The following is a 57,671-nucleotide window of genomic DNA, read 5'->3' on the forward strand; positions in this document are numbered from 1 at the left end:
ACGTGATTCTGTGTTATTATTTGGGTAGTCCATAGTGATTATCCTCCGTGTTGGTTTTGTTTGGCAATTAAATCATAACACAGATAATCCACTATGGATTTTTTTATTAGTTCAATTTCATTTTACAACAAGTCTATTTTTTATTATCTAAAAAACTAAATATATTCTCCTCAAAAATTACCATAATTAAGTTTAATACAAAAGCTATTGCAATTCCTATAATAAATGGTGAAATTATTCCAATTATATTTGTGGCACCAGAAATAAGATTTTTAAAATTAAAAATTGTATAAGCTAAAATTATTACATATGTAACTATTCCCCAATATTCCTTAAACTTATCTCCTAAAAAGTTTTTCAAATTTTAATTCCCCTCTCTTACTATAATATCTTTTCATAATTTTAATTAATGGATATTATACACTATTTCTTATGTTAATTAAACAACTTATTTCATTATTATATATAAAGAAAAAGAAATCTTAGTTTAAAAAATAAACAACTAAGATTTCTTCTATAAATATGTTAAATGTAATTTTACTTTAGATACTTAATTATATTTCTATACATTTTTATTTTGCTCACTACTTCTTGTAAAAATTAATGCTATTACAATTGCGAATAATCCAGCAAATAACTTACTTAATATAACTGGAATTATCATTTTTGTTTCAACACCAGCTGTAAATCCCAAATGAGCTCCTAAAGTTGATGTGGCTGAAACTAGCCATGCTACATTTATTATCTTTCCTTTATTATTCATATCTTTTAACATTTTAAAAACAGGGATACTATTGGCTAATGAAAAAATTATACCTGCAACGCTTGTAGAATCTAATCCTATATATTTCCCTAATTTTCTAAGTGGCTTGTCTAATATATTGATTATTAGTGTTAACATAGGAAATGTTCCTAATAAAACTATTCCAATATTTATTACTACATTCATTCCTTCATTAATAGGTGCCATTCCTTTTATTAATGCTACTCCAGTTAAGCTCTCAAAAGCAGAAGCCGCTAAACCTATTGTGCTAATCCACATAATAAATTTTCCAAAATATAATACACCCTTTATCATTGCATATTGGAAAAATTTCAATCCTAAAATTAGTATTAAGGAAATTAAAATAATAGGGATAATATTTATTAAAAGTACCTTTATATTTATTTTCATTATTAATCCACCAATAATTGAACCTAAAGGTATAGTTGATAATCCTATTAATAATCCCTTTGCAAAAAACTCTTTATCTTTTTCTTCTATTAATCCCAATGCAACAGGAATTGAAAATACTATAGTACATCCCAACATAGATGCAACTATTAACCCAGAAAATAAAGCAATTTCTTTATTTTCACCTAATGATAAAGCTAGCTGATACCCCCCCATATCATTGGCCAAAATTGAAGCAAACATTGCTGGATCTGCCCCTAAAAATTTATAAAAAGGTATTATTATTGGACCTAAAAAATTAGATATTACTGGTGATAAACTAACTATACCAACCATACTAAGAGCTAAAGGTCCCATTGAGTTGAGCCCCTCCTCAAATTTTTCTCCTAATCCAAATTTATTTTTAAGTAATCTGTCAATAGCTCCAATAAGTATTCCTATTGCCATTAACCATATTATAATTTTGTCAAATGTCATATCTTAACTCGTCTCCCACTACCTATTTTATATTCCTTAAAATTATACCATGTAATTTATGTTTTTTGTTCTATAATAATTAATTTCTATGTATATAATATAATTTAAAAAAGAAAAACTTAGAAAATACTATAAAAATATTTCCTAAGTCTTTCTTTTTTAAATATTATTTTTTCTTCTTTTTAAAAGCAAATGCTCCACCAACTAAAGATGTAACACCTAAAAGTAAAGCTGCTACTCCAGCTACATTTCCTGTTTGAGGAAGTTTGCCTGGTTTATTTTCTGGTTTATTTTCTGGTTTTTGCTCAGGTTTAACTTCAGGTTTTTCTCCTGGAGTAACCCCTGGATTTTCTTCTGGTTTAGTTTCTTCACTATACTCTACATATGACTTGATAGCATTTTCTAATTGCCTATTTAATTTAAATAAATCTTCTCTATTTGCACCATCTATTAATGCATTTTCAACTTCAGAAGTAGCTGTTTTTAATGCATTTATAACTTCTTCTGATTTACCATCAGTTTTTGTTAATAATTCTTTTGCTTGCGCTAAATTAGATTTTGCAAATTCCTTAATAGCTTCTAATGTAAAGTTTTCTGTTACTATTTCATATATTTCTGGTGTTCCTGAACCATCTTGGAATTCTAATGTTATAGAAACAATCTCTTCAGGCTTTTCCATAGCAAATACATTGTAACCTTTATCTAATGTACCAACTTCTAGTCTTCTGTCATCAGAAGTTCTTGCAATAACTTTTGCATTAGAAATTGTACTTTCATTTTGGAATATTTCAATGTTATTTATTAATGCACCATCAAATATATTATAAACTACTCTATCTCCACTCTTAACTTCAGCTCTTGGGATATAAGAAGTTTGAATATTTTCATCCATTAAATTATCTAATCTATGACTGTCACTTACTGGTTTAACAGTTGATTCAAAAATAACCTCTGCCTCTGGAGAATTCACTGAGAAATCAGACATTCTAACCCATGAATCTGTTCCAGCAGTTGCAGTAACTCTTACATATTGTGCATTAAAATCTAAATCAAACATTCTAAATTGTTCTGATATATTTCCATTGTAAATTTCAGTCCAAGTTTCTCCATCTAAAGAATATTCAACTTTACCTTCTCTTATTCTATCCCCACCAAATTTTTTATCTCCAATGAATTGAATATTTCTTACATTAGTAACTTTTCCAAGATTTAAAGTGAAATAATCTCCTGTCTTTAAAGCACCTGATGAAATAAAGCTTGAGTCTACATCTCCATCAACAATTGCATTTAAATCTTTGTAGTTTCCACTACCATTTCTATTTGTTGTAACTGATTCTTCACCTTTTCCTTCAATTACTAAATCCATTGTAAAGTTCTTAGTAGACTTTTCTTCAGTAGCAACAAATCTAACTTGTTTAACAACTTGTGGTTTTTCTAGAGATAAAGTAGTTTCTCCATTTACTTCACCTAATACAAACCAATCCATTCCATTAATTGTATATTCAACATTTCCTTTAACATTGCTATTAACATTTATTGATGTTATATATTTATATTCTGGAAGTTCTAGACCTATATTGTCTCCTGATTTTAAAGTAACTTTTTCTTTAGCAACTACTGAATTAACTTCATTTCTTCCAACAACACTCTTATTATATTCAAAGCTACCTTCTACATTAGTTCTAATTCCACTTACAGTATTTTTATTCACCATAAATTCTCTAACGTATACTTGGTTTTCTTGATCTTCTGTTGCTACATATTTAATATATCTAGCACTTTCATTTAAATCTCCAACAAATAATTCTCTAAATGAATTATTTTCTAATACAGTCTTCCATTCCACTCCATCTACTGAAATTTGAACATTACCTTTCATAACTGCATTATCATGAGAAGTTCTTCCCATTAACATATAAATATTATTTAATTTTTCAACTCTTCCTAAATCTACAACTATTTCATCTCCAGCTTTAACATTATTAGCTGATCTATATGCTGTATCTAGCTTACCATCAAACATATTTGAAACTTCATATGGAGATTTTCCATTGTACCATTCTTCAAACTTTAATGATGAAAGATTTTCAGATACACTTCCTAAATAGTTATAAGTTTTAATTTGATCTTTTAATACACCTTCAAAATACATAGCGTCAGTCTTTGCATTTGCTTGTTTAACAAAATCATCTAAAACCTTATCTGATATAATTGCCTTTGATTCATTTAAAATATCTATTTGCCCTGACAGTTGAGTTTTTAAATCCCACCATAATTTATTATCACCATTTAACATTGCTATAACCATGTCAGCTGCAGTAGTTGCTGCATCTGCATAATTAGTAAGCTTTTGTAATTGTGGTGCAACTTCATCTAACATAGCTTTATGCAATTTTGCTTGAGTATCTGCTACTGCTGATTTTATTACCCCAAAATTTTCTTTTAAATTTTCTAATTCTGCTGCTGGAATTTGTCTATTATCAACCCTCTTCCAGAATTCATCCATTACAGCTCTCATTTCTGGTGCATCATCTCTACCAGTATCAAGTTTTGTACTATGATCTGCAAACACCTTAAAGCTTTCTTTTAATTCTTCTCCAACTACATCTGCAATTGCATTATCCCATGCCTTATCATAATTATAAGCTTCTGTATTCCATGCATAATCAGCTCCTGTATGAATACTTATTTTTGATGCTTCAGCAAATTCCATTGGATTTATTATAAATCCACCAATTTTAGTAGCTAAATCATTACCAAGATTATATATTGGTCCTAAAGCTAATTTATCAACTTTATAATCAGTAACAGGGTAGTTCCACCATAAAAGCATCTTTCTTCCATAAAGGCTATTTACTTTTTCCGCATCTTCTAAAGTTACACTCTCAGGAATAACATGTTCCCCTGTCCACATAACTTCAATATCTTTATCTAAGTTTTTAGAAAACCCTTCTGTATATGGCTTTACTTCTGAACCATTAAACATTGATGTTCCCCAGTATTGTGTTGGAACTGTTATTAAAGGTTTAACTCCTTCTTTTGTTTTAACAAATTCTGCATTAAATCTATTCATTATTGCAGCTTGTCCAGCCCCATCATCTGTAAATATATCATCCCAAAGAATAGCAAAGCTTCTAACACCCATATCATATAATGATTCACACTTATCAACAAGTGCTTTATAATCAGCTTCTGAATTTATATCTATATCTTTACCTGGAGAAATTGCAAATACAAAATCAACTTTATTTTCATTTGCTGTATTTATAAGTTCTTGCATTCTTGCCATTTCTTCTTGTGGATATGGATCTCTCCATTGATCTCTATGATATGGATCATCCTTTGGAGCATATATATACATATTTAATTTATTTTCACCATAAAATTTAAATTGATCTAATCTATCTTGATGTGTCCATGGTGTTCCATAAAATCCTTCAACGACTGCTCTAACATGTTGTGTTGGGTAATCATTTACATAAACTTCTGGAACAACATTTCTATCACTTTCTTCTATTAATAATTGTTTTAAAGTTTTTACTCCATAATAAGTACCAACTTCATCTGTTCCTTCAATGGCAATTGTCATTTTTCCATCTTCATTTTGATTAGATGCAAGTACATATCCTTCTTTAACTTCTATTTCTTCTGCACCTGATTTACCAATGCTCTTAAAAAAGTCATTCATCTCTTGAATATTATCATCATCTTCCCCAATTATTATTGTAGTTGCATTTTCATCAAAATCATTATTAACTTCTATACCTAATTCTTTTAATGCTTGTACTAATTCTCTTATAGCATCTTTATCAGCTTGATTTTGTCCAACTATATTTACTTTTTCAGTAAGAATAAATCCTTCCCCTGATCCTTCAATATTATGTGGTGTAGGACTTACAGTAGGAATATTAACTTGTAATTTTACTAATTCTTTATTATCATTAACAACCTCTGCAAAAGTAGCGGTTGGTAAAGTAGTAAATATAAATGATGTTGTAACTACTTTAGCTAAAATTGAATTTAATTTTGTTCTTTTCATTATTTATCCCTCTTTCTTAATAATTAAATTGTTATTTTTTGGAATTTAAGATGCAAAAAAGCCATAACAAAAACTATGCAAAATAGCATATTTTTGTTATGGCTAATGCCCAAAATTTCATTTGGTTACATGCCCTTTTTTATAGTACAATTAAATTATATCATGTAAACGTTTCTTTGTAAATACATTTTTCTTCTTTTTTCTACATAACTACTAAATAAACTTGTAACCCATTATTTCCCTTAGGACCATTATATCCGATATCACTATTTTTCTCTATATTGAGACGGTGTACAGCCATATATATTACGAAATGTTTTTGCAAAATAACTCATATCTTGAAAACCACAAATTATACCAACATCTACTATTTTCATATCTGTATTTGTTAATAATTCAGCAGCTTTTTTAATACGAAAAGATTTCAAGTATTGTATAGGTGTGGTTCCAATATTTCTATGAAAACAACGAAGGCATTCACTTACACTTAAAGATGCACTTTCCGCAACTTCATTAATAGTAATATTATCTGAATAGTGTTCATCAATATATTGAAGCATATTTTTCATGCGATGACTGTCTCTTAACTTCTTTGTTGAGGTATTTGATTCTATACACTCTAAATTTTTAGACATAAGATAAATTATTTTTGATAAAACATTACGAACTTCAAATTCATACCCTTCTTCTTCATTCATACAAAGAAACCATGCTTCATCTATACTGCACAATAAATCTTTTTGCCATTGTATTGAATTATTTAAAAACAAACCTTTAAAAGAAATATTCTTTAAAATTGGATTTAAGTATTTCCTCCAAAATATGCTATCAGTATTACCTCCAACTAAACGAGGATGAAATACAATAGAATGAAATATACAAGTAGTACTTTCATAAATACAGCCACCATGAAGAACTCCTGTGTTAATAAAAAATCCATCACCTTTATTTACAATATATTTTTCACCAGCTACAGTAATAATGGCACTACCTTCTGAAACAACAATCAACTCTAACTCTTCATGCCAATGCCAATCAACAGATTCTCTTCGTAAATCATCATGGTAACATGCTATAGGAAAGCTAGTAACTCCATGTTCAATTAATTCAAGACCTGTTTTATCTATTTTTGATATACATTTTGATAACGCCATAACTACTCCTTTTTGAAGATATTATCATATAAATATGATTATTTTGTTTTAACATTTTTATTTTTTTGATGATATAATCTTATCAGCATATAAAGGGGGAAAGCAATATGTTTAATTTATTATTAGCAGTTATATATTTATCTTTTATTAGTTTAGGACTGCCAGATTCATTATTAGGTTCTGTTTGGCCTACAATCTATCAAGAATTTAATGTACCTGTATCTTATGCAGGTGCAATTTTTATGATTATTTCTGCTGGTACAATTTTTTCCAGTTTACAAAGTGATCGTCTTACAAAATTATTAGGGACAGGTAAAGTTACAGCTTTTAGTGTTCTGATGACAGCTGTAGCTTTGTTTGGCTTTTCTATAAGTCATTCTTATTGGATGTTAGTATTGTGGGCAATCCCTTATGGTCTTGGTGCAGGTAGTGTTGATGCTTCCTTAAATAATTATGTAGCACTACATTATAAGAGTCATCATATGAGTTGGCTTCATTGTATGTGGGGTGTTGGTGCCAGTTTAGGTCCATATATTATGAGTTTTGCATTAGTTAATGGACAAACTTGGAATATGGGATATCGTTATATATCTCTAATTCAAGTTGCTCTAACCATCATAATTATGTTAAGTTTACCTCTTTGGAAAAAAAGTCCTATTATGAGAGATATGCAAGAAGCTGAAAATGAAAAAAATAAAGCACTTACTTTAAAAGAAATATTTAATATTCCTGGAGCTAAACAAGTAATGCTTATGTTTTTCTGTTATTGTGCATTAGAACAAACAACAGGCTTATGGGCTAGTAGCTACTTAGTATTACAACACGGATTTGATTTAGACATAGCAGCAAGTTATGGAAGTCTATTTTTTATAGGAATTACAGTAGGACGAGCTATTAGTGGATTTATTACAATGAAGCTAAGTGATAAACAAATGATTTATTTAGGTCAAGGTATAATTTTAATTGGTATTATACTTATGTGTTTACCTCTTGGTCATCAAGTTGCTTTAATAGGCTTAATTACTATTGGTCTTGGTTGTGCTCCAATATACCCATGCATTATTCATTCTACACCAAGCAACTTTGGAGCAGATAAATCACAAGCAGTTATAGGGGTACAAATGGCAAGTGCATATGTTGGAAATTTATTAATGCCACCACTATTTGGTATTATTGCAAATCATATAAGTGTAAGAGTCTTTCCAATATATTTACTATTAATTTTAATAGTTATGGTGATAATGCATATTAAATTAAATGCAAGTATATCAAAAAACACCTTAATAAATTAAAAATTGTAATTGAAGGAAAGCAAATTAAAATAACAATATAATTTAATAAAAAAATATCTTAATTAAAAAGTGCTAGATATATTAAAATATAAATATCTAGCACCTTTTATCTAATTATTATCTTATCGCATTTAATATAATACAAGAACTATACAGTTTGTGACGATACATATTGTCTTTTTTGCAGTTCATCATCAAGTAAATACACTGCTGCCTGATTATCTCCAACTCTTCTTACTTTTTTAAGTAAAGCATTAAAATTATTTTCTTCTTCTACTTGCTCATCAATAAACCATTTAAGTAAACTAATTGTAGAATGTTCTCTTTCTTCATAAGCTATATCTGTTAATAAATATATTTTCTTTGTAACTAATTGCTCATGCTCATATCCTTTTTGGAATACATCAATAATTCCATCATATTCTATTTGTGGCTTATTTACTTGTTCTAATTCAATTGATCCATTTTTTTGATATACATAATCATATAATTTCATAGCATGATCTAATTCTTCTTTAGCTTGAACTCTAAAGAAATTAGAAAATCCACTTAAATCAATAGATTCACAATATCCAGCCATTGCAAGATATGTATAAGAAGAATAAAATTCAAAGTTAACTTGTTCATTAAGGGCTTTTAATAATTTTTCACTAAGCATTTCCTTAACTCCTCTCTATTAATATATAACTATATAATATATTAAATATTATGTTAATAGCAATAACTTGTTATAAAATTCAACAAAAAATCCCACTAATTAATATTTCTACTTATTTAAAATAATTTTACAAGTAAATTAAGTTTATTTTGCTAAATTAATTTATTAAACAATATGATTTTTATACTAATAATGGTAAAATATAAATAAATAGTAATTTGTTGAGGTGAGTTGTGTTGAATGAAAATTATATCTTAGAAATGATAAATTTAAAGAAAAATTATGGTAATAAAGAAGTTCTTAAAGGTATAAACATTAAGGTAAAAAAAGGCGAAGTTATTGGATACATAGGCGCAAACGGTGCTGGTAAAAGTACTACAGTAAAAATTATATTAGGTCTAATTGAAGATTATGAAGGTGATATAATATTATTTGGTGAAAATATAAAAAATGGAGATGGAGAGTATAAAAAAAGAATAGGATATGTACCTGAAATTGCAGATCTTTATGAAAGCTTAACAGCTATGGAATATTTAAGTTTTATTGGTAAATTATATGGATTAGAGGTAAATATTCTTGAAAAAAGAGCAAAATCACTTATGGATTTATTGGGAATATCACAATGTATTAATACAAGAATATCAGCCTGCTCCAAAGGTATGAAACAAAAAATACTACTTATATCTAGCTTAATTCATAATCCAGATATTCTATTTTTGGATGAGCCCTTAAGTGGATTAGATGCAAATACAGTTATGATAGTTAAAGAGCTTATGTCATCTCTTGCAGCACAAGGGAAAACTATCTTTTACTCATCTCATATCATGGATGTCGTTGAAAAATTAAGTAATAGAATTGTACTTCTTAATAATGGAAATATAGTTGCAGATGGTACTTTTGAAGAGCTACAAAAAAGTAGCACTGAGGGAACTTTAGAGGAAATATTTAATCAATTAACAGGATTTAATAACCATAAAGAAATTGCTAATGAAATTACATCCTTAATTAGTGAGGTATAGTTTTATGAAAGAAAATATATTTTTAAAAATATTAGATAAAATAAAATCATTATATATATCTATGGGTGTAGATTATGAAAAAATGAGGTTAATTTTAAAATATAAATTAACTATGGATAGTAGAAGAACTTCAACTTTAACAACTGGAAATATTAATGAGGAAAAAGAAAAAAACTACTTTATTATCTCTTTGATTATATATGCTTTCATGGGATTATTTATTGGAATAATAACTTTTATACCAATAAATAAAATGTATATATATACAATGATTTTTGCTTTGTTTATGTTTTTAGTATTAACTGTCTTTATTGCAGACTTTTCTACTGTATTACTTGATGTAAGAGATAGCAATTTAATTAAAATTACTGGAGTTAATAATAAAACATTAAATGCCGCAAAAATAACACATATTGTATATTATGTATTTTTGATTTCAATGGCTTTAGGATGGCTTGCTATAATAGGTGCTTTCCTTAATGGAATAGCCATAGGAATATTAGTCTTATTAGATATTATAATAATTGATATATTTATGATAGTTATTACAGCCTTAGTATATTATTTTATACTTAAATATTTTAATGGAGAAAAGGTAAAAGACATTATAAATTTTGTACAAATAATATTAACATCAACTATGGTTATAGGATATCAAATTATTCCACGAATATTTGAATTTACTGATTTAAATATTTCATACAAAGAAAAACTTTGGAACTTATTAGTTCCTCCAATGTGGTTTGCAGCACCAATATATGCTTTAGATCAAGGTCAGTTAACAACTATATCATTATTATTAGTAGTTTTTTCAATAGTTATACCATTAATTGCAATAATAACTTATATAAAGAAGAGTAAGCAATTTGAAAATTATTTATCAAAGCTAAATGCTAATGATGGAAAAGAAAATAAAAAGAAAAAAGGATTACTATATAAACTAGGATATGTGTTTTGTAAAAGTAATGAAGAAAAAGCCATTTATAGTTTTGGTAGATCACTTATAAAAAATGAAAGAGATTTTAAATTAAAATTATATCCAAATTTAGGATTTTCGCTTATTTTGCCTTTCTTATTTATGTTCATATTTAATAATAATCATAATATAGGAAGTTTCTCAGAGTGGAAAAATAATATGGCAAATTCAAATTCTTATTTATATATTTACTTTTTTATTTTAATGTTTGGTAATACACTATCTGTTCTTCAATTTTCCAGTAATTATAAAGCTGCATGGTTATATATAATTACACCTATTAAAAATAAATCCATAATATATAAAGGATGTTATAAGGCTGTTTTTATAAATTTATTATTACCAATATTTATAATTCAATCAATAGCTTTTATATTGTTATTTGGTTTAAAAGTAATACCACATTTAATAGTTATACTTGCTTTTGCAACCTTAGTTATTCCAATACAACACTTTATTAGTAATTTTAAATTACCATTTAGTGTGAAAGCAAATGTAGTAGATTCATCACAAAATCTCATTGTTTTATTTATATCATTTTGTATAGTTGGTCTGGGTGCATTAGTACATTTTTTATTAAGTAAAAATATCTTTGCAATATTAATATATATCTTAATTTTAATTATATTGAATTTAGTTATTTGGAATAAGGCTATAGTAGTTAAAAATAAAATGTAATTTAACTATATGAAAATATAGGTGAAGTTTCTTTCTTAGTGAAGCTTCGCTTTTTATATTTAATCTAATGTAATTATTTGTTTAGTATTAATTTTATTTTTATATTAATATTCATTTACGAGTATATTATTTAAAAGTGCTATTTTTATATTCAACTAACTCCCTTAAGTTTACCACTTTGAAAAAAACTCATATTATAAATGATATGCATAACTAGCCCTGAAAAAGATAAAGCAATTACATCATATGATTTTTTCTTTTCTTCTAAAGCACTTTTTATTTTTTCTTTAATAATCTCACTAAATGAATTTTTACTAGGGTTACATTCAATTATTATAGCCTTCATAATTTTCATCCTTTCGTATAATTTTTTATTTCTTATCTATTTATTCTTAGCTATTATACTCAGAATTATTACTATCCTCTTTGTTAATTTAAATAAAAGATAAATTTTCTTGCTTAAAATCAAAAAATAAAAAAGAGATAAAATTTAACATTATCATACCTATTAAAATTAGGTATACATAATTTTAGTTAAATTCTATCTCTTAATTTTATATTTCCTAAATATAACTATTTAAGCTTCTTCATTCATAATTCCAAGTTTATCAAATATTATAAATGCTAAATTTATAATAATTCCAACTACAGTTGCTAATCCCATTCCCTTTAACTCTACAACACCTATACTTAATTTTATACCACTTAATCCTACCATAAATATAACTGATGTAAGTATTAAATTTCTTGATTTTGAAAAGTCTACTTTTGATTCTATAAAAGTTCTAAGCCCTGATGTTGCAATAGTTCCAAATAATAATAAGCTAACACCACCTATTACAGGAGTTGGTATTGTATTTATTATAGCTGAAAGCTTACCTGAAAACCCTAATATTATTGAAATTATTCCTGCACCACATATTACATATACGCTATATACTTTTGTTAGTGCCATAACTCCTATATTTTCTCCATAAGTAGTTGTTGGTACTGAACCAAACATACCAGAAATCATCGTTGATAATCCATCTCCTAAAAGAGATCTATGAAGTCCTGGATTTTTTGATAAATCTCTACCTACTATACTACTAGTAACCTTTAAATGTCCTATATGTTCTGCTATTACTACAAATGTTGCTGGAAGTATAGTTAATATAGCTGTAATATCAAACTTAGCTATTTTTATTTGTGGCACTGTAAAAAATGATGCATTTCCTATAGCTCCAAAATCAACAAGTCCCATAAAGCAACCTGTTATATATCCAACAACAACTCCTATTAAAATAGGTATTACTTTTAAAAATCCTCTTAATAATACACTGCTTAATATAACTGATATAAGAGTAACCATTGATACTATAACCCAAGTTTTATTAAGCTCTGGTGAATTTGACCCTCCAACAGGGAAACCTGCCATATCAGCTGCTGTAGTTGCAAGCTCTAAACCTATAATAGTAACTATTGCACCCATTGCTGCTGGTGGAAATAACTTATTAATCCAGTCTGTTCCTGTATAACCTACAATAACTGCTACTATTGAAAAAACAAGTCCTGAAGCTACAAATCCTCCCTGTACAGTTTGAAAACTATGCCCTTCACTAAATAATAAAAATGTTGGAGTTAGAAAAGCAAAACTTGATCCCAAATATGCTGGTATACTTTTCTTTGTAATAAATGCGTAAAGCAAAGTACCTATTCCGTTAAAAAATAATACTGTTGTTGGATCAATGTTAAATAAAATTGGAACCAAAACAGATGAGCCAAACATTGCAAATAAATGTTGTATACTTAATGGAATTGCTTTCTTTATTGGCACCTTCTCATTAACATCTACCATTAATACTTGATTTTCTGATATTTTTTTCATATTGTCATTCTCCTTCTTAGTTTCTCTGAACTAAATTTAAAGTATTTTTATACAATATATCATCTTTTATACCAAAATACAACATTTTTTCTCTTATTTTATAATAAATAAGTTAATTATATTCTCATTGCAATATTAGCTATTCCTAATATCCCAGCATTATTACCTATTCTTGCCCCTTCAAATTTAACATTTCTATAATTAGGCATTATAAACTTATCAATATTTCCTTTAATATATTCTATTATATATTCTTGTTCCATAATTCCTCCACCTAATACCATAAGTGATGGATTAAATATATGAATTAAATTTGCTAAACCAACTATTATTTCAAATATCCATTGATTAACTATATTTTTAACTTTTTCATTATCATTAATAAGGCTAAAAATTAATCTACCGTCTACTTCTGTTAACCCTAATTCTTTTTTTACTTTTTCAACTAGTGCTGTCGTAGATGCATAAGCTTCATAACATCCATTTTACATTTTTAAAATTTCATACTAAACACAAAAATAGAAACAAGCTCCTAATTTTATATAAGCTTGTCTTCACATTCTAATTTTTTATTAAATATTAATTTATCTGCAAAAAGAGCTAATATAATTCCTATACCTATATAACCTACTCTTTCTACAGCCGTTGTGATAGTTCCATTAGTTAATGAAACAGAAGCAACTACCGACATAGTTACACATATAATTTTATCTCTATAGTTAGTTGTATACGTGTCTAAATAACCACCTAACAATACTATGAGTCCTCTTATAGCATTATCTTTAATAACTACAAATAATAACATTATTATAATTATACCTATAACAGTACCTTGTAAACGTTGTTTTGATCTTACTCTACAATGTTCTGAATATAATTCTGTTAATGAAAATATCGTATATACTATCCAACGTCCTTGAGCTAAATTAAAGAAATCTACTAGGAACACTGCTATAGTAGTAAGTAAAGCTATTCTAATTGCATAAGCTCCTCTTACATGATGAATATTAAATTTATTAAATATTATTATATATTCATTTTCTTCTTTATTTTCATTATTTATAGTATTTTCAACCTCACTATCTTCAACCTTCTTATTATTTTTACTACCTCTATAAATTACAAGTTGAACTAGCATTATTAAAATAGCACCAGTTGCTAGTCCTACTAATCTTTTTGTAAAATCACTACCTGCTACAGGAGTATATAACATAAATAAATATTGCAAACCAAAAGGCACAACCATTACTTTATTTAGTTTAGGTGTCAAATAATATCCAATTAATAATAGAATACTAAAATTTAGTACTAAACCTAAATACATATTATTAGTTGCTATATTAGAAAAAACTCCAGAAATTAAATTCATAAAAAGTAACTTCATTAAATTACTAGATAAGTTTTTAGTTAAATCCTCTTGCATTAATACTAATATAGATATTATTATAGTAACCCCAACTAGGCTATTATTTGATCCAAATATAACTTCAAACCCCTTAACAAACAATAAAATCACTAAAAATATTATAGTGTTAGATATAACCTTCTTTTTCATAAAACCCCTCTTTCTTTTATTTTTCTAAATATTTAACTGTAAACAACGAACAATATTATCATAAAAAATTAATAAAAACAACTATTAAATTATTGTTAACAATATTAAAAGACTATCGCCTTTTTGGTGTTTTTTTACATTCAAGCTAATATTATCAGAATTTCTTCCTACAATATATAAAAACCTCAAGGTTTCTATAAAAGCTCCTTGAGGTTTTATTTAATCTATTCTAAACAAATTTTCATTCTTTTAATCTAAGTTCATTTTTAAATTTTTCTATTTCTATTCTTCTTTTCTCTACTCTAGATTTTTCACATGCATAAGACATAATATGAGATTGTATTGACTGTTCAACACAAGTTCTTACTTCCTTTGTAGTACCACTAACTAACCTAACAAAATCATCCATAAGTCCAATATCTCCTCCATTATGTCCTCCAATAATTCTCTCTGGTTTAATTACATAGGTGCATGTTTCTGCATTTTCATCAATCATATGCTTTCTAATAATTATTTCATTTGTTAATCCACTTGCATAAATTGAACCCTTCGTTCCAAAAAGGCTTATTTCTCTAAATTGATTATTAGTAAATGCTGTTACTGTAAAAGTTCCCCTAACGCCATTTTTAAACTCTAATACCGAAACTTGATTGTCACAAACATCATTGTCATCTACTTTCCATACACATGTTCCATAACTTGTTGTATCTAAAATCGCCTTTACATTATCATAAGTAGGATTTGCACATAACGTATTGATTGGCCATACATCATTACATCTATCTAAGTATATCTTCTTTGCTGAAAATATACACTCCTCTTTAAACTTACAATCTAAACATTTCTTTGAGCTTCCTTCTGGGGCATTATTCTTATTAAAATAACTTAAATCACCACTTGAATAAACTGCTGTACATTCATCATCTACAAGCCAAGTAATAATATCCATATCATGACAGGTTTTTGCTAATATAAGTGGTGATGTTTCACTAGCATTTCTCCAATTACCTCTTACAAAGCTATGAGCCATATGATAATGTCCAATATTCTCTCTATGATCAAAGCCTACCAAATCACCAATAACCTTTTCTTCTACTAACTGCTTAATCTTTTCAAAAAATTTTGTATATCTTAAAACATGACAAACCATTAAATTAACTCCATTTTCCTTAGCACAGACTTCTAAATCCATGCATTCTTTTGCATCTGGTGTCATAGGCTTTTCAAGCAATACATCATACCCTAAATTAAGTGCTTTAATTGTAGTATTATAATGTTGTTTATCTTGATGTGAAACTATAACAGCATCACACACTTTTCCTAATTCATAAAATCCATCTTCATTTTCAAAACACATTTCTTTTGGAATATTATGCTCCTTTGCTAATGCGATTCTTTTATCATAATCCGGTTCTACAACTGCAACATATCTTATTTTATCTTGATTATCTAATATATACTTTCCATAAGCATGTCTTCCTCTAGACCCTGCTCCAATCACTGCTACCTTAATATAACTCATAATAACACTCCCTTATTTTTCATATTAATAATTTTACTTTTTAATTACTTATTATATTTTCTTATAATTTTCTTTAATCTAAAACTTAATTTATAATTTAAACAAATATTTTATTATCTATTTAATTGCAACTCCTATACCTGTATTTTGGAATTTTTTCTGCACTAAAATATATACTATAATCATTGGTAGTACAACCATAGTTGCTGCAGCCATCATAGTAGGTATATCTGAACTATGTTGACCTTCCATAAATGCCATTGAAACCGGAAGTGTTAATTTTTTAATATCTGAATTAACAATTAATGGCCAAATTAAATCATTCCATGCTGAAATAGCTGTTTGAACTCCAAGAACCATAATTCCTGGTGATACCATTGGAGACGCAATCTTATAAAAAATTCTAATTGGACTAGCTCCATCAACCCTTGCTGATTCTAATAATTCATTAGGAACAGCTGAATAAAACTGCTTCATCATAAATATTCCATATGCAGTAAATAAATTTGGAATAATTATTGCTTTAAGAGAGTTTAACCACCCAAATGCATTCATAGTTAAGTATTGTGGAAGTGAAAACATTTGTCCTGGAACCATCATAATTGCCATAATACCTGCAAAAATTACCTTTTTACCTGGAAAGTGCAATTTAGCGAAAGCATATCCTGCAGTTGTACAAGTTATTAAAGTTCCTACTACACGACAACTTGCTGTAATAATACTATTTAAATATAACTTTAAAAATGGTAAAGTATTAAATACACTTTTATACCCATCTAATCCAGGTGATTTAGCTATAAGTGTTAGAGGAGATGATATAGCTTCTTCATAAGTCATAAAAGAAGTACTTACCATTTGAAAAAATGGCCAAAGTATTATAATTGATAAAATAATTAAAAAAATATAAACATATATGTTTTTTTTAACTTTATTTTTTATTTTCATATCATATCCACCCTTTCTAATAGTGTACGTATTTCTTTTCAAATATTTTTTGTACTAAAGTTACAAGCATAATAATAAAGAATATTACAACTGCTATGGCTGCTCCCATTCCCTTATTTGTTTGTACAAAAGCTACTTCAAAAAATTCTACTACAATAGTTCTAGTAGAATCCAATCCTGCATTTTTACCTATCATAATATATATTAAATCAAATAACTGGAACATACTAATAAAACCTGTTACACTTAAGAAAAATATTGTTGGTGAAATACTTGGTATTGTTATTTTGCAAAACTTCTTAAAACTTCCTGCCCCATCTATATCTGCTGCTTCATAAATTGAATAATCTATATTTTGAAGAGCTGCTAATAAAATAATAATTTGAGTGCCAATAACTGACCAAATTAAAATACATACTATAACTATCCAAGAATATTTTGCATTGCTTAACCATTCTACTGCTTCTAAATTAAAAAATTTGAGTATTTCATTAATTATTCCATAGTTATAATTAAATATGTATTTAAATACTACTGCTATAGCTGCTGGCATTGTAACTATTGGTAAATAAAATATTACTCTAAAAATTCCCTTTCCCCTAACAGTTGGTGAGTTTAACATATTTGCAATAATCAAAGAAATCATAATTGATATAGGTAATGCAAATATAGTTATTCTAAATGTATTAATTATAGAATCATATATCTCTTTGTTTTGTAATATAATCTTAAAATTATCCAATCCTATAAAAGTCTTTTCACCAAATCCAATCCACTCATGTAAACTCAAGAAAAAACTTTGTAATATTGGCCAAACTGCAAATATTAATAACCCTATAACTGCTGGTGCTATAAAAATATATCCCCACATAGCTTCTTGTTTTTTCACCTATTTCACTCCATTTCTAAACTTAATCATAAATACTAATGTTTTAAATAAAGGCTAGTCCAACTTAAATTAAATAAACAATATTATTTATTGTATGAACCGCCTTCATTTAGCTTCTATTTTAATATTTTATTAGCTTCATCGGCTAACATTTTAACTGTTTCTTCTGGCGTAAGATCTCCATTTAGCATTTTTGTAATTATTTCAACTTCTTTACTATCCCATCCTGTTTTTCCTGATTTAAAATAACCAACACCCCTACTAGCACTTTCTACTGTATCTTTAAGACCAGTAAGATTACTATTAGCCTTATATAGTGTATCTGCAAAGCCATTCTTAGCAGGCATAACACATGATTTTTCTGCTAAAATTTTATTAGCCTCATCACTTGCCATAAATTCAATAAATTTCTTAGCTTCTTCAGGATATTTAGTGTTTTCAGCTACTGCTGTTCCAACGCCATGAATTACAGAGCTAATATCATTTTTCCCACTAGTTGGAAGTGGAGCAACATCTATATCCTCTTTATTAGATAATTGTGATACCTCTGCTGTAGTCCATACACCTGAGTAAAACATACCTATTTTTTTATTTGCTACTGAAGTTATATTATCAATTCCCTCTAATTTAGTTGGTTTTATACTTAATCCATCTTGAACTAAATTATTATAAAAACTCATAGCTTCTAACGCTTCTGAAGAATCCCATCCACTTGTGCCATCCTCATTTACAATTTCTCCACCTGCTTGAATAACTAAATTCCAATAACCTGCTTGATTATCTGTATGAGGAATTAAAATAGGGATTATATTTGGATCATTTTCTTTTAATTTTTTAGCTACTTCTATCATTTCATCATATGTTTTAGGTGCTTCTAACCCTAACTCATTAAATAATTTCTTATTATAAAACATTCCAATGGCATCAAAATCCCTAGGTAATGCATATATTTTATTATCAACTGTATAAATTTCTGTAACTGCCTGATTAAATTCATTTAAATCAATATTACACTCTGATAAATCCATTAATTTTCCACCTTCTTGATATTTCAAAAAATTTGGAGCATTAATTGTGAAAATATCTGGTAAATTATTTGCTTGAGCAGCAGTATCTAAAGTTGTAAAATAATTTTTATAAGGTGTAACTTCTATAACAACGTTAATATCAGGATTCTCTTCATTAAATTTAGTTACAATTTCTTCAAATCCTGGTTTTTGCTCTAAGTCCCATATAGCAAAACGAAGTTGTTTTTTACCACTTTCTCCTTGTGAATTGTTTTTAGAATCAGTATTTGTTGAGCATGATACTATGCTTAAACTTAAACATAGTATAGAAGCTAAAGTAAGTATTTTTTTAAGTTTCATATTAAGTATTCCCCCCTAAAACATATAATTTATACAAAAGCTTTTTGTAATCGTTTAAAATTTATATTCTTATTTTCTACTACACACTTTTGAATATTTTGCTAATTAGAATATATTTAAGTTTATTTTTGTTTTTGCTATATACTGGAATTATATTCTTTTTCTTTTTATTATATTCTCTTTACTTTAAATATTTTGTAAAATTTCACAAAAAGGTGCTATATCAATTGTATGTTTCTTTCTGCTTAATAAGCATAAAATAAAAAGAAATCCCAATTGATTATTTTCAACTAAGATTTCTTAAATAAAAAAACATTTAAATTAGTTAACTTATATTTAAATAAGTTCTTTTCTCATACCATATACTTTTATAATTTTCTCTTATTAAATTCATCATACAACTTAGAGTTTACTCTAAGTCAATACTAAAATCTTTTATGTAGCTATTTAATTCACTCATATGAATCATCCCTTTAATATATTTATCTAAATGCCCCTAATACATTATATATATTTAATAATACAAGAGATAAAATTACCATAATTAACAGCTGCTTCCTTAGCATTCATAGAGAAAAATAAAGTTAATACACAAACATTAACAGTCCCACCCCCAATACTTAAAAATGAAGATATTGTTCCTAATCCCATACCTATAATAATACATAATAAGCTATTTTCTATTTTAAACTGCTTCATATTATTTTTATTATTCATATATATAAACACAGCTATAAGCAGTATTGCTAAAATTATATTTTGATATATAATTACTTTTGCATCATTTAAATATAGATTGCTTCTATCCCCTTTTAATAAGAGAAAAAGAAGGGCTATCCCTTCCTTTTCCTCTTATATTACTCTATTTAAATTTTCTATTAATAAATTTATCTCATAAATAAAAACTTTTAGTCTAAAAGTTCTTTGGAAATCATACGATTTTTGAAGTAATATTTTTTATCATGTTCATTAACTTCACGAAGCACTTTACACGGATTTCCTACAGCAACTACATTAGAAGGAATATCCTTTGTTACAATACTTCCTGCTCCAATTACAACATTATCTCCTATTGTAATCCCTGGCAAAATAATTGCACCAGCTCCAATCCAACAATTCTTCCCTATAGTAATAGGCGCATTATATTGATAAGCCTCTTTTCTAAGCTCTGGCAATATTGGATGTCCTGCTGTAGCTACAGTTACATTTGGGCCAAACATAGTATAATCTCCTACATAAATATGTGTATCATCTACTAATGTGAGATTAAAATTTGCATAAATATTCTTTCCAAAGTGAACATGCTTACCACCAAAATTTGCATGAAATGGAGGTTCAATATAACATCCTTCACCAATTTCAGCAAACATTTCTTTTAACATAGCTTCTCGCTTTTCTAGTTCTGTAGGGCGTGTCATATTAAAATCATATAGTCGATTTAAATATCCCAATTGCTCTTTCATTAATTCTTCATTTCCTGGCAAATATAATTCTGTATTATGCATTTTTTCTTTTATACCCATTTTCTCTCTCCCTAATATGTTTTAAAAAAATTTTTTTATACTATTAATTTAACATTATTTTTTATGTAAATCTATAACATAATAATATTATTTTTCATAATTTTATAATAATAGTATATAGGTTTAATCATTTATTTCTCTTCATTAAAAAGAGACTTAGAATTACTACTAAGCCCCTATTATCTTTATACTTTATACTAATTTTTGCTCAAATATATTATCTAAATTAACCTTTTTAATTCTATCATTAATTTCCTCTTTATCAGTAGTATAAAGACCTAACTCTTGCATTCTCTTAAAATAGCTAGCACCAGCAAAAGTATATCTATCCTTTCTACCTTCCCTAGTTTCAACTTTTTCATTAGCAAAAGAAATTAAATCGCCTATTGCTATAGAAGAAGGTAAAATTAATAGTGGCATTCCCAGCATTAACCTTACAGCATTATGACCGGCTAAGCTACCTGTACATATAGCTTCAGTATGATGACTAAACTGCGAAATTTTTAGTCCACTCTGCACATTTTATGACATCTCTAACATTTTTATATTTTATTAGAGTATGTAATACTTATTGTATTACATTCACTACCCCAAATAATTTCTTGAAAAATATTCCTTAAAACTTTCTTTTTATCTTCATGATTCAAAAGATCGAATGTGCTTTGAAAATTATTTATTTTATTTCTTATACTTTCAATATCTATTTCTTCATTTATGATAGTAGCATTTTTTTGTATTACACTATTTAATGATTCTTCTAATTCTTTAATTTGAAAATTAATATCCCTAATTATTTGCTGATATTCTAAAATTATTTCTTTATCTAGATTAGAATCTAAAGTTTGTAATTGTAAAAACATATTTCCCTTTTTATTCTTTAGTTGTTGAATAGTATTGTTTATTTCATCTACTTCAGTATTATTATTTATTAAGCTATCATTTTTCAATATCTTATCCAACTCTTCTATTACTTTAGAAGAATCATATCCAACTACCTCTTCAACAATCCTTTTATCTACAATTGCTCCATTTAGATTTTTCATATTACAAATTGTATTACTGCTATCTATTTTCATACTGCAAGCGTAATAATAAGGCCTTGTCCCATCTTTTAATTGACGAGCCTTAACTACATTCATTACAGATCCACACTTACAACGTAATATACCACTTAAAAGTGCAACATTAGAATTACCTCTATTAGGTTTGTTATGTCTATTCTTAGATATTAACTCTTGTACCTTTATCCAATTTTCAGCTGGTATTACACCATCATGCTTTGATGTTGCAGCAAGCTTTGGGTTATTTCTTGTTTTATCATTAGTCCTTTTGCAATAAGTTAAAATACCTTTTCCCTCTTCTTGTTTAGTTACAATGTAGCCTTGTTCTTCTAAAAACTCTGCAATATCCTCATTGCACATTGCATAAGTTGGATTAACAAGAACACTCATAATTGAACTTTTATTAATATATCCACCCTTTTTGCCTCTAACCTTATTTTTAAGGAGATATTTATGAACCTTACTTACTGATTCAAATTCTAAATAAAGATTAAACATCTGTATTACTTTATCTATTTCTTCCTCATTAATAACTAATGAACTATAATACCTAGTCTTACCATGTCCATCTATAAAAGATTCTCTTACATGATTAAATCCCAAAGGAGCTTGACCTCCAAGCCACCTACCATCTCTAGCTAAAAGGTACATATTATCTGTAATACGTTGTATTAAATCATCTCTTTCAAACTGAGATATACTAGCCAAAATAGTTAAAAACATAGTTCCCATTGGACTACTAGTATCTATTTTTTCTGTAACACTGTGTAATGCACATTTATATTCTTTAAAAATATCAATTGTCTCTAAAATATCTTTAACTTTTCTTCCAAGACGATTAAGTTGATAAACTATAACTGCATCTAACTCTTTTAGCTTAATCATATGAATCATATTTTTAAATGCTGGTCTATCTGTATTTTTACCACTATAACCTTCATCTTCAAAGATTTTTATTTCTATATTTTTTTCTTCCATAAATATAAAGTTTATATAATCTTTACATCTATCGATCTGATTACCAATAGAGTCTCCCTTTCCTGTAAATTTTGACTTTCTCGAATATATAGCAATTTTCATTTTTGTATTACTCCTTCTAACTAATGTTTATATTCTTCGTCATTAAATTTTTCAATCAACAATCTACAAACTTCAACTCCATATACATTAATTAATGCTCTTGCTATTGACTTATAGGCCTCTTCCCCTATTGATTCCTTATTTTCTTTAAGTATTATAATATTGCCTTTTTTCAAAACAATTTTTACTCCACAACTAAATTATTATTATTATATTGTATTTAAATTATTATTGAAATGTTACAACTTAAATAAAAATGCAGAGTTAGATTTTTACTATCTTACTCTGCATTTTATGGTTTTATAAATATATTATAATCTATTAACTTCTCTACTTCCAAAGATTAGAATACTCATTTTTAAAATCATCTAATGATAATATATATTTTTCTAAAGGTGAAAAGTCTAAATCATTACATTCATTAAGTGATTTTCTATATAAATCTTCAGTATCCCATGATATAATTTTCACTTCTAAATTTTGTTCTAACATTTGTTTTAACATTATAAACCTTCCTATTCTTCCATTACCATCTTGGAATGGGTGAATAAGTTCAAATCTATAATGAAATTAAGCTACATCTTTTAAAGTAATTTTATTTAATGAATAATACCATTCTAAAAGTTCATCTAGTTTACTTTCAACTTCAAATGGTTGAGCTATCTTTGCATTTGTTCCTATAATCATATTGGGAATAACTTTATAAATTCCTGCATATCCTTTTGCATGCATACTAGTATTAAACATTAAACTTGCATGTATATTTTTAAGAAATTTATGATCTATCTTTTCTCCTAATGTTTCTATAATTGTATCAAAAACATAACTTGAATTAACCGTTTCTTGTACATCATCTAAAGTATGCTTACCTTCAACAACATTTTTATCTAATAATAAAGCTAATGCTTCTGTTGTAAATGTACTTCCTGCAATTTTATTTGAATTATATAAAAAGTTATGTTTTAAAACAGCATATAATGAATTTTTAAAATCCTTAGTTTCATTTAACACATCTATAAAAGTTTTTTCGTTAACCATCCTATATCTTATACCCTTAACTTTCTTCTTATCCTTTATTATAACCTAAATAAATAAACTATTAAACATTGAAACTAATTCATGTACTACATTTCTTGTATTATACAATCATGCTCTTTAGTTTTTGTGTTATAACAAATAGCAACTGCTAATATTTTTTTATCTGAATATTCCTTTTTAAACTTAGAAACATATTCTTTCTCTAAAATTTGATTTATCGCAACTTCAGGTAATGTATCTTTTTTAAGTTCAACTATAAAAGGTATATCATTCTTTCTTCTTGGATGAAATGTAAAATCTGCATAGCCCTTACCTGTTTTCTCTTCTCTTTCAACTCTATAGGTGTCTCTAGCGGAAAGGTATGCTAAAGTAAGAACACATGACAAACTATTTTCATCATTATATTGAAGTATCGGTATTTCAGAGTTATGAATATCATGCAGTATATTTTCAACAGTTTTTGTATCACCCTTAACTGTTGCTTTAAGCATTTTTTTAGAGTTTTCAACTATTTCTGAAACATATCCAAATGATTCATCTTTTAAGGCCTTTTGGAACTCTTTCATTAATTCTTTGTTAGGAATTTTTAAATATCCATTGTTATAAGATAAAAATCCTAGAATTATCATTGCTGAATATATTTCTTCCTTTGTTTTAGGTTCATCTTGACCTGCTCTAAACTCTTCATCTATATAGATATCAATTTCTTCTCTAGAAACCATTTCTATAACATCATCACGAATTTCTAAGGTATTGTACTTTAAATATTGTGTTACTTCATCCATTGCACCAGTATTTGTCCAATAACTTTCACAATTATTATTCATAAGTGCTTTAACAACAGACCTTGGATTATACACTTTAATTCCACTTGCTGTTGTATAGCCATTATACCAACTTTCGAGTTCTCCAAAATCCATTTTTTTATTTTTTAAACACAGCTCTTTAACTTCTTCTTCTGTAAAACCAAAGAACTCACCAAAGCTTCTATCTCTTAAAAATGTATATTCATCAAACATATTCAGTGCACTACCACTTGAATATTTCTTTATTGGAAGTACCCCTGTCATATAGCAAAGAGCTACATAATTTTGATCTTTTAAAAGGTTTCTTAAAAACTCTAAAAAGTCATTTTGATGCTCAGCAAATAAATTATTACAAAAAATATAATCCCATTCATCAAAGATAAATATAAATTTCTTTTCTGATTTTTGTAAAATTCTTTTTAAGCTATCAGTTTCATTTAAATTATCATTATTAACTAATTCTATTATTTCTCGCTTTAATTCTATAATTATGTTATTTATATAATCTTGATATGTTTGCATATTATCACATATCTCATTAAAAGAAATAGCTATTACATTGTATTTATTTAAATTTTCTTCGTAACTATCTGATTTACTAACTTTAAGGTTATCGAAGATTTCTTTGGCATCTACAGCATTTCCATAATAAGCTCCTAGCATATCTGCAACAGATGACTTTCCAAACCTTCTTGGTCTAGTAATACAAAGGTATTTGCTTTTTGTAGAAATCCTTTTATTAACCATGTCTATTATTTCTGATTTATCAACAAAATACTCTTCTAAAAATAATTCTTTAAAATTTTCAAAGGGTCTAATGCTATTTAAATATATTGCCACGACTTCACCACCTTATACATAGATTATTAACGTAACTATTAATTAATTATAACATCTATTTTGATAACGAGGAATAGTTAGTAGTAGCTGTTTCTTGTGGTTGTTTAACCTAAGACACTTTAATCATACAATCTTTTTTATAAAAAGTAATTCCATACTTAACTATATTAGTATATCCTTCTTCTAATAATTCTGCATCATACTGTTTTTCTTCTATTTGATTTAAAGCCTCATCACATTTATCTGACATTTCTTTAAAGTTTTTTGCCACTTTAAGCTCTAAAATAACAGCTTCTCCTCGTCTGTTAGGATATTTAATAATAATATCACTTCTACCTTTTCCTGTTTCTCTGTTTGATTTAATTATATATCTCTTAAGGTTAACTAAAGTTCCTAGTAAGAATCCATGATAAAAGTTTTCATATGCATCATAAAAACTTATACTTTCAGTTAAAAGCTCCACTAATTCATTCTCAAAAGTTAAAGTATCTCCACCTAACATAGCTTCATACATTTTAGATAAATCCTTAGATTTTATTCCTTCATCAAACCAATTTAAAATTGTATTTTTATAAATTAATCTTATTTCTTCATTTGGAATAGCTAAAGTAATAAGTATTTCATTATCTTCATTCATCCTTACACTTACTTTCTTTAAGTATCCTGTAAAAAACAAGAAATTCCATAAATTATCCATAGATGAGTCAATATCTGCATATATTATATCTTCATGAATAACCTTTTCTATTGTTTTACCTGCTACAAGTTCTTCAATTTGTGCCTTTGTATCATCATCTGCTTTTTCTATTAATGATTTTACAATACTATTAGAGCTTGTATTGGCCCAATATGATATTGGTAGTGCATTAATAGTTCCTGTTAAATCATATATAAATTTATCAACACTCCATGGATTATAAACATTACATTCACCAAAAAGATATCCATTGTACCATTTCTTTATAATATCTTCTTTATCTTCAAATCCATAATATTTAAGCATATCAATTACTTCATTTTCTGTAAAACCAAAATACTCATCATAGTGAGTGTTCAATATAGAAATAATATTTAAGTTATTTAATCCAGTAAAAATACTTTCTTTAGATATTCTCAAGCATCCTGTCATAATTGCAAACTCTAAATATTCATTTGTCTTTAATGCAGATTCAAAAAGTGATCTTAAAAAATCTATCATTTCATTGTAAAATCCTTTAAAATATGAGTTTTCTATTGGAACATCATATTCATCTATTAAAATAATAACCTTTTTATTATGGTACTTCTCAAGGCATCTTGATAAAAACTTTAATGCTGTTACCATATTACCTTTATTATCTTTTTTATTAATAATATTTAAATAATCTTCTTTTTCATAATGAAGCTTTTCTGAATTTAATACGTAATCATGTCTTTTAAACTCTTCAATAATCTCATTTACAAGACAATCATATGCTAATTCGTAATTAGGTTGCTTGGCTGATTTTAAAGAAAGATTTATAACAGGATATTGTCCCATATGTGATTTGTACTTTTCACCTTCATTCATTATTTTAAGTTTATTGAATAAATATGAATTATCATCCTTACCATTTTCAAAGAAGTATTGTATCATGCTAATATTTAAAGTCTTACCAAATCTTCTTGGCCTAGTAAATAAATTAACTTTTGCCTTACTATCTAGAATATCCTTTATTAGTAATGTTTTATCTACATAATAATAATTATTTAATCTTATATCCTTAAAATTATCTACACCTATTGGTAATGGTTTTAAATTCATATTTTCACTTCCTTTTATCTGTTTTTAAGCTATCTATTATTATATCCTAATTGTAAATTTTATTAAACCCACTATTTTTAATAAAGCATTGAGTATTTTTGCTTATATCTCAGCCATATATCTCCATTATCAACAAACTTTCCTATGGCATTATTCCTAGTTAAAAAGTATGGCAAGTGCCACTGAAAGTCATAAAAATAATCGCTATTATAAACATTGGCGTAATTATCAATTGCTTTTTTAATTTCATCAAAGCTATATTTAGCCATAGCCTTATTTATACTGTCTATAATCTTAATATTTAAACTAACAACTTTACCTATTCTCTTACTATTCCAATGATTAATTATATTTATATATATTTTATTATTTATATATATTTTATTATTTATATTATTATATATATTATTACGTGAAGTAGATACATTATCGTATCTACCTTGGTAATCACTAGATACATCAGTGTACCTACTTTCTTCATAACTAGATACATCAATGTACCTACCCTGTGTATTACCAGTTACATCAGCGTATCTATCTTCTTCATTTGTAGATACATCAGTGTATCCACTTTCTTCATAACTAGATACACCAGTGTAACTATTCTGTGCATTACTAGGTACATCATCGTATCTATCTTCTTCCATTATAGATACATCAGTATACCTACTTTCTTTATAACTAGGTACAGCAGTGTAACTATCCTGTACATTACTAGGCACATCAGCGTATCTACCTTCTTCCCTTGTAGATACATCAGTGTACCCACTTTCTTCATACCTAGATACATCAGTGTAACTATCCTGTGAATTACTAGGTACATCAGCGTATCTACTTTCTTCAGAATTATTAAATAATAAATAATCCTTTATTATCACATATATATTTTTCTTTCCATCTTTCTTTTCAATTCTTATATAATTCTTAGCTTGCAATGTTCTTAAAACACTATAAATAGACTTCTTATTCTTAATACAAAAATAATCTAATAAAGACTGTAATCCTACAGAAATAACATTACTATCTTCAAAATCAAATGCCTTTAATGCAATAAGCATATCTCTTTCTCTTCTGTTAATTTCTTTATCTAACATAAGCTTATTTAATATATCTAAATTATTCCCCATAACTTAACCCCACCTTTCTATACCACATAGAGATATAGTTTTTTTCTAACCTCATTTGGTATATTTCATAATTCATATCACCGATTCTATTTAATAATTAAATTTTACCATTGAAATGTTAAGGAAATATAAATTTAAAAATTTTTTTTGTTAAATTCTTAAAATAAAGGCTCTGTTAGACTAAATTATTGATATACAACTCAAATCTATTATCTGTATTTACATATATTATTACAAACTTACCTCTTTTTCGAGAAGGTCTTGGCATTTTAAACCTACTCTTTTTATAATTCTCCTTGAAAGACTCAGAAACGAATGTTTCGTCCATTTCTACTATACCCTAATTTATAATGAATTAATTTAAGATATTTAAAAGCTGAAAGCTAGATATAATCTAACTTTCAGCCCTCAAAATTTTTATACTTTCATATGCATTAAAAACAGAATATAGAAAACCAACCCTTTAACTCTAATTTTAAAGTTTAACTTCTTAATAGATTAAAATTATTAACCTTAATATAATAGATTTAACAATAAGCTAATTATCATTTATATACTTTAACTAAATTATCCATTCAACTTATAATTAATATAAACAAATTATAATCAATAAACTTTCTCTTTTATAATTTCCTTCTCTATAATATTCTTCTCCAATCCCTCAATATCTGAAACAAACGTCTTTATATATCTTTTAAAATAATTTCTCAACTCTTCATCACAAATATAAATATATGTACCTCTAATTCCTCTAGTTAATATTGTCTTGTAAATATTAATAATATACTTTTTTAATTCATTCTCATCTGTTACTGTTTTTTTACCATTTTTATCGTAATATTTTTCTTTAACTATCTGTATTTTATTATCTCTATATACTATTTCATTTCCTAAAATAACACCTGCATAATTTATATCATATCCTTGTGTGGTATGAATACAGCCTACTTCTTTTATTGCATTCTGTGAATTAATCCAATCTTTAGGCTCAGAATTCCATTTAAATTTACTTTCTCCTATAACTATATCATATTCATCAGGATTTTTTTTACTCTTCCATTCCCAAGCATATCCTGCAATCATACGACAAAGACCATATTCTTTATCTTTATCTATTATTTTTCTATGCATTTCATCTAAATTGTCAAATATGTATAATTCATATTCTCCAAAACTTCTAAATTCATCTTGATTTTCATTAATTATATTTTCAATATAATTAATATAATCTTCTCCTGCTAAAACTCTCATTTGAGACGTAATTTTATGTTTTTCAAATGGTATTTCTTCAAATTTTTCTGGTCTTACATCTGATGGTTTTATTGATTGATTTTTATCATAACATAAAATCATATGCTTACTAGAAAGCCTTATCCAATCAAGTTGATCATTATTTTTATCAAGACCAAGCTTTCTATTACAATCATCAAAAGACTTCACATTAGTTATATTTACTCTTCTGTTTAACCTATGTGCTTCGTCTACAATCAATATATCATAATCTTTACCAATAACATCAGAAGGTCCTAATACCATACTTGCTTTTAAATTTTTAACATTTCTAAATACTTTTTTTAATGTTGTTCTTAATGATGTCATTGGAACTACTAGTCCAACTTTTAAATTTTTACTTTCTTCTTTTTCGATTAAATACTTTAATAAATAAATAGCAACTATAGTTTTTCCTGTACCTGGCTCTCCTTGAATGAGATGATTGCTTTTTTTATTATTAATAATACTATCAACTATTGATTCTACAACTTCAAGTTGCTCAGATGTTAATGACTTATATGGTGAATATTTAAATAAATTACTATTTCTAATTTCAAATAATCCTCTTACGACAATTTCTTTTTCTTTTAATTCACTCCAAATAATATCAAATTTCTTAATATATTTGTCCTTTTCATAATAATTATGTTTTCTTAATCCACCATTACCATTTTGCAATAAGTATTTACCATCAGCAGCCATATGCTCAATTAATAAAGATTCTAGCTCTAAAGTTGCTGATTTATTAAAATCATCATCTGCAACAATATCAATAGTATCTAATTTAATTCTATCCTTATTTTTTAAATGTTCTAAACTTCTATTATAAACTCTACTTGATTCTCCTACATAAGCTTCTTTATTATTTCTTATTATATAAACAACAGGCCAATTTACTCCATATTTATATCTTTTAATATTATCTAAAAATTCTTCTTTATAAGCGAAAGTTTTTACTAATCCCATATTAACCCCTCATTTAATTTATAGCTCAGTATATTTTTTACTTGATCCCTTAGCCTTTTCAACAGGATACTTTTTCTCATTTTTATCCATTTTATTATTTATTATTTCCTCTATATTTACTCCCAAAGAATTTGCCATATGTATACAATAAATAATTACATCTGCTAACTCATTACATACTTCCTCTTTATCAAAATTATTATCCCATAAAAAATGCTCTAATAACTCTGAAGCTTCTATACTTATCGCTTTAGCTAAATTTTCAGGTTTATGAAACTGTCCCCAATCCCTATCATCTCTAAATTTTTTTATTCTATCTATTGTCTTATCCATCATATATCTCCCTTAACTATTTTAATAATCTCCTATATATATTTAATTATCATATCAATTTCAGCATTATAAAACTCAGACTTTTCTTCTGTATTCTTAAAACAACTTTTATCCATCATAATACCATAAAAATTTCTCCATTTTGAAAGAGTATATTCAGCTCTCTTTTTCATCCTAATCCATTGCTTTATAATAAATTATAGTGAATCAATTCTAATAGTATTATAAATATAATTTCTAAATAATACAATAATATATAAATGCAATCTATTAAATAATAAATTATTAAATCTATATGAGTTAAATAAATTTTAATCATAAAAAATATATTTATTAGCTATAATATGATTTTCTTCGCACTTTAGAATATCATGCTTCAGTATGACCAACAAATAACCCTGCTTTTTCACCTGCACATAAAAGATTATCTACTCCAATAACCTTCATATCATTAGCCCTTGGTGCCACAGATAAATATCTTATAGAATTACCCTTACTTCCTGCATAAGGATCAACATACTTAGCATATTCAAGACCTGGGATCTTTCTAAGCTTTTCAAGTGGATAATAAGTTGTCATAAGCTTTGCATGTGCAGTGTGTACAAAAGTGCAACCTTTGCAACAATATTTGCCCCAATACGTTTAAATTTCCACCTCTATCAATTACTGTTGCTATACAAATCTGCTCATTACTTATACCACGTTTCTTAACTTGCTTACCTCTTTCTCGAGCAGCTCTCGGCATTTTAAACCCACTCTTTTTATGATTACACTTGAAAGACTCAGTAACGAATGTTTCGTCCATCTCTACTATGCCATCTACATCACCAACACCCATAAATGCTCTTATACAATCAAGAACTTTATGTTGCAAGAACGACACACATAACGTTGCTTACCTTTAAACTTTCCATTCTTCACTACAGAAGTAGATTAGCAATAAGGACAACATTGACCCTTGCTAAATCTTGATTCTCTAAACTCTTCATTAAGAGTTACATTAGATATACCCATTTCCCCTATAAACATATTAAAAGGACCTACATACGTAAGTCCTAATTATATATACCTTAATTCATTGAAAAACTTTTTTCTTACTAAATCTGACTCCACTCTGTTATCCCTCATTGATAATATCCCTATAAGTTTTTGAGTTGTAATATGTGCAAGCTTTAAGTTGATAGGTAAAAGTGATATCATATCCATATTAGCCATATTTCTTATGCTAATGTAGTCTTCTTCTTTTTCAGACACAATTATATTTATTACATTACTAGCATAGCTTGAGGCCAAACTCACAGATATCAATCTTACCATAGCATCTAACCAATCTTCTTTAAATTCTACTTCAATGGCTACGGTCAATTCCCCTGTATTATCTCCTATCCATACTACATCAACATAATCTATTTTCTCAAAAGACTTTTCTGATTTTAAATTTGATAGATCAAGATCTTGCATAGTGGCTATACAAACTGTATTTAAATTAACCCCATATATTTCTTTATTTTTATCATTTTGAGCTAATTTAGATTTATATCCAAAATAAACACTAATGCTCCTATTTGAGATTGAATAGCTAGATGATTTTTATCAAACAAATAATACTTCCTCATAACTATAGAATTAATATCAGCCTCATTCAAAATTATTTTAATTTCACCAGTATATTTTTTACCGATTGTAATTTCATTCTCATCTTTAAAATATCCTTTAATTTTATTAGTAGAGGACTTAATAGTTTCAAAATACCCCTTTGATACTATCCATTTCATTTCTTCTATCTTTTCAAACAAATCATTAGTATACAGATAAATTACTTTGTCTCCAACAAGCTTAGAGATAATGTACTTGCTATCACCCTCTGTTCTTTTTTCTAGCTTATTTAATGCAAAATCTGTAAAATTACTTTTACCACAAGCCCTTACGTAATCATATGGCTGAACTATTCCGTATTTTTTTATGATCTTAGTTGCCTCTATATGATCAGCTTCTTTTAATTCTTTTTTTATCTGTTTAGTTTCAATATAATCATTAATTTTAAAACTATCCAAAATTTTAATATAATTGTCTTCCACGTTAAGCACTCCTTAAACTTACAATTATATTTTAGTTTGGATAGTTTCTTAATTTTTATTCATTTTTCTCTGATAAACTGTTCATTCTATAAATTAAATCATCATATATGTTGGCAACTAATTCACACCCAATAACATTTAATCCTTGTTCTAATCCTGCAATCAAGGTTGTCCCACTTCCTGCAAAAGGATCTAATATAGTATATCCCACTTTTGATGACATACTTAAACAAAACTTAGGTATGTCTATTGGAAATTTTGCTGGATGTGTTATATTACTTTTTTCTGTTCTTCCATAACATCCAACATAACTATACAAATAGTTAGGAGTTATTTTGGAGTCTATATAATTTTCTTCTTGGCAATATTTACATTTGAAGTGTGTTTTAACCTTCAATTGTTCAGTATTTATTTTATTCTTCTTTCCTTTTGTAAACGCTAGAATATACTCCCATCCATTTGCTAAATAATATGCCTTATGTTTTCCTGCCGGTTGTGGATTTTTCTTTATCCATATTAAGGTATCCCAATGAATAAATCCTATCTTTTTTGCTATCTCTATAAAATTACTGCTAAAATCAATTACTTCAAAATTTTCACGAGTATTAGCTATATTAATAAACATAAACCTATTATCCCTTAATACCCCATAACACAGTTGTAAAACCTCTTCTATATCTTTTATATATTTATCTTTATCTTTTGTATTACCTATCTCTCCCTTTATCGGATTACCTTGACTAGCATAAACCCATTTAGCAATATTTCCATCTATCTTTGGTTTTCCTGCATATGACCTTCTATTAAAAAATGGTGGACTGGTCATAATAGTGTCTACAAATTCATTATTATTAATCATTTCTTGTAATACATCTTTACAATCTCCTAAATAAACTTTCCAATTTAATTCACCAATTACTCCTTGTTCAAGCTTCATTAATATACCCTATCTATACTTGCTATACCTTACCAATATATTAACTGCTTGTCCTATCTATTCTTAAATATTTTTATTGAGATTTTATTGGCTCATCAGGAACTTCTGTAAACCAAATACTAACTATTGAAGCATCATATCCAGTTCCATCTTCATCAATTATAAATCTATAATTACTATTAAATTCTCTATCATTAAGCTTTCCTGATATAATAGCACTTGCCCTAGCAATCACTAAACACGCCTGTATACTTCTAAAAGAATAACTACTAAACTTTCCTAAATATGGATTACTAAAGTTGCTATTAAATCAAAAAAGAGTTAATGCTTAATACCAAAACATTAACTCTAAAACTATTTTTAATCTTTTATTTTTATTAGACAATCCTTTTTATAAAAGGCTATCCCATATTTGAAAATATTCTTATAACCTTCACTTCTAAGCTCCATCTCATATTTCCTATCTTCTATTTGCTCTATAGCTTCATCTGCTTTTTTTTCTAAATCATCAATATAATTTGCTATTTTAAACTCTATTACTATAGCAATTCCCCTTCTTGAAACTGACTTAATAAATAAATCACTTCTTCCGGTTCCACCTTCTCTATTAGATTTAACTATATATCCTTTCATATTAGAAAGAACTCCTGCTAAAAATCCATGATAGAAATTTTCATATGCATCGTTAAAGCTTATTGTATCTAAAAGTAAATTGTTTAATTCTACTTCAAAAAGCTCTGGTTCTTTATTTACTATAGCATTAAACATTTTTGTCATATCATAAAGTTTTATCTGTTCATTAAACCATTTAAGTATCTTAGTTCTAAAGATATACTTTACTTCTAAGTTTGGTATTGCTAGCTCTACAAAGTTTTCTTGGGTATTCTCATCCATTCTTTCACTTATCTTTTTGAAATATCCTGTAAAGAACATAAAGTTCCATAAGTTATCTAAATTATCATAAACATCTTCGTAGGTTATATCTTCATGTACTGGCTTTTCTATAGTTTTTCCTTCTATTAAAGCCTCTATTTCTCCTTTTGTTATGTCATCTGCTCTTTCTATAAGACTTTTTACTATACTGTTTGAGCTAGTATTTGCCCAATATGATTTAGGTAATCTATTTATATTAGCCTTTAAGTCATCAACATATTGCATTACACTCCAAGGATTATATACATTTGTTTCTCCAAATATATATCCATTGAACCACTGCTTTATAGTTTCATACTTTTGTTGCATATTATAATCATCACAAATTTTTACAACCTCTTCATCTGTAAATCCAAAATGCTCTGCATATCTATCATCTAAAATTGATATGATTTTCAAGTTATTTAATCCAGTAAAAATACTTTCTTTTGAAATACGTAAGCAACCTGTAATTACTGAAAACTCTAATGATGGATTTGTTTTTAATGCTGATTCAAATAGTGATCTTATAAAGCTTATCATTTCATTATAAAATCCCTCAAAAAATGCATTTTCTAAAGGTACATCATATTCATCTATTAAAATGATTACTTTTTCATTGTGATATTTATTTAAGCAATTACTTAAAAATTTTAGTGCTGTAATATATAATGACATATCCTTATCATTATTTACAATTTTCATAAAATGTTCTTTCTCAGCTTTTAATACATCACTTTCTATTATATATTTATGTCTTTTAAATTCATTTGAAATTTCTTCTCTGATGCATTGAAATGCTAAATCCAAACTTCTTTGCTTTGCTGATTTAAGTGAAAGATTAATTACAGGATACTTACCTATATACTTAGTATATTTTTCACTTTCTCCCTTAATATTTAATCCTTCAAAAAGATAAGAGTTATCTATTTTCTCTCCAGTAAATTCATCTCTTCTATCTTCAAAATAATATTGAAGCATACTCATGTTTAATGTTTTACCAAACCTTCTTGGTCTAGTAAATAGATTTACTGCAGCTTTATTATCTAATAAATCCTTTATAAGAAGAGTTTTATCTACAAAATAATATCCCCTTGTTATTAACATTTCAAAATTATCTATTCCTATTGGAAGTGGTTTTTGCTCCATTTTGCCTTACCTCCACTTTCTTTCTTATCTCTTATTATATCCTAATTTTTATGTTGATTAAACAATAAGTTGAAATTATTTGGACTGTTATTTAAACTGTAATCCAATGGAATAGCGAGTAACCATTATTTATTTTAGTTAATCCCCCACACTCTAACATCTCCCTACTATAATAACCAATAACTATAATAGTGCAAAAATACTTGAATAATTTTACAACTGAATAAAATAAAAAACATTTATTATAAATCCTTGCTATAATTGAGTTTGCACACAACAATAACAGCAAGGAGCTATACATAAATGTTTCATAACACAATTATATCAAATGAATTATCATTACACAAATTTTTTAAACAATTAAATTTTGATTTATATCTAACTAAACCACAGTTAAACCACTTAGAAAGCATTATAGATGCAATGATATCAAAAGGTTTTAATGGTAAAGTTTCCGACATAGCGGAGCTTGCACCAGCAAGGCATCGAACTAGCATTACTAGATTTCTTTCAAATAGTTCTTGGGATGAAAAACTTTTAGAAAGAGCTTTAAAGGCGTATATAGTAGAACTTATTTGGGCTAGAGCTAGAGAAACTAAGCAACCAATATATTTTATTATTGATGATACTATTTCAGAGAAAACAAAGCCCTCGTCAAAGGCTATAAATCCAATTGAAAAGTGTTCATTTCATAATTCACATTTAAAAAGTAAAAATGTATATGGTCATCAAATATTAGTTTCTTTACTATCGTGTGACTGTTTAGTTCTCCCATATTCAATTAATATTTATGATAAAGAGTCTATGAGTAAAATAAAATTAACTCAAAAATTAATTGCAACACTTCCTAAACCAGAAGATAAAGGATTTGTTTTATGCGATAGTTGGTATAGTTGTAAAGATATTTTTAATGCTTCTGAAAAAGCTGGCTACAATTATATTGGTGATTTGAAGGATAGAAATAACATTTCTATTATTTTAAGTTATCCTAAAGATGCTTTTCAAAAAGATAAAGCATTGAAAGCTTTTATTTCCTTAGATAACTCATTAACGTCGTTAGAAATTTTAACTCAATATACTGACCGTTGGGCAATTGAACCATTCTTCAGAGATTGTAAAACTTACTTAGGACTAGATGGATATCAAGTAAGAAGTGAAAAAAGTATTACTAGATATTTAACAATAATGTTAGTAAACTATACTTATTGCAAAATATATGCTAATGATTCATATCACTTTAATACTGGATATAAAATAGCTAAGAAAGATTTAGAAAAATCTAAAGTTATATATATTTACGAAGCTGCCGTAAGCGGTACGCCGATAGAAGCAATTTTTGAGTCATTAAGAATTGCTTAAGAATCTGTTTTTTTATTCAACTGTAAAATTATTCAAGCAAAACTGCACTATTATAGCTAATAAATTTTTTAAACATTTTTCCCCTTTTAATTTAAAAATTTTTTAATATTCGAAGTAAAAATAAAATTAAAATAAAACTAAAAACAATTAATAAAATTATTATAAAACTTAGAAATGAATAATTTTTTAATTTTATAATACCTAATAAACAAATAAAAAGAACAACTAAACCATAAATAGATATTGGTAAAGAAATTTTATTTCTAATATTAATTAAAATAGTTAAATTTGATATTAAAACAAAAATACCTAAATATAATAACTAAAAGAAATAACATCCCATAAAACAATATAACTAAATCCCTTAGCTCTTAGGTCTTTTATCTCCTGAACTTGTTCATCAGTAAGTTGTCTTTTCTTAATTTGTAAGTCTATCTTACTCCCTAAATCCTTAATTTTATCTTCAAGCTCTTTTATGTATTTTGTATATTCATTTTTTAATTTTTGAATCTCATTTCTGTGTTCTTCATTTAAATCTTTCATTTTCTCTAATTACCTGAATATAACTCATATTTATACCTCATTATATTTGCTATATATCTAATATAATATTTTTGTCTATAAAAAGAATAGGTTAACTACTAATTAACCTATTCAGTCTAATTATTTCATTCGTTTCCTTTTATATTTGTCATGTATTACATATGTCATACATGAGTTTTTGATGTATTTTTCTAATGAAATCAACTTATTTTACTATTTGATTTTTATAATTTCGATAAATTATATTTTTGCGAAGAAATAAAAATTTACGATTTTAAGCCATTTGTAATATATAAAAAAATTAAAAAATAATAGTTTTTAGTTTACTATAAATAAACTTATAAAAAAAGGTACTATTTCGTAACTAGACTTGCGAAATAGTACCTTTTTACTCTTACATTTAAGGCATATGCCCTAAAATTAATCACCCAAGCTTTTCGACAATCATAGCCTCAGCATATGTCTTTTCAGTAGCAGTTGCTTGGTTGCTACACTCTTTTTAAACTGCCATTGAGTAAGAGCAGTACCCATTTGTTACTCGCTATCGGGTTAGAGACCAATAAATCTATGTTTTATTATATCATAAAAAAAATTTCTAAATAAACTTTTTTTCTTGGATCTTTGGTTCTCCAATTTTAAGAGAAATAAGTATATTGCAATAGTCAGAAAGGTATATTTATGCAAATAAATAGAACAGGTACTACGTCCCCTATAATACAAGCTGAAAAAAATGGGGGTATATTATTTTTTACTTGCAAATTGAACTTTTTAAACAAATAGTGTATAATCACTTTTGAAGAAATGAATATAAAAAAATGAGCTAATTATATTAGCCCATTCTTTTTTAAATACGAAATGTGTCTTTCAAATGTTGTGGTACTGTGAATACCTAACATTATCATTATTTCTTCTCTTGTATTCCTTTTTAGAAATAATTGTAGTCATATAAGTTTCTTCAAGCTCTGGTAGATATTCATTTTGAATTTCTCTTAAATCATAAATATAATCATACTGCTCTATAACCTTAACAATTGTCTTAGATTTAGAATTAATACTTCCTGGTACTCTTAATACCCTCGTAGGGTCTAAAGCTTGTCTATCAGCTCCAAACGGCTTTAAAACACTATATAAATATTCTTCTATAGCTTTCCATAATGATAATGCCTTACTTGGTACTGAATTTAAAAGCCATATTAAATAAAGTCCTCTCCCACTATCTATGATTAAATTAGGTCTTGGTATTTTTTTATTAAAATAATATGCTTCAAGGTGAATTATTATTTGCTCCTTAGTGAATTTATAAATAGAATTAACATATATAGATTATGAGCCGGGTTTAAGGGCAGAGCCTTTTTATATTAAAATAGCTTGATGTAATCAAGATTTCCTTAGCTGCCGCAGGCTATAAATTCAAATCTTAATAATTAATTCGTTTATTCATGTATAGAAAAATTTAATTTGCAATATTGAATATAGATAAAAGTATGAGAATGATTTCTGGATTAGAGATAAATGAATTAAGGATTAAGGTTTCCTTTTTAAAAATAAATCCTCTCTTTTGCAGCTTAACTGCATATGAGAGGATTTATTTTAACACCTTAGATTAATTCATTATATTTTTTATAATTAAATCCATCGAAAAACGTTATACATTTTTCTAATATAAACTTTATTACTTCATCAGCTTCTAAAGTTTCATAAAAATCTAGCATTAATTTATTATACTCAACCTTATATCTAGCTGGTATAGAAAGTACTCCTATATCATTTGATAACAGGATAAGGTTTGATGAAAGTCTAGCTGTTCTCTTATTTCCATCATAAAAGAACTGACAGTAAGATAACCATAGATTAAGTATAATAGCTTTTTCAAGTAAATTATCTATAGAATTTATTTTATCTATATCAGCTTTAAATACTTCCTCTAAATCCTCATAATTAATGCACTTATATTCAACAGTACCTGCAATTCCAATGTTACCCTTTCTAAAGTCACCTACTATTAATGCCTCATCTTTAGCAACTTTACTATGAATATCACAAATAACTTCTTTGTTTAACTCTAAAGAATTTGTTCTACTCAAATTAACAACATAATCCCATGATGACTTTATATTTAGTATTTGATTTTGATCACTTAACTTATGGCCACCAACAGTAATGCCATCAAGTAATGTTTGTACCTCTGGGAAAGTAAATGGATTATTTTCCAAATTTCCCATATCATAAACAAACTCACTAATCATCTGCTTAACATAAGTTAAAATATATCTTTTATCTCCATGTGGTAATTCCTCTTTAAATTTATATCTATATCTAGGAATAAATGTATCCATAGCCAACACCTCAAATAAATATTTATTATTTTTCTCTTACTATTATACACCAAGATTATTCTAGCTTAAACAAAAATTGAATTATTGTTAAGCTGAAATTTCATAGCTAGTATTTATATTGTGACATTCCTCTCAAGGTTATAGTGTAAAGCTACTAACAACCTTAGTTATCTTTTTAATATAATCATCTGCCAGCCCATCAATTCCATCACAAATAAACTTTAAGCTACAGGTCTCACAGTTCTTAATTATATTTTGATCTATAAGTGAACACTTAAACTCATCATTATATGTTGAATTTCTAATTGCTAAAGCAATACTTAATCTATCATAAACTTCTCCCTCTTCAGTAATTTTAATTCTATTAGATATCATAATACCACACCCCTTAAATTTTTCTCATTAAAAGAATGTGAAGAAATAGGTTTTGAAGCACCTGATAAAATAAAAGGTAACTTAGTTCAAGGTTTTTCATTTACAAGTGAGCCAATAAATTTTGCACCTATACCTCAATCTACAATAGAAAAAACTAAAGTAGAAAAGCAAAAAACTAAAAAGAATAATACAGATATTTTAGATATGAGAAAACTATCAATAGTAAATGGACTTACCCCTCCAATAGATGGAGAAAAGCTAGAATATAAAAGATGCTATATGCTAAGATTCTCAACCCTAAAGAGGCTAGAACAAATCAAAGCCATGCATCCAGATATAGTTTATGTCAGCTCTATAGTAGATATGGCAATCAATCATTACTTCTACTGTCTATGTGATAACGAATAAATCAGTATAAAAACTTACTGATTTATTTTTTTATAAGTAAATATACTATCTACTTCCCTCTTCAAAACCATATATATTATTTGGAGGTGATATTATGGAACATTTAGATCTTATATCATTAATAGGCAATACTGGCTTCCCAATAGCTATTACAGCCTATCTATTGATTAGACTAGAAAAGCAACTTACTTCACACTATCAAATAGTATAAATACATTAAATACTATTGTTTCAGTAAAATTAGGTGCTGTTGTAAAAGATGAAAAAGACAAAGCAGCATAATATAAAAAAATCTGATAGGCCAAAAGTTTATCATATTTTTTATATTTTATTATTAACTTTTGATTTCTTCTTTTTAAACCATATATATTAAATACCAAGCTACAAGGAGGTGAATAACATGGCAATTTCAAAAGAATTAATGACAAATACTTTAAGTATTGAAGTACAAAGCGGTGTTGATAAAGATGGTAATCCATCATACAAGAAAAAGAATTTTTCAGGTATTAACGGAGATGCTACACCAGAAGCTCTAGCAACCGTTGCAGATGCAATTAAATTAGTGTTAGCTAATGAAACTAGATATACCTTAGTTAATGAAATATCTGCACTAGAAGATAACGCTTAGCTTTATTAATTTAAATATTATAGAAAGGGGGAGAAACCTTGGAATACTCATTACAAATGGTCTTTCTATGTGAGAGTGGTGAAAAAAGTTCAATTACAATATCTGAAGTAAAATCTGGACTTACAAACACAGATGTAATAGCCCTAATGGACACCATTATCGCAAGTAATATCTTTGAAACAAGTAAAGGTGCATTAATTAGTAAATATAGCGCTCAAGTTGTACAAAGAGAAGTTACAAAATGGGATCTTAACTAGTTTAAAGGCATTGGATTTCGAATCCAATGCCCTTTTGGTAACTAGTACTATATTTGTATCATTAAGTTATTAATGTTATATACTCTATAGTAAATATTAATAAAAATAAATTATACAATATAATCCAAAAACTCATTTGCGATTTCACATCTAATTTTTATTATTATAACTTAATAGTAAATCTCTTTGCTTCTCTACTAAAAAGCTTACATATCGCATCATACACAACTCTTTTAACTTTGACTTCTGATCCTATTATATAAGGAACTCTATAGCTTCCAGTATCAACATCATCAAAACAAACTTCCCACTTAGAGTACTTCACCACGGTCTCCCCTGTTCTATCTATGCCAATTATCCCTTCACCATTATCTGTAATCTTAATTCCGAGAACATCCAAAATTTCTCCCCTAATACTTAGATAATCATATGGTCTAAATGTTAAATAAATATCCTCATTAATCTTAAGATTAGAAGCAACTAATAGTGAATTTCTTTTAAGATAATCTGGTTTAATAAACTCATTATTTTCATCATATAGCCTATACTCTTTTTTAAGTTTCATTAAAGGAACAACATCCTCTTTATCTGTGAATACTACACCAGAAATTACTATTGTTGAATCTATATTCTCTATTAAATTATTCTTATACTTTTCTCTTTTATTATAACAACGTTCATAGTAAGCTAATGAAATCCATTCTTCAGAATACACATCAGTTATTGAGTCAGTAACTTCTTCAGGCATATTAATATCCAATGGACGAGGAATAATTGAGTTGCAATTGGCAATTAAATACTCTATATCATCAATCAATATTTCATTCATTTTTTCTTCTATTTCACTTAAAAATGGTAATTCTACAAATCCATTGAGGAATGCTTCTACTTCACGACTCATATGCTTCATTAATATATCATAAAAATAAACATTTGGTACAAGTACACTATATGATCTATCATATATTATATCTTGTAGATTTTCTCGTGTAGACTTATCGTTTATTTCACGAAAATAATTCTTAGCAATATTCCCAATATCAACACCGCTATCCTTTAGTAAAGCAACCCTATTATCTGTCTCAGTTAAGATTTCTATAAAATAATTAATACTGTCATCTCCACCATCATATGAGTGAACATACTTTTCGTAATTTCTTTCATCTTTCAGCCCAGTAATGTTCCTAATCAAGTAGTTTACAATCCCATTATCAGTTGGATAAATACTTAGTAAATCATTAATTAAATTGTTTTTACGTAACTCTTCTTCAGTAAACCACTTTCTAATAAGCCACAATAAAATAATTAGTGAGTAGTCAATGAATCTATCCTTCTTTTCAATATAACGCTTGAAAGGTTTTATGAAACATATACGATACTCTGGCTGCTCTAACATTTTGTTAAGCGAAGATATAATCCATCTATAACGATTTGCTTCACCATATTTTAAACGAGTAAGTAATAGAAACATTGCTTTTTCTATAGAAGAGAACTCTTTAGACTTTTCAACTATTTCCTTATAATTATAATCATATTGTCCTGATAGTCTAAAATTAATTATCTCAAACAATGACTCCCAATAATGAAGAATTAATTCACCATCATATCCAACCGCTGTTAACGCATTTATTATTTTATCACCTACTGCCAAATTATAGTCAACCCGATAAAGATTATTATAAAAATATTCAAAAAAATACTCCTCTGCAACTTCTCTATTATATTCTACTGCTTTAATATAATATCCTGTTTCAGTTAACCTCTGATACCACCCATCTTTATGATTCAAAAACATCGCTATGTAAATATACGCCATAACTTCTGAATTTAAATCTAAAGCATCAATAACTTTTAGTATTCTTTCTCTACTTTCATCATCGCTCCTTCTATCATATGTGTGCTTTATTAGGTTGTTGATAAACATTTTTGAGTCATCACTCAACTCACTAATTGACTGCAAGTATATATACAATCCTTGAATATCACTTTCATTTATTCCAAAATCAACAATATACTCAAGTATTTCCTCAAAAGACATTACATCAAAACTTAAACGACTCACATGTTTATCATAACTAAACTTCTTTCCTCTACCTATATCATATGTTCTATTTGAACTACAATTTAATATAATTTCAGAATTAAATTCTACGTTCAGTTGCTCACACAATCCTTTTATTTTCTCATAATCATCTTCATAGATTCCTTTCGGATATCTATTTATCAATTCTCTCATAGAAACTCTAGCTAATTCCTTTTGAGAATTATTACTTAAAACTCGTATGTTGTTTAAATAACTACTAATAGTGCTAGGACTAATTTCATTAGGTCTCGTTTTAAAAAGAGAATTTTCTATAATAGGATCTACTTCACTATTCATACTCTCTAAAAGATTATCTAAACTTTCTTCTAATGCCCAATAATTTGATGAATCCAATAGCTCATAACTCAGATATGTCATAGCAATATCTCTGTTAGTTCTAGCCAAAACCTCGAACCACTCTTTTGGATAAGTTTGTGTACTTCTGCCATCAGTATGATATACAACGGCATCGGCTAATGGCTTTAGTCTTAATATATTCTGAATACCAGTTTCCTCATCAATTTTATAAATACTCTCGACACTATCTATCAGTCGACTTAGTGTACGATCCTTTCTAAATGAATAAGACAATAGATACTCTACACCTCTTCGAAATTCAACTTTTGCTTTGTCTAACCGACCACCCTTTGAAAGGATAATTGCATGTTTAAAACTATAATCAGCCAAATATGAATAAAATCTTCGTTTATCCTCATCGCCTATTTTTTCTTCAAATATTTCTGTTAAAACTGTACAATTTATATCATTTGCTATTACTAAGAATAACTCGAAAAGTTTGTACGTAGGTAGTGGACCGCAAGTAGCCCCCATTAGCGTAGACATAGTTTTACTTGACATCTCAGCAATCAAACCAAGTATTGTACGCCATGTAGATTCAGTTGATACTAGTTCAAGTGGTGATACTATTGATTCAAATATAATTGTCTTATAATTGTACAAATCACAAGTACGCGGTTTACCCTTAAAGCATTCCATGTCCTTTGTTAACCATAAATATGCTTCTATTAGTTTTGACTCATCAATAGACTTATTTTCTTTTGCTTCAACAATTACTTTACTCACTTTAAATACATATATTAACCAATTATAATACCAATTTCTATTTTCAGCACACTTAATAAAATCATTTAATTTATTTGAATGGTTTGTAATAATCCATTCAATGTTACTAATATAGTAATTTAGCGCAATTAAAGTGTCATTAGAGTATGAATCTGAGTCCAATAATATCTCAAGAGCAGTATCAAGATATTGTTCATCAATTATATACTTACCCTCGAATACATCTATACTTTCTACCCAATGTTCTTGTTCCTCAAGTTGGTTTACCAGTGCTTTTAATTCTTCAATTAATCCTCTCCTTGAATATTCAGTTATTATCACCGTCCTCTTATCATATGCGTCTTTAACTGCAACTTTTTCAATCTTATCAATCATATTTCGGCCAGTATCTAAACATGCACAAATAAAATATCTATACTCTTCTAATTGCTCATCATGACTCTTTCGCACTACTTGATTAGATTTCTTTGATTCTATGAGTAACCTTATATACTCGTCCCATTCAGGAATTACATTATTTTCAGAGCAGAGATAACAGACTTTTAATCCTTCACTGCAACTTAGTGCATTTCGTCCTTCGTAAACTAAAATATTTTCAAGTTTTTCGAACCCATTAATAAGACCTAATCCAAGATAATAATACTGAGAAACCTCATCAAATGAATATTCTAGACTGTAAATCATATTACTCAATTCAGTACATATGATTACAGCGCCATAATTTTTAGCTTTACAAGATGCCTTCATTAAAATCTCAAAATTGCTTTTTATAAAATTAATGTTATTACCATAAAAAACGCTGTCAACAACAAATTCCTTATTGCAATATTCTAAAATTTCTTCATAGCGTTTAGCTTCAAAAAGAAGTCCAAGTAAATTTAGATACGACTTTCTATCTTCATAGAATCCCTTTTTTTTCAACCAGTCTATCAAGTATGAATAAATGGCTTTATCTACACTAACTTCATTTTCTTCTAGTAATTCAAGAACATATCTTCTAAAACTTTCATGATAAATTTTATAACATCCAGAGCAACTACTATAAGATAATATACTTCTAATAGCCTCTAAACTTTTAGAAACATATACACCTAAAGAAGTAATCTCCTTAAGTTCAGATTCTGTTAATGGAAATGGAGAACCTGCCAATATTTGTGGCACCTTTTGACTTTCAGAGAGTTTTGTCATTAAAAATGAATAGTAATTTTCCAAATTGATATTATAAGCTGGGAATCCTTCAATCAATTCTCTTGTTATCATAACATGAGTATATTTAGATAATTCGTTTACTAAATACGTTAAATATAATGGATTCCCTTAACTTTTTTCAATCAATAAGTCTGATAACATACAGTGAAAATCCAGCTCAACGTCTGTTAAGCTATTATTTGTAATAAATTCTTTTACTTCACCAATGTCCCAAGGTTTCACTGAAAACTCCTTAAAGTTATGATTGCACAAATTAATAACCTCAGTAATTGGCTGTGAGGCTAAAATAACTTTTACGTTGTCAGGAAACATCAGCCGTGATATTACTTCCACAATTTCAGTCTCAATTTGTTTCATTGTTTCTTTATGAAAACTATATATTCTACCAATATGATCTAATCCATCTACAATTAATACTACTTCTTCTTTTATATTATTAATTAAAACTTGCAATTCATCAAAATCCACCCCATATTTCGAAATCTTATATGACTCTAAGTGTGGAAATGCCTCAATAATGGCATTTATTAAATTCGCTAAGAATACATTTATAGTTATTCTTTCTTTTTCATATAGATCATCTATTCCCGTATAACAATAATGCTGAATAACTTTAATTCCTTGTTCATCGAGAAAGCTTATAAAGTTTTGAATGAACCAAGACTTTCCTGAACCTGGTTCACCAAGTAGACATACTTTATTGTTTGTAAATACAAAATCCTTAAATTCATGATATCTTGTTGAATTTAGTACATTAATAGATCTATCAATCTTAAAACTCTGCTCAATGTTTCCGTAACTTTTCTTCAGACCTAAGTCAAAAATCAATTTATTTAGTTCAATAACTTCACCTCTTGCACGTAGTCCTTTAATGATATATATCAAGTGCATGGAAACATCAACTACTGATTTCTTATCATTTGGAAATTTCCCAATACCAAAGAGCCTTAGGCTATTTATAACCAAATTCTCTAAGTCACCAGGATTAGTAAAATCTGTACTTGATTTTGGAAGATTCACTTCAATAGTTAAATCATTAATAAATTTCTGAAATTCATCTCTATTAATATCCGTGGACTTCCCTCTTAATCGTCTCCATGATGAAATAGGAATTCCATCTGAAGGCCATATACTTTCAAGATTAATTTTTAACACTTTAACATCATTACTTTTATACAAATTAGTTACATCTTGCTCTACTAAAAAATCAATGTCTTGAGAATCCATAAGCAACTCCCATGCCAAACAAATCCTGATATCAATATTCTTGTCTTTCGGTAATTCTTGCCATGATCTAAATAATGTATCTAGTGCTAAATCGTATTTTTCAGAAGACAAATCTGCTTTTTCAAATATTTTATTATCACTATACTTAATCTGTTTCTTCATTATTGAATCACTTGTAATAATAGTAATATCATCAAACTTATCATTTTCAGATTCTTTTTGATCAATCTTGAAGATAGCACTGTCATCAGTTAATAACATATTTATAATATGATATGCCGTAAATAAATCTTGGTATTCATATCCTTTATGAGCATCTAATAAACTCATAATCTAAACCTCCTTCAAGTTTCTATATTTCTAACTATATAGCATAATCTCAATTTATTTATGATTTGGTTATCTTTTCATTATTCTAAATAATTAAGTTAAATAAAAATTTCTATTTCACTCATAATTTTAGTAATTTATTTACTATATATCAACATAATTTACCTAACAATTCCAAAAAACCATTTATATTTTATGAGCTCTACATAAAATTCATTATATAAATTAATACATATATCATAAAGATAATAGATTTATAATTATATATACTACTCTAATCTTCTCATCTTTATATAAACATAAATACCACCATCAACATCATTACACACCACATCATTGCCAGTATAAATAAACCCTGGATAAAGCTTCTCAAAGACTTCTCTTTCCCCTTGGTTTTGTGATAGCTCATATAATTTTTTATTTGAATACTTATAATCATTAATCTTTGGCAATGGTATAATTATATTCTTAGATTGACTCCATCTTTTCTTTCCTCTAGGATCCTTTGAAAGATAATTTGCTAATTCTTCAAAACCTAGTTCATTAGCTTGCATTCTATTTGCATTAGCTGTGCCTTTTCCCCATAGTTCTTCTGCCTTATCTCTATCCATTCCAGATATTATAATGTGATGGTGGATTCTTGTTTTTGTTCTTTTATCATCTGTAGCTTCTCTATATTCTAAAACTGCTATATATTTTAATTCATCAAGTCCATTCCTCTTCCTAAAGTTTTTAATTCTCCTAATATAATTATTTCTATCACGAATAGCAGTCTCTTCACTATTTGGAAGATTAGCTGCATCATAACTAAGGCTAACTATTAAATCCTTATTATCAAAGTTAGCATGAATTCTTCTTCTTAAATTCTTTCTTGCATTTTTATCATTTAGGTTCTTTTGTTCCTTTCTACTCTCCTTCTTTTTCTTTGATCTACTTTTCTTTTGTTCATATTTAGAAATAGGATATATTTCTACTTCTAAATATTTACCACATAGAAATCTCTTCTCTCTAATAGCCATACCCTTTACCCCTATAACTTTATTTCTTAAATTTAAATAACGTTCTAAAGATAATACCTATTACAAGCTCTCAAAGTCCTTAAATTAAGTACCTTTAAAAAACAGTTTATTTACAGAGAAAACTCCCTATTGTATAATAAAAATAGAGAGTTTTATTAAACTTTTCATCAAGACACATTGAGATTAATCTTGCCGGATTGCCAATGTGTCTTTTGCTGGTAAAATATTATTTTCATAGCTTAATCTCCAAAATCTTAAGTGTACCAGACCATTTAATATATCTAAAATTCTTGTTCCCTTTTTTAAAAACTTGTATTTTACTAAATTCTTCTTCTGTAACATATGTGCTTTTTACACATTACCTTCACTCTAGTTCTAAAACTAATTTCAAAGTATTAATATCTCTTAATTCAACCATGTAACCTCTTCACCTTTAAGAACACTTAACTCAACCCTAAGCCAAATCAGCATACTTCTTAAAACCTCTATTTCAAACTTTATATTTTCAATGGAACTCTTCATTAAATAATACCTGATTTTAGCTAAGTCTCTATTAAGTCTAAGCTGTGCAATTTTCCCATACCTCTATATTAATTTCCATATTTTATCCCTCCACATTTAATAATTTAATTTCATTTTCTAGCACCAATGGAACTTTATAATTAATAATTATTTCTTTTACCATATCTATAGAAATTGCATTATCTATTACTGTAGTCACTGGATTCTTTAAATTATTGGTTGCTCTTTTTTAAGCCACCCTTATAAAATCAATTTCTTCCTCAAATCCATACTCAACCATTCTTCGGAACCAATCCTTATACTTAGTTCCTATTTCTAAAAACTCATCTAATTCTCTACCACTTACTAATTGTCTACCTTCTCTTTCTATTATCTTAATTAATTCCATTACTTAATCACTCCATTTCTAATTATCTCCTTAGCTAATACTTATTAAATTCACCATTTAACAAATTCTTTATTATGTTAATCCTTATTGGTTAAGGCTAATTAGCCTATTTTTCATAAGTTAATCAAAGTACTTACAATCATTTTCTTCAAGATAATCAACAATTAAATCTATTTCCTCAGACGTAAATTTTTGTATTGCAATATCTGTTAATATATCTATTAACTTATTTTCTAAAATACTCATATCTTCTGGATAAATACATGTAATCGTCACTATCTCGCCCCCTATAAATTAATAATCTATACTATGCTTGTACACTTCTTTTGGTTACACTTAGTAATACTTTATACACTAAAGAAAAGATTGAGATTGTATTTATCTAAAGAACTTATTAGGATAAATCTAAAATATATTTATTTTAAAATAATGTTGCATATATTAAACTGAGGTGATTAGATGAAGATTGCTATTTACTCAAGAAAGAGCAAATACACAGGAAAAGGTGATTCCATAGGTAACCAAATTCAAATGTGTAAGGACTACATTGAGACTAATTATAGAAATAAAGACCATGAATATATTATTTATGAAGACGAAGGATTTTCTGGTGGAAATATCAACAGGCCAAAGTTCCAGAAGCTTCTTAATGATATTAAAAAAGAAAAATTTGATATTCTAATATGCTATAGACTTGATAGAATTAGTAGAAATGTATCTGACTTCTCCACTACCTTAGATGAAATTCAAAGCTATGGAGTTGATTTTATAAGTGTTAAAGAACAATTTGATACAACTACTCCAATGGGAAGAGCTATGATATACATAGCATCAGTATTTGCCCAACTTGAACGTGAAACCATTGCTGAACGCGTAAGAGATAATATGATTGAACTAGCCAAGTCAGGAAAATGGTCTGGAGGTAGAACCCCTCTTGGCTTTGATAGTGAAGGTTCATCTTATATTGATGAAGAAGGAAATGAAAGAAGATTAGTTAAACTTGTGAAAAATGATGAGGAGCTAAAACTAGTTAATCTTATTTATGATACTTATCTAAGAGAAGGTTCATTGCATAAAACAGAAACTTACTTTGCTTCTCACAACATTAAATCAAATAGAAATATCCTTCTTGAAAAAACATCATTAAAGGTAATCTTAAATAATCCTGTTTATGCAATAAGCTCTCCAGAACTTAAGAGGTGGCTTGAGGATGATGGATGGAATGTATATGGTGAACCTGATGGCAAACATAGCTATCTTAGTTATAATAAGACAAAGCACGTAACTAGAAATGGGAAATCAATGAAAATACCAAACGATAAAGAAAATTGGATAGCTGCAATAAGTAATTGCCCTGGTATAATTGAAGCAGATAAATGGATTCAAGTACAAGAACAATTTAAAGGCAATAGAGGTTCATTCCCTAAAAAAGCAAGAACCCACGATGCAAAACTTGTTGGAAAAATATATTGTGCCCACTGTAATAACTACATGCAGGTGATTCATGGAAATATTAAAAAAGATACAGGAAAAAGACAACACTACTACTCCTGCTCATTAAAAAAGAAATCCAAAAATGAATTATGCAAAAACAAAAATGTTAAGATAGATGCTGTAGAAGATTTATTACTCCAAGAGCTAGAAAGACTAGATAAAAATAAAAAAAGCTATATTCAAAGCCTTAAAAAGAAAAATAACTCAGTTAAGAAAAATAAAGATGTAAAACAAAAGCAGATATCAATACAAAAAGAAATTGATGCCAAACAAAAAATACTTAATAATTTAATAGATAAGTTAGCAATTGCTGATGACCTAGATGATATAATAATACAAAGAATAAGATCCACTAAAAATGAAATGCAAGAGTTACAGAAACAACTAGATGAAATATCAAAAGAGATAGAAGATTCAAACTACAAGAAATTAGACCTAGACTTTATAAAAAGCTTACTAGAAAAGTGTGCTGATATAAGAGAACTAGATTCTAATGAACAAAGACTCCTAATAGGTGTTTTAGTAGATAAGATTCTATGGGATGGTAATACTCAAGATGTAACAGTATATTTCATTGGAAGTGGAGACGTAAAAAAAAAGTAGACTCTCTACTTCCTGATTTATTCCAATTGTTGCAAATTCAACCACACAGCATGACCAGTATCAAGTAAAACTATATTTTCTGCAAACTCCTTAAGTGCATATTGTTGACATACCTTTGTACTAAGCTTACCATAATTTACATCTTCATCAGGAACCTTTAAAACAACTACCCCTGTTTTATCTAGTTGCTCTCTAATTTCATTAGATAAACTTTCCTTTGCAAGCTTACAAGATCCTGAAAATGCTCCAAGTGCATCTCCATCTCTTTCACCTTGAATATCTGAAACTCCACATCTTGCACTTATACTTAATCTTGGTCCAAAAGCAGGGCAACGCAATATACACATAGAACATCCATTACCATATCTTAAACAATTCCCCATAGGTCCTGTTGAACCAGTTGTTTCAATAAACACATCACCTTTAACGTAAGTGTCATCACTTAATAAAATTCCCCTTATCTTATTGTTTTCAACATCAACATCTTTAACACGACTCTCTAAATGAAGATGTATTCCTAATGATTTCAAATAATCTCTTACTACACCTTCAATAATATTAACATCATAAAGAGTTGCATGTTTATGACCAGGGAATTCTATATTAGCATGTCTTGCACATTTATCTGTTATTTCAATTAAGTCTCCTGCCCCTAAAGCTATAAGCTCTTCTGATGCAGTATAACGTCCATTATTTCTCATTATACCACCAACATTACCAAGTCCAAGTAAAAGATCTGTTTTTTCATAGATATGGACATCTGCTCCAGCTTTCTTCGCTGTTATTGCGGCAGCACAGCCTGACCAACCTCCCCCAACAACTACTACCTTCATATTAATCTCCTCCCCTCAAAAATACCTCTTGGACTAGCTTGTACTTTACAAAATCTCTTTACTCTATGACCTGAAAATCTAGCTGTACAACTTCCGCATACACCTTCTCCACAACACATCTTAAAATTATTGCAACATGATAAATCTATATCTTTTCTATCTAAAGAATCTAAAAAATCAATAACACTATAAGTTAATATATCTGCTCCAGCTATATGGATTAAAGATATATTATTATATTTAACAATAGATTTTATAGCAACCTTTCCCTCTGGTGATAACTCTCCTTTTTCTATTAAATTCATCTCTTGAGGTACTATATTTAATTTATCTAACCACTCCGAAACATATATTTCCTTAAAAGGTTGTTTATCTAATAAAAGTGTTACTGTATTACCATTTTCGACTAATCTGTCAATTACAGGCATCATAGGTGCCATACCAATACCTCTAGCAATAACTAAAGCCTCATTATTTTTTTGTTTTCTTATGTTTTTTAATCCAAATACTCCGTTCCAATAAGGTCCTCTTATTGTTATATTTCCTCCAGACTCAATATTTAATAATTGCTTAGTCTTAATTCCTCTTATTTCTATCATAATAGATATTATATTAGTTTCTATATCTGATTCTAAAATCGAAATAGGAACATCAAAATATACATTTTCTTCACTTCTAATAAAAATAAAGCTACCAGGCCTTGCTAAATCTATTACAAGCTTATGCGGTGCTTCAAATTTAATTAATAATACATCATCTGGATATAATACCTTTTCACATACTTTACAAGTATACGTTTTTCTTTGCTCTTTTGCCTTGTTTCCATTATCATGAAGTTCTTGATATATACATACTCCCTTCCAATTTAAACAATCACAAAAATGACTTCCTTGCAATTGTGAACAAAGAATACATTCACCCTTCTCAGCTAAGTGACACGGGCAAAATTCAGTCCCTGCATCTATACAATCAATTGTCTCCTTAAACATTTAAACTCCTAAAGTAATACTATACACTATATAGATTATTTTAAAAATTTCTTTTTGTTACTATAAGTCCTCTGATATATAAAATATTCTACTATATTTTAATAAATAAACTTATTACATGTTTAATAAGAAATTATTCATATATTTAATATAATTTATAAACATAAAAAGCCACAACATATATAAAATAGTTAACTATCTTATATATGTTGTGACTAAAATGTCTTCTTTAATCTTCAGCGAATTTTCTGCTAATTACTTTTTCTTTACTTTTCCAGAATAATACTGCTGATATTATTACTAATAAACAGAATCCTGCATATATCCAGAACAACTGATTACCCATACTACCAAATAGAATTATTAATGATCCTATTATAGCTAATGTTGGATTTATTTTAGAATTCCAAACGCCTTTAATTTCACCACTTCTTCCCAGTTGTAATACCTTAAAGTATAAAATAATATATAAAGTATAACTCATTGTTATTGATATTTCTGATATATCTGAATTTGGAAGAATTTCAAATTTAGTTGTTATATAATGAACAACAAACCATACTAAAGATACTAAAAATGCAACTAAAGCAGAATTTACAGGCATTAATAATTTTTCATTTACTTTAGAAACAAACTCTGAATTAGGGACCATATTTCTTTCTGCTAAAGAATGTGGTAATCTTATCATCCCTAATGTTAATCCGTTAATTGTTCCCATTATAGATATTATTACAAACACTAATACTATTTTAGCTCCCCATGGACCTAATAAATTATTAGCTGCTAAATCAACATGAGCATCACCAAGAGCCATAATTGTTTCTGGTCCTAAATAAATACTTATACCAACAAAATATAACACATACATAGCTAAAATAAATATTGGTGCTATTATTAAAGCCTTTGGTAAATTTCTTTTCGAATCTTTTATTTCATGTCCTATAGATGTAGACACTACCCAACCATCAAATGAAAATGCAATTGGTGCTATGGCAGCAATCCAACCAACTGATTGCATTGATGTTACATGACTTAATGTAATATTGCTTGTATCACCAAAAATTAACCCTGCAATTGCAATTAAAATCAAAGGTATTAATTTTATAACGGTAGATGCATTTTGAAATAATCCACCTAACTTTGCAGATAAAGTATTCATTATAAATAAGAATGCCATAATAGCAAAACCTATTAACATTTGTATTTCTAAAGTACCTTCTACTCCAAATAACATACATATATATATTCCTGATACCCAAGAAACAACTGCTATTAAAGTAGGAAAATATAAAAATGTTTGGAACCATCCAAATGCACATGCTAGTGATTTATTATAATTCTCTTCTGCATATGCTATTATTCCTCCTGATTGTGAGCTTCTAGATGCAAGTTGTGATATTGTTAAACTTCCAAATATTATTGCAATAGCTGCTATACAAAATACTAATACTCCTAAAGCAATACTTCCATCTGTCGCGACTAATATATTATCGCTTTTAAAGAATATCCCAGATCCTATAACTATACCAACTATCATAGTTATGGCTGTAAACAATCCATATTCGTTCTTCTTCATGTTTTTCCCCCCATTGTTCTTTCATAACTTTTCTTAAAAATAGAGCTTTTCACCTTTTATTTCCTATGAAAATAAAGGTTAATTATTCTATTATCTGCTACGTTTCTATAAATATATCATGAATTTATTATTTAGTAAATATTAGATTGTATTTTTTTTATTTTATCAATTTTATTTTAACATTTTTAACAATTTATTGAAATATCATTCAAAAATCTTATTTCCCATTTGAATAAAGCTTTGTAAGGCCATAAAGAATTTTATATCACATCTTTCATTACTATTTATTATTTTTATAGCATCTTCTTTAGATAACAATATTGTTTCTATATCCTCATCTTCTTCTAAATTTTCATCAGATACTTTTCCAGAACATGTACAATAAACTAAAGAAACTGATTCATCTGTCATTCCTGGTGATAAATATAATTTTTGCCCCATTTTATTTTCTATAACTTTATCTAAATCTAACCCTGTTTCTTCCTTTAACTCTCTTTTTACTGTTGATATAATATCATCATTATTATCTATTAAACCTGCTGGTAATTCGTAAACATAATTATTTAGAGGTATTCTAAATTGTCTTATTGCCACTAATTTCTTCTCTTCCTTATGATAAGCTAATATAACAACTGCATCAACTTTATCCTCTTTTCCATTAAAGAATTGCTCTTCTAATACTTCTTTGCTTTTTCTAGTGGCAATAGTCCAAGTCTTTTTATTTCCACCTTTATTTATATAATTAGCATTATAAAGACTTAAAAATTTAGTTTGTGCTAATGCCTCTATATTTTGTACTTTATTTTTCATTTTACAATTCTCCTCCATTTTATCCTATAGATATATTTTTTTATATAATACTATCTTAAAACTCCTTTATAATTATAACTTATATATTTATATTTTATAACATAAATTTATGCAATAAAAGAAAAAAGCACTAATAATTAGTGCTTCCTTTATTAACTATTTCTTCAAATTCATTTTCCGTTATATCTTTACCACAAATCAATGCTTTTTTTACTAATTCTTCTCCCTGATTATTTAAAGCTACTTTACCGATTATATCTCCAGAATTTTTATTTATTGTATTGAAAACTTCTACTTCTATAGACCCTTCACCCTTAAATCCATATTCAAAGTCACACTCTTCAATAACACTTCCTAAACTGATAAATTCTGATGTTTTTGCAATATCCTTTACATTTTCATTCTTAAAGGAATAGTTATCTACAACATATTTATATATATTTTCTGTAACATTCCATCTATCACTACAATTTAAAACAACTATAATTATATTTCTTCCTTCATGTTTAACTGAAGATACTAAGCATTTTCCTGCTTGCCCTGTATAACCTGTTTTAACTCCATTTGCTTCTGGAATTTTATATAATATCTTATTTATATTGTTATAATCTCTTGTAAAATTTGAAGTATCCATAGTTATACTTTTTGTTCCACAAATTTGACAAAACAACTCACTTTCCATAGCTTTTGTAGTTAAAAGAGCTAAATCATATGCACATGTATAATGTTTAGCACTATCTAACCCATGTGGACTTTCAAAGTGTGAATTTATTAATCCCAAACTAATAGCATAATCATTCATTATCTTAGCAAACCCTTCAACACTTCCTCCTATATCTTCAGCAATTGCTATAGCTGCATCATTACCTGATTTATACATTAATCCGTATAACAACTCTCTTAATCTTATTTTCTCTCCTGCTACATATCCTACTTTTGACCCTCTAATAGATGCTGCATTTTTACTTATAGTAACTTCTCTATCTAAGTCTCCATGAGTTATTGCAACCAAAGCTGTAAGGATTTTTGTTGTGCTGGCCATTGGTACTATTTCATCAGCATTTTGTTCAAATAAGACTTGC

General features: G+C 27.4%; 48 protein-coding genes and 8 pseudogenes (1 of these 56 running past the window's edge). 8 read left to right on the forward strand and 48 right to left on the reverse strand.

What is annotated here, in order from left to right; genetic code table 11:
- Positions 1-133: 133 nt before the first annotated feature.
- From Q0Y03_RS05630 to Q0Y03_RS05645, 4 genes are all read right to left on the reverse strand, one after another.
- On the reverse strand, positions 134-361 hold the full coding sequence (locus Q0Y03_RS05630) for a hypothetical protein (RefSeq protein ID WP_297712866.1): 228 nt from the start codon (positions 359-361) through the stop codon (positions 134-136).
- A 201-nt stretch (positions 362-562) separates the two neighbouring features.
- On the reverse strand, positions 563-1,651 hold the full coding sequence (eutH, locus tag Q0Y03_RS05635; protein WP_297712867.1) for an ethanolamine utilization protein EutH: 1,089 nt from the start codon (positions 1,649-1,651) through the stop codon (positions 563-565).
- Positions 1,652-1,817: 166 nt separating this feature from the next.
- Positions 1,818-5,690: a beta-N-acetylglucosaminidase domain-containing protein gene (locus Q0Y03_RS05640; RefSeq protein WP_297712868.1), complete on the reverse strand. Its 3,873-nt coding sequence runs from the start codon at positions 5,688-5,690 to the stop codon at positions 1,818-1,820.
- A gap of 266 nt (positions 5,691-5,956) precedes the next feature.
- Positions 5,957-6,844, reverse strand: a complete 888-nt coding sequence (locus tag Q0Y03_RS05645; protein ID WP_297712869.1) for an AraC family transcriptional regulator — start codon at positions 6,842-6,844, stop codon at positions 5,957-5,959.
- A 107-nt stretch (positions 6,845-6,951) separates the two neighbouring features.
- On the opposite strand from Q0Y03_RS05645, the gene Q0Y03_RS05650 reads away from it, so the two are divergent.
- On the forward strand, positions 6,952-8,136 hold the full coding sequence (locus tag Q0Y03_RS05650; protein WP_297712870.1) for an MFS transporter: 1,185 nt from the start codon (positions 6,952-6,954) through the stop codon (positions 8,134-8,136).
- A 148-nt stretch (positions 8,137-8,284) separates the two neighbouring features.
- On the opposite strand, the gene Q0Y03_RS05655 is transcribed toward Q0Y03_RS05650, so the two are convergent.
- Complete coding sequence (locus Q0Y03_RS05655) at positions 8,285-8,794, reverse strand: ferritin (protein ID WP_297712871.1); 510 nt, start codon at positions 8,792-8,794, stop codon at positions 8,285-8,287.
- A 260-nt stretch (positions 8,795-9,054) separates the two neighbouring features.
- Here Q0Y03_RS05655 and Q0Y03_RS05660 point away from each other — a divergent pair, with 260 nt between their 5' ends.
- Both Q0Y03_RS05660 and Q0Y03_RS05665 read left to right on the forward strand, forming a co-directional pair.
- Positions 9,055-9,813 (forward strand): ABC transporter ATP-binding protein, encoded by a 759-nt coding sequence (locus Q0Y03_RS05660; RefSeq protein WP_297712946.1) that lies wholly within the window; start codon positions 9,055-9,057, stop codon positions 9,811-9,813.
- A 4-nt stretch (positions 9,814-9,817) separates the two neighbouring features.
- Positions 9,818-11,467, forward strand: a complete 1,650-nt coding sequence (locus Q0Y03_RS05665) for an ABC transporter permease (RefSeq protein WP_297712872.1) — start codon at positions 9,818-9,820, stop codon at positions 11,465-11,467.
- Between the two features lie 151 nt (positions 11,468-11,618).
- On the opposite strand, the gene Q0Y03_RS05670 is transcribed toward Q0Y03_RS05665, so the two are convergent.
- The 30 genes and pseudogenes from Q0Y03_RS05670 to Q0Y03_RS05805 all read right to left on the reverse strand — a co-directional run bounded on the left by Q0Y03_RS05670 (position 11,619) and on the right by Q0Y03_RS05805 (position 36,517).
- The gene (locus Q0Y03_RS05670) at positions 11,619-11,813 is read right to left on the reverse strand and encodes a hypothetical protein (RefSeq protein ID WP_297712873.1); all 195 of its coding nucleotides are present in this window, start codon (positions 11,811-11,813) and stop codon (positions 11,619-11,621) included.
- A 231-nt stretch (positions 11,814-12,044) separates the two neighbouring features.
- The gene (uraA, locus tag Q0Y03_RS05675) at positions 12,045-13,334 is read right to left on the reverse strand and encodes a uracil permease (RefSeq protein WP_297712874.1); all 1,290 of its coding nucleotides are present in this window, start codon (positions 13,332-13,334) and stop codon (positions 12,045-12,047) included.
- 116 nt (positions 13,335-13,450) lie between these two features.
- Positions 13,451-13,804, reverse strand: a pseudogene (locus Q0Y03_RS05680) (ROK family protein); the annotation flags it as partial.
- 68 nt (positions 13,805-13,872) lie between these two features.
- Positions 13,873-14,889, reverse strand: a complete 1,017-nt coding sequence (locus tag Q0Y03_RS05685; RefSeq protein ID WP_297712875.1) for an FUSC family protein — start codon at positions 14,887-14,889, stop codon at positions 13,873-13,875.
- A gap of 241 nt (positions 14,890-15,130) precedes the next feature.
- Complete coding sequence (locus Q0Y03_RS05690) at positions 15,131-16,411, reverse strand: Gfo/Idh/MocA family oxidoreductase (protein WP_297712876.1); 1,281 nt, start codon at positions 16,409-16,411, stop codon at positions 15,131-15,133.
- A 117-nt stretch (positions 16,412-16,528) separates the two neighbouring features.
- Complete coding sequence (locus Q0Y03_RS05695) at positions 16,529-17,356, reverse strand: carbohydrate ABC transporter permease (RefSeq protein ID WP_297712877.1); 828 nt, start codon at positions 17,354-17,356, stop codon at positions 16,529-16,531.
- Positions 17,357-17,372: 16 nt separating this feature from the next.
- Positions 17,373-18,245: a sugar ABC transporter permease gene (locus tag Q0Y03_RS05700; protein WP_294137168.1), complete on the reverse strand. Its 873-nt coding sequence runs from the start codon at positions 18,243-18,245 to the stop codon at positions 17,373-17,375.
- A gap of 116 nt (positions 18,246-18,361) precedes the next feature.
- Positions 18,362-19,612, reverse strand: coding sequence for a sugar ABC transporter substrate-binding protein (locus Q0Y03_RS05705; protein ID WP_297712878.1), 1,251 nt, complete (start codon positions 19,610-19,612; stop codon positions 18,362-18,364).
- A gap of 504 nt (positions 19,613-20,116) precedes the next feature.
- Positions 20,117-20,449 carry a TSUP family transporter gene (locus Q0Y03_RS05710; protein ID WP_363318724.1) on the reverse strand — a complete coding sequence of 111 codons (333 nt, stop codon included), beginning with the start codon at positions 20,447-20,449 and terminating at the stop codon, positions 20,117-20,119.
- Between the two features lie 71 nt (positions 20,450-20,520).
- Positions 20,521-21,135, reverse strand: coding sequence for a sugar O-acetyltransferase (locus tag Q0Y03_RS05715; protein WP_297712879.1), 615 nt, complete (start codon positions 21,133-21,135; stop codon positions 20,521-20,523).
- Between the two features lie 192 nt (positions 21,136-21,327).
- Positions 21,328-21,618: pseudogene (locus Q0Y03_RS05720) on the reverse strand (FAD-dependent oxidoreductase); the annotation flags it as partial.
- A gap of 59 nt (positions 21,619-21,677) precedes the next feature.
- On the reverse strand, positions 21,678-23,276 hold the full coding sequence (locus Q0Y03_RS05725) for a recombinase family protein (protein WP_297712880.1): 1,599 nt from the start codon (positions 23,274-23,276) through the stop codon (positions 21,678-21,680).
- A gap of 20 nt (positions 23,277-23,296) precedes the next feature.
- Positions 23,297-23,452, reverse strand: coding sequence for a hypothetical protein (locus Q0Y03_RS05730; protein ID WP_297712882.1), 156 nt, complete (start codon positions 23,450-23,452; stop codon positions 23,297-23,299).
- Positions 23,453-23,606: 154 nt separating this feature from the next.
- A complete protein-coding gene (locus Q0Y03_RS15535; RefSeq protein WP_363318720.1) occupies positions 23,607-23,780 on the reverse strand; it encodes a hypothetical protein in 174 nt (57 codons plus the stop codon).
- Positions 23,781-23,837: pseudogene (locus Q0Y03_RS15540) on the reverse strand (Fic family protein); the annotation flags it as partial. It abuts the gene before it with no gap.
- A 9-nt stretch (positions 23,838-23,846) separates the two neighbouring features.
- Positions 23,847-24,314 (reverse strand): hypothetical protein, encoded by a 468-nt coding sequence (locus Q0Y03_RS05735; protein WP_363318721.1) that lies wholly within the window; start codon positions 24,312-24,314, stop codon positions 23,847-23,849.
- A gap of 86 nt (positions 24,315-24,400) precedes the next feature.
- Positions 24,401-25,960 (reverse strand): AAA family ATPase, encoded by a 1,560-nt coding sequence (locus Q0Y03_RS05740; RefSeq protein WP_297712883.1) that lies wholly within the window; start codon positions 25,958-25,960, stop codon positions 24,401-24,403.
- A gap of 109 nt (positions 25,961-26,069) precedes the next feature.
- On the reverse strand, positions 26,070-27,743 hold the full coding sequence (locus tag Q0Y03_RS05745; RefSeq protein WP_297712884.1) for an AAA family ATPase: 1,674 nt from the start codon (positions 27,741-27,743) through the stop codon (positions 26,070-26,072).
- A gap of 77 nt (positions 27,744-27,820) precedes the next feature.
- A complete protein-coding gene (locus Q0Y03_RS05750; protein WP_297712885.1) occupies positions 27,821-28,870 on the reverse strand; it encodes a hypothetical protein in 1,050 nt (349 codons plus the stop codon).
- 238 nt (positions 28,871-29,108) lie between these two features.
- Positions 29,109-29,210: pseudogene (locus Q0Y03_RS05755) on the reverse strand (IS1595 family transposase); the annotation flags it as partial.
- Positions 29,211-29,476: 266 nt separating this feature from the next.
- Positions 29,477-31,108 carry a DNA/RNA helicase domain-containing protein gene (locus Q0Y03_RS05760; RefSeq protein ID WP_297712886.1) on the reverse strand — a complete coding sequence of 544 codons (1,632 nt, stop codon included), beginning with the start codon at positions 31,106-31,108 and terminating at the stop codon, positions 29,477-29,479.
- 18 nt (positions 31,109-31,126) lie between these two features.
- Positions 31,127-31,441 (reverse strand): nucleotide pyrophosphohydrolase, encoded by a 315-nt coding sequence (locus Q0Y03_RS05765; RefSeq protein WP_297712888.1) that lies wholly within the window; start codon positions 31,439-31,441, stop codon positions 31,127-31,129.
- Positions 31,442-31,473: 32 nt separating this feature from the next.
- Entirely contained in the window at positions 31,474-31,614 is a 141-nt protein-coding gene (locus tag Q0Y03_RS05770) for a hypothetical protein (RefSeq protein WP_297712889.1), read from the reverse strand.
- Between the two features lie 199 nt (positions 31,615-31,813).
- Positions 31,814-32,032, reverse strand: a pseudogene (locus tag Q0Y03_RS05775) (FAD-dependent oxidoreductase); the annotation flags it as partial.
- Between the two features lie 21 nt (positions 32,033-32,053).
- Positions 32,054-32,467: pseudogene (locus Q0Y03_RS05780) on the reverse strand (IS1595 family transposase); the annotation flags it as partial.
- Between the two features lie 33 nt (positions 32,468-32,500).
- Positions 32,501-32,902: a hypothetical protein gene (locus Q0Y03_RS05785; protein WP_297712890.1), complete on the reverse strand. Its 402-nt coding sequence runs from the start codon at positions 32,900-32,902 to the stop codon at positions 32,501-32,503.
- 62 nt (positions 32,903-32,964) lie between these two features.
- On the reverse strand, positions 32,965-33,519 hold the full coding sequence (locus Q0Y03_RS05790; protein ID WP_297712891.1) for a hypothetical protein: 555 nt from the start codon (positions 33,517-33,519) through the stop codon (positions 32,965-32,967).
- Positions 33,520-33,574: 55 nt separating this feature from the next.
- Positions 33,575-34,456 (reverse strand): site-specific DNA-methyltransferase, encoded by an 882-nt coding sequence (locus tag Q0Y03_RS05795; protein ID WP_297712893.1) that lies wholly within the window; start codon positions 34,454-34,456, stop codon positions 33,575-33,577.
- A 73-nt stretch (positions 34,457-34,529) separates the two neighbouring features.
- The gene (locus Q0Y03_RS05800; RefSeq protein WP_297712895.1) at positions 34,530-34,691 is read right to left on the reverse strand and encodes a hypothetical protein; all 162 of its coding nucleotides are present in this window, start codon (positions 34,689-34,691) and stop codon (positions 34,530-34,532) included.
- Positions 34,692-34,816: 125 nt separating this feature from the next.
- A complete protein-coding gene (locus tag Q0Y03_RS05805) occupies positions 34,817-36,517 on the reverse strand; it encodes an AAA family ATPase (protein WP_297712896.1) in 1,701 nt (566 codons plus the stop codon).
- A 303-nt stretch (positions 36,518-36,820) separates the two neighbouring features.
- On the opposite strand from Q0Y03_RS05805, the gene Q0Y03_RS05810 reads away from it, so the two are divergent.
- Positions 36,821-37,876: a transposase gene (locus Q0Y03_RS05810; RefSeq protein ID WP_297712897.1), complete on the forward strand. Its 1,056-nt coding sequence runs from the start codon at positions 36,821-36,823 to the stop codon at positions 37,874-37,876.
- Positions 37,877-38,185: 309 nt separating this feature from the next.
- Here Q0Y03_RS05810 and Q0Y03_RS05815 read toward each other — a convergent pair whose 3' ends face one another.
- From Q0Y03_RS05815 to Q0Y03_RS05825, 3 genes are all read right to left on the reverse strand, one after another.
- Positions 38,186-38,419, reverse strand: coding sequence for a hypothetical protein (locus Q0Y03_RS05815; RefSeq protein WP_297712898.1), 234 nt, complete (start codon positions 38,417-38,419; stop codon positions 38,186-38,188).
- Positions 38,420-40,017: 1,598 nt separating this feature from the next.
- Positions 40,018-40,755 carry a Fic family protein gene (locus Q0Y03_RS05820; protein WP_195468107.1) on the reverse strand — a complete coding sequence of 246 codons (738 nt, stop codon included), beginning with the start codon at positions 40,753-40,755 and terminating at the stop codon, positions 40,018-40,020.
- 138 nt (positions 40,756-40,893) lie between these two features.
- Entirely contained in the window at positions 40,894-41,130 is a 237-nt protein-coding gene (locus tag Q0Y03_RS05825; RefSeq protein ID WP_297712901.1) for a hypothetical protein, read from the reverse strand.
- A gap of 502 nt (positions 41,131-41,632) precedes the next feature.
- On the opposite strand from Q0Y03_RS05825, the pseudogene Q0Y03_RS05830 reads away from it, so the two are divergent.
- The 3 genes and pseudogenes from Q0Y03_RS05830 (at position 41,633) to Q0Y03_RS05840 (ending at position 42,423) form a co-directional block, all read left to right on the forward strand.
- Positions 41,633-41,820: pseudogene (locus Q0Y03_RS05830) on the forward strand (YvrJ family protein).
- Between the two features lie 118 nt (positions 41,821-41,938).
- Positions 41,939-42,166: a DUF1659 domain-containing protein gene (locus tag Q0Y03_RS05835; RefSeq protein WP_297712903.1), complete on the forward strand. Its 228-nt coding sequence runs from the start codon at positions 41,939-41,941 to the stop codon at positions 42,164-42,166.
- 56 nt (positions 42,167-42,222) lie between these two features.
- The gene (locus Q0Y03_RS05840; RefSeq protein ID WP_363318722.1) at positions 42,223-42,423 is read left to right on the forward strand and encodes a DUF2922 domain-containing protein; all 201 of its coding nucleotides are present in this window, start codon (positions 42,223-42,225) and stop codon (positions 42,421-42,423) included.
- A 163-nt stretch (positions 42,424-42,586) separates the two neighbouring features.
- Here the strand turns inward: Q0Y03_RS05840 and Q0Y03_RS05845 are convergent, their stop codons facing one another.
- The 5 genes from Q0Y03_RS05845 to Q0Y03_RS05865 form a co-directional block, all read right to left on the reverse strand.
- On the reverse strand, positions 42,587-46,750 hold the full coding sequence (locus Q0Y03_RS05845) for a hypothetical protein (protein WP_297712905.1): 4,164 nt from the start codon (positions 46,748-46,750) through the stop codon (positions 42,587-42,589).
- Between the two features lie 156 nt (positions 46,751-46,906).
- The gene (locus tag Q0Y03_RS05850; RefSeq protein WP_297712906.1) at positions 46,907-48,355 is read right to left on the reverse strand and encodes an NACHT domain-containing protein; all 1,449 of its coding nucleotides are present in this window, start codon (positions 48,353-48,355) and stop codon (positions 46,907-46,909) included.
- A 269-nt stretch (positions 48,356-48,624) separates the two neighbouring features.
- Positions 48,625-49,374 carry a hypothetical protein gene (locus Q0Y03_RS05855; protein ID WP_297712907.1) on the reverse strand — a complete coding sequence of 250 codons (750 nt, stop codon included), beginning with the start codon at positions 49,372-49,374 and terminating at the stop codon, positions 48,625-48,627.
- A gap of 751 nt (positions 49,375-50,125) precedes the next feature.
- Complete coding sequence (locus tag Q0Y03_RS05860) at positions 50,126-50,284, reverse strand: antA/AntB antirepressor family protein (RefSeq protein WP_297712908.1); 159 nt, start codon at positions 50,282-50,284, stop codon at positions 50,126-50,128.
- Positions 50,285-50,404: 120 nt separating this feature from the next.
- Entirely contained in the window at positions 50,405-50,560 is a 156-nt protein-coding gene (locus Q0Y03_RS05865) for a hypothetical protein (protein ID WP_297712909.1), read from the reverse strand.
- Positions 50,561-50,743: 183 nt separating this feature from the next.
- Here Q0Y03_RS05865 and Q0Y03_RS05870 point away from each other — a divergent pair, with 183 nt between their 5' ends.
- Complete coding sequence (locus Q0Y03_RS05870) at positions 50,744-52,381, forward strand: recombinase family protein (RefSeq protein WP_297712910.1); 1,638 nt, start codon at positions 50,744-50,746, stop codon at positions 52,379-52,381.
- A 47-nt stretch (positions 52,382-52,428) separates the two neighbouring features.
- On the opposite strand, the pseudogene Q0Y03_RS05875 reads toward Q0Y03_RS05870, so the two are convergent.
- The 5 genes and pseudogenes from Q0Y03_RS05875 to Q0Y03_RS05895 all read right to left on the reverse strand — a co-directional run.
- Positions 52,429-53,214 (reverse strand): annotated as a pseudogene (locus tag Q0Y03_RS05875) (FAD-dependent oxidoreductase); the annotation flags it as partial.
- Positions 53,211-54,203: a sulfide/dihydroorotate dehydrogenase-like FAD/NAD-binding protein gene (locus Q0Y03_RS05880; protein ID WP_297712911.1), complete on the reverse strand. Its 993-nt coding sequence runs from the start codon at positions 54,201-54,203 to the stop codon at positions 53,211-53,213. The gene Q0Y03_RS05880 and the pseudogene Q0Y03_RS05875, both read right to left, overlap by 4 nt.
- A 229-nt stretch (positions 54,204-54,432) precedes the next feature.
- Positions 54,433-55,779 (reverse strand): APC family permease, encoded by a 1,347-nt coding sequence (locus Q0Y03_RS05885; protein ID WP_297712912.1) that lies wholly within the window; start codon positions 55,777-55,779, stop codon positions 54,433-54,435.
- A 204-nt stretch (positions 55,780-55,983) separates the two neighbouring features.
- Entirely contained in the window at positions 55,984-56,589 is a 606-nt protein-coding gene (locus Q0Y03_RS05890; protein ID WP_297712913.1) for an NUDIX hydrolase, read from the reverse strand.
- 130 nt (positions 56,590-56,719) lie between these two features.
- A protein-coding gene (locus Q0Y03_RS05895) for a D-alanyl-D-alanine carboxypeptidase family protein (RefSeq protein ID WP_297712914.1) crosses the window boundary here: on the reverse strand, positions 56,720-57,671 show its 3' portion. 218 nt of this gene lie beyond the right edge of the window; the window shows 952 of its 1,170 coding nt (coding positions 219-1,170); the start codon falls outside the window, past its right edge; it ends in the stop codon at positions 56,720-56,722.

It is taken from the genome of Clostridium sp., assembly GCF_026168755.1.
Classification (GTDB): Bacteria; Bacillota; Clostridia; order Clostridiales; family Clostridiaceae; genus Clostridium.

Excerpts from the sequence above, each read along its gene's own strand:
- Q0Y03_RS15535 (WP_363318720.1), bottom strand. The coding sequence starts at position 23,780 with ATGTTAAAACAAATGTTAGAACAAAATTTAGAAGTGAAAATTATATCA.
- Q0Y03_RS05795 (WP_297712893.1), bottom strand. The coding sequence starts at position 34,456 with ATGAAGCTTGAACAAGGAGTAATTGGTGAATTAAATTGGAAAGTTTAT.
- Q0Y03_RS05690 (WP_297712876.1), bottom strand. The coding sequence starts at position 16,411 with ATGAGTTATATTAAGGTAGCAGTGATTGGAGCAGGGTCTAGAGGAAGA.
- Q0Y03_RS05750 (WP_297712885.1), bottom strand. The coding sequence starts at position 28,870 with ATGGGGAATAATTTAGATATATTAAATAAGCTTATGTTAGATAAAGAA.
- Q0Y03_RS05825 (WP_297712901.1), bottom strand. The coding sequence starts at position 41,130 with ATGATATCTAATAGAATTAAAATTACTGAAGAGGGAGAAGTTTATGAT.
- Q0Y03_RS05840 (WP_363318722.1), top strand. The coding sequence starts at position 42,223 with ATGGTCTTTCTATGTGAGAGTGGTGAAAAAAGTTCAATTACAATATCT.
- Q0Y03_RS05685 (WP_297712875.1), bottom strand. The coding sequence starts at position 14,889 with ATGAAAAAGAAGGTTATATCTAACACTATAATATTTTTAGTGATTTTA.
- Q0Y03_RS05890 (WP_297712913.1), bottom strand. The coding sequence starts at position 56,589 with ATGAAAAATAAAGTACAAAATATAGAGGCATTAGCACAAACTAAATTT.
- Q0Y03_RS05745 (WP_297712884.1), bottom strand. The coding sequence starts at position 27,743 with ATGAATTTAAAACCATTACCAATAGGTGTAGATAATTTTAAGGATATA.
- Q0Y03_RS05855 (WP_297712907.1), bottom strand. The coding sequence starts at position 49,374 with ATGGCTATTAGAGAGAAGAGATTTCTATGTGGTAAATATTTAGAAGTA.
- Q0Y03_RS05885 (WP_297712912.1), bottom strand. The coding sequence starts at position 55,779 with ATGAAGAAGAACGAATATGGATTGTTTACAGCCATAACTATGATAGTT.
- Q0Y03_RS05870 (WP_297712910.1), top strand. The coding sequence starts at position 50,744 with ATGAAGATTGCTATTTACTCAAGAAAGAGCAAATACACAGGAAAAGGT.
- Q0Y03_RS05725 (WP_297712880.1), bottom strand. The coding sequence starts at position 23,276 with ATGAAAATTGCTATATATTCGAGAAAGTCAAAATTTACAGGAAAGGGA.
- Q0Y03_RS05735 (WP_363318721.1), bottom strand. The coding sequence starts at position 24,314 with ATGGTTAACGAAAAAACTTTTATAGATGTGTTAAATGAAACTAAGGAT.
- Q0Y03_RS05665 (WP_297712872.1), top strand. The coding sequence starts at position 9,818 with ATGAAAGAAAATATATTTTTAAAAATATTAGATAAAATAAAATCATTA.
- eutH (WP_297712867.1), bottom strand. The coding sequence starts at position 1,651 with ATGACATTTGACAAAATTATAATATGGTTAATGGCAATAGGAATACTT.
- Q0Y03_RS05820 (WP_195468107.1), bottom strand. The coding sequence starts at position 40,755 with ATGGATACATTTATTCCTAGATATAGATATAAATTTAAAGAGGAATTA.
- Q0Y03_RS05645 (WP_297712869.1), bottom strand. The coding sequence starts at position 6,844 with ATGGCGTTATCAAAATGTATATCAAAAATAGATAAAACAGGTCTTGAA.
- Q0Y03_RS05785 (WP_297712890.1), bottom strand. The coding sequence starts at position 32,902 with ATGCAAGATCTTGATCTATCAAATTTAAAATCAGAAAAGTCTTTTGAG.
- Q0Y03_RS05760 (WP_297712886.1), bottom strand. The coding sequence starts at position 31,108 with ATGGGATTAGTAAAAACTTTCGCTTATAAAGAAGAATTTTTAGATAAT.
- Q0Y03_RS05850 (WP_297712906.1), bottom strand. The coding sequence starts at position 48,355 with ATGAGTTTATTAGATGCTCATAAAGGATATGAATACCAAGATTTATTT.
- Q0Y03_RS05640 (WP_297712868.1), bottom strand. The coding sequence starts at position 5,690 with ATGAAAAGAACAAAATTAAATTCAATTTTAGCTAAAGTAGTTACAACA.
- Q0Y03_RS05695 (WP_297712877.1), bottom strand. The coding sequence starts at position 17,356 with ATGAAAATAAAAAATAAAGTTAAAAAAAACATATATGTTTATATTTTT.
- Q0Y03_RS05650 (WP_297712870.1), top strand. The coding sequence starts at position 6,952 with ATGTTTAATTTATTATTAGCAGTTATATATTTATCTTTTATTAGTTTA.
- Q0Y03_RS05660 (WP_297712946.1), top strand. The coding sequence starts at position 9,055 with ATGATAAATTTAAAGAAAAATTATGGTAATAAAGAAGTTCTTAAAGGT.
- Q0Y03_RS05805 (WP_297712896.1), bottom strand. The coding sequence starts at position 36,517 with ATGGAGCAAAAACCACTTCCAATAGGAATAGATAATTTTGAAATGTTA.
- Q0Y03_RS05765 (WP_297712888.1), bottom strand. The coding sequence starts at position 31,441 with ATGGATAAGACAATAGATAGAATAAAAAAATTTAGAGATGATAGGGAT.
- Q0Y03_RS05705 (WP_297712878.1), bottom strand. The coding sequence starts at position 19,612 with ATGAAACTTAAAAAAATACTTACTTTAGCTTCTATACTATGTTTAAGT.
- Q0Y03_RS05715 (WP_297712879.1), bottom strand. The coding sequence starts at position 21,135 with ATGGGTATAAAAGAAAAAATGCATAATACAGAATTATATTTGCCAGGA.
- Q0Y03_RS05835 (WP_297712903.1), top strand. The coding sequence starts at position 41,939 with ATGGCAATTTCAAAAGAATTAATGACAAATACTTTAAGTATTGAAGTA.
- Q0Y03_RS05860 (WP_297712908.1), bottom strand. The coding sequence starts at position 50,284 with ATGGAATTAATTAAGATAATAGAAAGAGAAGGTAGACAATTAGTAAGT.
- uraA (WP_297712874.1), bottom strand. The coding sequence starts at position 13,334 with ATGAAAAAAATATCAGAAAATCAAGTATTAATGGTAGATGTTAATGAG.
- Q0Y03_RS05670 (WP_297712873.1), bottom strand. The coding sequence starts at position 11,813 with ATGAAGGCTATAATAATTGAATGTAACCCTAGTAAAAATTCATTTAGT.
- Q0Y03_RS05815 (WP_297712898.1), bottom strand. The coding sequence starts at position 38,419 with ATGAAAGATTTAAATGAAGAACACAGAAATGAGATTCAAAAATTAAAA.
- Q0Y03_RS05655 (WP_297712871.1), bottom strand. The coding sequence starts at position 8,794 with ATGCTTAGTGAAAAATTATTAAAAGCCCTTAATGAACAAGTTAACTTT.
- Q0Y03_RS05880 (WP_297712911.1), bottom strand. The coding sequence starts at position 54,203 with ATGTTTAAGGAGACAATTGATTGTATAGATGCAGGGACTGAATTTTGC.
- Q0Y03_RS05770 (WP_297712889.1), bottom strand. The coding sequence starts at position 31,614 with ATGAAAAAGAGAGCTGAATATACTCTTTCAAAATGGAGAAATTTTTAT.
- Q0Y03_RS05810 (WP_297712897.1), top strand. The coding sequence starts at position 36,821 with ATGTTTCATAACACAATTATATCAAATGAATTATCATTACACAAATTT.